Origin of the sequence: Kitasatospora sp. NPDC048407, from assembly GCF_043200475.1 — a bacterium.
In the GTDB taxonomy this organism is placed as follows: Bacteria; Actinomycetota; Actinomycetes; order Streptomycetales; family Streptomycetaceae; genus Kitasatospora.
This window is the reverse complement of the sequence record NZ_JBICXW010000006.1, coordinates 56,912-112,729: the sequence shown is the minus strand read 5'-3', so window position 1 is coordinate 112,729 and position 55,818 is coordinate 56,912. Positions and strand designations below refer to the sequence as shown.

Below are 55,818 nucleotides of genomic sequence, written 5' to 3'. Positions count from 1 at the left end.
TGACCGAAGGCGTTGACCAGGGTGAGGATCAGCGAGAAGAAGCCGACCGCGACGAACCAGTGGGCGACGCCGACCACGCCCCACTTGTTCATCCGGGTGTGGCCGAGGAACTCCTTGGCCACGGTGGCCACGCGCTGCGCGGGCTGCCCGAATCGGGTGCTGTCGGCGGAGCCGGTGCGCACCACCTTGTAGATGTACAGCGCCGCCCGGGCGGCGAGCGCGGTGCCGATCACGAAGGTGACCAGCGAGATGACGATCGCTGCTAGCTGCATCGGCTCTCCGTCTTCAGCGGCTTCTGGTCCGGGTTCTCCCCAGCTTCCCAAGTCTTCCCAAGAGTGTACTGGTCGGTAACTTTGAGGGTAGACGCGCCGGACATTACCGCGCGTTAACACCCGTCCAGAAGATGTTCAAGGTATGGCGGCAGTCACTATGCCCAGACTCACCCGTTCGGAGCACCTCCACGTCCTGGTCGGAGAGCCTCGCGACATAAGCGCTCAGTAAAGTTGAGCCACCTCAACTCAAAGCTGTTGACGGTTCGGGCGAGCTCGTGCATAGTTGAGCCTGTACTGCTCAACTTCTCCCCGGAGGTATTCACGATGGCACGCGCGGTCGGCATCGACCTCGGTACGACGAACTCCGTCGTCAGTGTTCTTGAGGGCGGTGAGCCCACGGTCATCACCAACGCCGAGGGTGCTCGGACCACGCCGTCCGTCGTCGCCTTCGCCAAGAACGGCGAGGTGCTCGTCGGCGAGGTCGCCAAGCGCCAGGCGGTCACCAACGTCGACCGGACCATCCGTTCGGTCAAGCGCCACATGGGCACCGACTGGAAGATCGGCATCGACGGCAAGGACTTCACGCCGCAGCAGATCTCCGCTTTCGTCCTGCAGAAGCTCAAGCGGGACGCCGAGGCCTACCTGGGCGAGACGGTCACCGACGCCGTCATCACCGTCCCGGCGTACTTCAACGACTCCGAGCGCCAGGCCACCAAGGAGGCCGGCGAGATCGCGGGCCTGAACGTCCTGCGCATCGTCAACGAGCCGACCGCCGCCGCCCTGGCCTACGGCCTGGACAAGGACGACCAGACCATCCTGGTCTTCGACCTCGGTGGTGGCACCTTCGACGTGTCGCTGCTGGAGATCGGCGACGGCGTGGTCGAGGTCAAGGCCACCAACGGTGACAACCACCTCGGTGGTGACGACTGGGACCAGCGCGTCGTCGACCACCTGGTGAAGGTCTTCCAGTCCGGCCACGGCGTCGACCTGTCCAAGGACAAGATGGCCGTCCAGCGTCTGCGCGAGGCTGCCGAGAAGGCCAAGATCGAGCTGTCCTCCTCCTCGGAGACCTCGATCAACCTGCCCTACATCACGGCCTCCGCCGAGGGCCCGCTGCACCTGGACGAGAAGCTCACCCGCTCGCAGTTCCAGCAGCTGACCGCCGACCTGCTGGACCGCTGCAAGGTCCCGTTCCACAACGTCATCAAGGACGCCGGCATCGCGCTGTCCGAGATCGACCACGTGGTCCTGGTCGGTGGCTCGACCCGTATGCCGGCCGTCGCCGAGCTCGTCAAGGAGCTGACCGGCGGCAAGGACGCCAACAAGGGCGTCAACCCGGACGAGGTCGTCGCCATCGGCGCCTCCCTGCAGGCCGGTGTGCTGAAGGGCGAGGTCAAGGACGTCCTGCTGCTCGACGTCACCCCGCTGTCCCTGGGCATTGAGACCAAGGGCGGCATCATGACGAAGCTGATCGAGCGCAACACCACGATCCCGACCAAGCGCTCCGAGATCTTCACCACCGCCGAGGACAACCAGCCCTCCGTGCAGATCCAGGTCTACCAGGGCGAGCGCGAGATCGCGGCGTACAACAAGAAGCTCGGTATGTTCGAGCTGACCGGCCTGCCGCCGGCCCCCCGCGGCCTGCCGCAGATCGAGGTCACCTTCGACATCGACGCCAACGGCATCATGCACGTGGCCGCGAAGGACCTCGGCACCGGCAAGGAGCAGAAGATGACCGTCACCGGCGGCTCCTCGCTGCCGAAGGACGAGGTCAACCGCATGCGCGAGGAAGCCGAGCGCTACGCGGAGGAGGACCACAAGCGCCGCGAGGCCGTGGAAACCCGCAACCAGGGCGAGCAGCTCGTCTACTCGACCGAGAAGTTCATCGCGGACAACGCCGACAAGCTCCCGGCCGACGTCAAGACCGAGGTCGAGACGGCGATCACCGAGCTCAAGGAAGCCCTCAAGGGCGAGGACATCGCGGCCATCCGCACCGCCACCGAGAAGGTCTCCACCACCGCCCAGAAGCTCGGCGCGGCGCTGTACGCGCAGGCCGACGGCGCGGGTGCGGCCACCGGTGCGACCGGGGCCGGCGAGGCCGGCGCCAAGGACGACGACGTGGTCGACGCCGAGATCGTCGACGACGAGAAGCCCAAGGGCGGTGCGGCATGACGGAGAAGCCGCAGGGCGAGCAGCCCGGCGACGACTCCGCCGCCGAGGAAGCCGTGCTGAAGGCCGCCGAAGAGGCTGTCGCGGGTGCGGGTGCCGACGAGCTGGCCGCCGCCAAGCGCGAGGCCGGCGAGCGCACCGCCGACCTGCAGCGTCTCCAGGCGGAGTACCAGAACTACCGCAAGCGGGTCGAGCGCGACCGGGCCACCGTCCGGGAGATCGCGGTCTCCAACATCGTGGAATCGCTGATCCCGGTGCTGGACGACATCGGCCGGGCCCGCGAGCACGGCGAGGTGACGGGTGGCTTCAAGTCCGTCGCCGAGTCGCTGGAGACGGTCGTCGCCAAGCTCGGGCTGCAGCAGTTCGGCAAGGAGGGCGAGCCCTTCGACCCGACCATCCACGAGGCGCTGATGCACAGCTACTCGTCGGACGTCACGGAGGACACCTGCGTGCAGATCCTCCAGCCCGGGTACCGGATCGGCGAGCGGATCATCCGCCCGGCGATGGTCGCGGTCGCGGAGCCCCAGCCGGGCACCCAGACCACCGGCGAACCGGACGAGGACAAGGCTGACGGTTCGTCCGACAGCTGAGTAGAGTCCCTGTGCGCTGCGGAGTCGTACGTCGTCCAGTACGGCGGCCGGCTCCGCAGCGCCGTATCGGGGCTCTTCCCAACAACACGCTTCACCAACAGACTTACGGGATTACGGGAGGTGGCGGTCAAAGGCCATGAGCGCTAAGGACTACGTGGAGAAGGACTACTACAAGGTCCTCGGCGTGCCCAAGGACGCCACCGCCGCCGAGATCAAGAAGACGTACCGCAAGTTGGCCCGGGAGTTCCACCCGGACGCCAACAAGGGCGATGCCAAGGCCGAGGAACGGTTCAAGGACATCTCCGAGGCGTACGACGTGCTCTCCGACGAGAAGCGCCGCAAGGAGTACGACGAGGCGCGCTCGCTGTTCGCCGGCGGCGGTTTCCGGCCCGGCGGCGCGGGTGGCGCCGGCGGCGGCTTCGACTTCGGCGACCTGTTCAACGGCGGCACCGCCGGCGGCAGCGGCGGACTCGGCGACGTGTTCGGCGGCCTGTTCAACCGCGGCGGCCGGCAGACCGCCCAGCCGCGGCGCGGCGCGGACGTCGAGACCGAGGTCACCCTGAACTTCGAGGAGGCTGTGGACGGCGCGACGGTGCCGCTGCGGATGACCTCCCAGGCGGCCTGCCGGGCCTGCGCCGGCACCGGCGCCAAGACCGGCACCACCCCCCGGGTCTGCCCGACCTGCGTCGGCGCGGGCACCGTCAGCCGGGGCCAGGGCGCGTTCGCGCTCTCCGAGCCGTGCCGGGACTGCAAGGGCCGCGGCATGATCGTCGACGACCCGTGCACCGTCTGCCACGGCAGCGGCCGGGCCTCCTCGGCCCGCACCATGCAGGTCCGGATCCCGGCCGGCGTGCAGGACAGCCAGCGGATCCGGCTCAAGGGCAAGGGTGCCCAGGGCGAGCGCGGCGGCCAGCCCGGCGACCTGTACGTCACCGTGCACGTCGACCCGCACCCGGTGTTCGGGCGCAAGGGTGACAACCTCACCGTGACGGTGCCGGTCAGCTTCCCCGAAGCCGCACTCGGCGGCACCATCGAGGTGCCGACCCTGAACGGACCGGCCGTGAAGCTCAAGCTGCCCCCGGGCAGCGCCAACGGTCTGACCATGCGGGCCCGCGGCAAGGGCGCCACCCGCAAGGACGGCACCCGGGGAGACCTGCTGGTCACCGTCGAGGTCGCCGTACCCAAGATCGTCAGCGGCGACGCACTGAGCGCACTGGAGCAGTACCGCGAGGCCACCGCCTCGGACGACCCGCGAGCCGCCCTGTTCAAGGCGGCGGAGGGAGCGTGAGATCCCGATGAGCCCCCATCCCGACAGCCCGCGCGGCGCCGAGGGCCGGATCGGCGCCGGCATCGGCGAGGGCCTGCCCGGCGCCGGCCGGCGCCCCGCCGGTCCGCCGACGTACGTCCTCACCGAGGACACCCCGGTCTACGTGATCTCGGTCGCCGCCGAGCTCTCCGGCCTGCACCCGCAGACCCTGCGCCAGTACGACCGGCTCGGCCTGGTCTGCCCGGACCGCACCGCCGGGCGCGGCCGGCGCTACTCCGCGCGCGACATCCAGCAGCTGCGCGAGGTCCAGCGCCTCTCCCAGGACGAGGGCATCAACCTGGCCGGCATCAAGCGGATCATCGAACTGGAGAACCAGGTCGCCGCCCTGCAGTCCCGGGTCTCCGAACTGGTCGACGCCCTGGAGGGCGCCGCCGCCACCCTGCAGCAGCGCGAGGCCGCCGTGCACGCCTCCTACCGCCGTGACCTGGTGCCCTACCAGCAGGTCACGCAGTCCAGCGCCCTGGTGGTCTGGCGCCCCAAGCGCTGACCGGCCCGACCACGAACCGTCGACATTCCTGCCCACCGGGGGGTGTCGGCGGTTTCGGTGTGCTGCCAGAGTCTTGGGAGAGGACGTGCTTCCGGCTCCGCTCCGATTCGGTAATTCGGCGGAACCGAGCGCCCTTCGCTCTATGATGCGGGCCGGAAGACGCTCCCGAACTGCCGGAAGCCCCAGCTCAGGCAAGGAGTCATGGACATGAGTACTGAGCAGAGGAGCAGTGCCGTCACCCCGGCCCTGTCCCCGGAGGCCAGGTCCCTCTACGTCCGCGCCGTACAGACCGGAGGCAGGCTGACCGAGCGCGATGCCGGCAGCCTGTCACCCGGTCAAATCGACGGCCCCTTGCAGGAGTTGCTGGCCATCGGCCTGCTTCAGGCGGAGGTGGGACCGTCCGGCACCTACGCCGTGAAGGATCCCCAACAACTGGCGGAATCGCTGACGCTGGAGCTCCAGCAGGAAGCCGGCGAAATACTCCGGCGCTCGGTCTCGATCCACCACACCCTGCAGGACCTGAACCGGGAATACCAGAGCTACATCAGCCGCCCGGAGGCCGGCGGTTCCATCGCATACGTCCAGGGCCGCGGGAACATCAACCAACGGCTGGCGACGCTGATGGCCAACGGTGCGAAGGAAATGCTCACCGCGCAACCCGGCGGCGGCCGCGGCGAGGACGCGCTGAAAATCGCGATCGCCCGTGACCTGAAATTCGTGGAACGCGGCGGCACGATCCGCACGATCTACCAGCCCAGCGCCCGCTATTCGAACCCGACGGTCAGTTACGTCCAGGCGGTCACCCAGGAAGGGTGCCAGGTCAGAACACTCGACGAAGCCTTTGCCAAACTCATCGTCATCGATCGCCAGGTCGCGGTCGTCACCGTGGGGGACGAGGAGAACCGCGATCGCGCGGCGTTCATCCGGGACGACTCGGTCATCGACTACATCGTCGGGGTGTTCAACAGCCAATGGGAACGGGCAATTCCGTTCACCGGCGACCACGGAATTCCACCCCTGGTGGTCACCCGAATGCGCCGGCAGATCGTGCGAATGATGCTGGAAGGGATCGCCCACCGCACCATTGCCAGGCGGCTGGGCCTCAGCGAACGGACGCTGGCCCGGCACATCGCCGAAATGCGCGAGGAATACGGGGTCGACACGCTGTTCCAACTCGGCTGGAAACTCGCGCAAACGGAGGGGCCGACGGCCTGACGCCGGCGGCCCCTCCGTCCTGCGCTTCAGGGCTCTACCAGTGGCTGTCGAGGGAGGCCACCTGGGTTTCGGTGGTCTGGGACGCAAACCAGTGAGAGTCCGCGCTCGCCGGGGCGGCCCCGAGGAACACGGCCATGCCCAGGAGGAGCGCCGAGATCAGGATACGGCGGGCCTTCAGCACAAAATCACCCCTTTCGGACAAATTCATCGCGAGCACCGTTCACCGAACGGCGCCCGCATCAATTGGCACCCATATGATTACTCATCAACTGCCTCGCCGTCACCTACCGGGTGCGGCGGCACCGCCCGGGCTGTGAAATGTGCATGTCGGCACTAAGAAGTCCGGTGATGGATAGAGGTGTCATCTGTCCGCCAGGCAGCCAGATGCCACCATGCGCCAGTGGACTCCCTGACACCCGGCGATGGACGATCAGCTAGTCGTAACCAAAGCGGCATGATCAGCGAGTTCCACGTCGGTCCGCTCGACCCCGAAGTGCGGCAATCTTCGGGCCCGCACCGCTTCCACCGGACAGGGCCTTCCGGACCGAGCCGGCCGAATCACCACACCCGGAGTCGACATGACTGAGCCCCACCTGCAGTACCAGGCCTCCGAGGGGCGACGCGCACGGGTCTTCCTCGCCGCGCCCCTGATGCGGCTGACCGGGCCTGCGGACAGCGTGGTGACGCTGGCCAGCCGGACCAGACTGACCACGCTGCGGAGCACGCTGCTTCGCAGTGGAGCCGCGGTGTACAGCGCCCACCACAGCGACGCGTGGACGGTGGCCGGGAAGGCGCCGGAGCAGCGGGTCCCCTCGGACTTCCGGGCGATGCAGAGCGCGGACCTGGTGTTCGCGTACGTCGGCGCCCCGCTGTCGGCCGGGGTCAGCCTGGAGCTGGGCTGGGCGTCGGCGCTGCGCAAGCCGATCGTGATGCTGGTGGACGAGGCGATCACCCACAACCCGCTGATCGCCACCATCGAGCAGGTCTCCCCCGTGCTGCCGCTGGTCTTCGACGACACCTGGTCGCAGGAGGCGCTGCACCACACCGTGGAGACCGCGCTGGACTGGGCCGGCATGGCGCTCTCGCTGCGCAGCGGCTTCTGGACCGCGCCCGGCGAGCAGTTCCCGCGTCCGCGCCGTGAGCACGCCGCCCCGTACGGCTTCTGGTCCCCGGAGATCGCCACCGGCTGATGCCCGGTCAGGCCGGTGGCGCGGCCGGGCCCTCGGCCGCGCGCATCTGCCACCCCAGCTGGAACAGCGTCTCCGCGTCGTGCAGTTCGCGCAGCCGGGAGATGTGGCCCGCCACGGTCCGTTCGGAGAGGCCGAGGCGGGAGGCGATCGAACGCTGCGTCAGGCCCTGGGCGAGCAGCCGGCCGACCTGTTCGTGGACCGGCACGACGCTCTCGCCCTCGCGGTCGGCCGAACGCCAGCGGACCCGTTCGGCCCGCTCCCAGTCCCGTTCGAAGGCGGCGACCAGGAACGAGACCACCGCCGGGTCCTCGACCAGCGCGGCGCTGGAGTTGTCCGCCGACGCCGGGACGACGGCGATCCGGCGGTCGAAGACGGTCATCCGGCTGAACGGCTCGCTCAGCGTCCGGAACCTGCCGCCCCATCCGGTGACGGCCTCCGCCCAGCGCACCGTCCCCTCGTCGAGCAGCGCGGCCGGCTCGTAGACCGTGTGCAGCACGGCCCCGCCGGTCAGGAAGCCGCGGGCCCGCTCCAGGGAGTCGGCCTGGAGGTCGCCCGCGGGCGCCCCGCCGGGCTGCAGGGCGAGCACCTCCTCCTCGGCCTCGTTCTCCAACTGCCGTACCCGCTCCCGGATCCGGTCGCTCCGGCCGACGTGATGCACCACGCTGGAGCGGTCCGCGCGGCGCGGGGTGGCGTCGTAGGCGTGGGTGAGGTCCTCCAGCAGGACGGGCATCTCCTCGGCGCGCAGCAGCATCCGGGTGCCCTCGGCGCGGAGTTCGGCGCTGATCCGGTCGCCGACCACCCGCGGGTTGACCGCCGTCAGCGACTGGCCGACCGCGTCGTGCACCAGCAGTCCGAGTTCCAGCAGCCGCAGCACCCCCGCCGAGTCCTGTTCGACCGCCTCGCGGAAGGCCACCCGGCCGCCCTGGTCGAGGATCTGCTGGTACAGCTGCCGCTCGGGCCCGGTCGGCAGGGCGGCTCCGTTCGACTCGCTCACAGGTCCCACTCCTTCCGGGCCGCTCGGCGGCGGCGCCAGGGCGGTCGGTTCCGATCGGTCATTCCGGTGCTCCGCGCAGCTGCAGGCCGAGCTCGAACAGGGTCTCCGCATCGTAGAGGTCGCGCAGCCGGGCGACATGGGCGGCCACCGTCCGTTCCGACGGGCCGAGCCGGGAGTCCGGCAGTCGGTCCGTCACCGGGCACCGTCCCGCATCAGCCAGCCGAGCTGGAAGAGCGTCCCGGCGTCGTAGCGTTCGCGCAGGCGGGCGATGTGTTCGGCGACGGTGCGTTCGGAGACGCCGAGGCGGCTGGCGACGGCGCGCTGGGTGAGGCCCTGGGCGAGCAGGCGGGCGATCCGGTCGGTGACGGCGGGGACGGCGCCGCCCGCGAGGTCGTGCCACGGGACGCGTTCGGCCCGCTCCCAGTCGCGCAGGAACAGGCCCACCAGGTGGCCGACCACGGCCGGGTCCTCGATGAACGCGGCGGTGCGGTTGTCGGCGGACGCCGAGATGATCGCCACCTTGCGGTCGAAGATCAGCATCCGGGTGAAGTCCTCGTCCAGCGAACGCAGCCGCATGCCCCAGCCGGTGGCGCGCACCGCGTAGTCGATCACCGCCGGATCGGTGCTGCCGACCGGCTGGTAGAGGATGTCCATCCGGGCGCCGGCGGCCAGGGCCCGCTCGGTGCGGTCGCTCTTCTCCAGGTAGACGGTGGGGCGGTGGCCGGGCTGCGCGGCCAGCACCTCCTCGCGGAAGTCGGCCTCGATCTGCAGCAGCCGGTGCCGGATCCGGTCCACGTCGAGGATGTGGGTGATCTGCGGCGCCCGGTCGCCCCGGCGGGTGGAACTGTCGAACGCGTCCGCCAGCTCGTCGAGTTCGGCCGGAACCCGCTCGGCCTCGATGAACCGGCGGGTACCGGCCTCCCGCAGTTCCCGGCTCAGCCGGTGGCTGACGTTGCGCGGGTTCACCGCGGTCAGCTGCTCGCTCTCGTCGTGCTGGATCAGCAGGCCCAGTTCGAGCAGCCGGGTGGTGGCCTCGGCGTCCTGCTCGACCGCCTCCCGGACCGAGACCCGGCCGCCGGCCCGTAGGACGGCGAGGTAGAGCGCCCGTTCGGCCGCGGTGGGCCCGGTCATCGGACGCCGTCCCGCATCAGCCAGCCGAGCTGGAACAGGGTCTCGGCGTCGTAGCGCTCGCGCAGGCGGGCGATGTGGGCGGCGACGGTGCGTTCGGAGAGGTTCAGGCGGGAGGCGATGGAGCGCTGGGTGAGCCCGGCGGTGAGCAGCTCGCCGATCCGGCGTGCGGTTTCCGGGAGTCGACGTCCGGCCAGGTCGCGCCAGGGAGCCCGGACGGCGCGGGCGAAGTCGCGCTGGAAGACGGCGACCAGGTGGTCGACCACGGCGGGGTCCTCGATGAAGGCGGCGGCGAGGGTCCTGGTGGACGCGGAGATGACGGCCACCCGCCGGTCGAAGATCAGCATCCGGGCGAACGGCTCGTCCAGGACCCGCACGCGGACGCCCCAGTCGGTGGCCTCGGCGGCGTAGGCGACGGTGTGCGGGGCGTGCCGGGTGAGCGGCTGGTAGAGGACGTCGATGACGGCTCCGCGGGCCAGCGCCTTGTGCAGCCGGGAGCTGTCCTTCAGGTACTCGGGCGGGCGCGGTCCCGGCTGGGCGGCCAGGCCCTCCTCGCGGTAGTCGGCCTCGATCTCCAGCAGCCGGTGCCGGACCTGCTGGGCGCTGGTCAGGTGGGCGATCCCGGCGACCGGTTCGGTGCGGCGCTGGGCGGTGTCGTAGGACTCGGCCAGTTCCTCGAAGCCGGCCGCCGTCCGGTCGGCACGGGTGAGCAGGCCGGTGGCGCGCTCCCGCAGGGTGCTGCCCAGCCGGGCGCCGGCCGTGCGCGGGTTGACGGCCGCCACCCAGCCGCCCACCGCGTAGTGCTCCAGCAGCCCCAGTTCCAGCAGCCGGGCGGCCGCGCCCGCGTCCTGTTCCATCACCTCGCGCAGCGAGACCCGGCCGGCCCGCAGGACGGCGAGGTAGAGCGCCCGTTCGGCCTCGGTCGGGGGAACGGTGTCCGGTTCAGTCACGGTCCTCGCCCCCGCGCATCAGCCAGCCGAGCTGGAACAGGGTGTCGGCGCCGTGCTGGTCGCGCAGGCGGGAGATGTGGCCGGCGACGGTGCGCTCCGACAGGCCGAGGCGGGTGGCGATGGCGCGCTGGGTGAGGCCCTGGGCGAGCAGGCGGGCGGTGCGGTCGACGGCGGTGCGGGTGGGGGCGGTGTCGAGCAGCGAGTCCCAGCGGACGCGCTCGGCGCGGGCCCAGTCGCGTTCGAAGCCGGCCACGACCATCGCGACGGTGGCGGGGTCGAGGATCAGCGCGGCCCGGCTGTGGTCCTCGGCGGCGGGGACGACGGCGGTGCAGCGGTCGAAGACCAGGGCGCGCTGGAAGGGTTCGTCGAGCAGCCGGACCTCGCCGCCGGCCTCGGTGAGGGCGGCGGCGTAGCGGATCGCGGCGGGTTCGGCGAGCACGCCGGGCCGGTAGAGGGTGCGGATCCGGCAGCCGCGCCGCAGCACCGGGAGTTCCTGGTGGAGCGAGGTCTCCAGGGCGCTGGGGGCGAACGCGCCGGGGTGGGCGGTGAGGGCCTCTTCGCGGCAGTCCGCGCCGAGTTGGGCGATCCGCCGGCGGATGTGCTCGCGGCCGATCACCTGGATCTCGCAGCCGGCCGGTTCGATCGGGCGGGGGACGCTCTCGTACGCGGTGATCAGCGGTTCGAGGCGGCCGGGCAGGCATTCGGCGCGGTTGAGCAGCCGGGCGGCCTCGGCGTTCATCTCGGCGCCGAGGCTCTCGGCCACGAACCGCGGGTCGACGGCCAGGTAGGCGCCGTCCAGGCCGTCGGAGATCAGCAGGCCGGTGCGGAGCAGTTCGGCGAGCGCGGGCCGCTGCGGGTCGGCGATCCGGTCGGCGGCGATCCGGCCGCCCGCGTCGAGGATCTCCAGGTAGAGGCGTCGGGCGAGGTCGTCGACCGGCGGGGGTACGGCGGAGGGGTCAGCCACGTCCACCGCCTCTCATCAACCAGCCGAGCTGGAACAGGGTCTGGGCGTTGTGCAGGTCGCGCAGCCGGGAGATGTGACCGGCCACGGTGCGCTCCGACAGGCCGAGGCGGGTGGCGACGGCGCGCTGGGTGAGGCCCTGGGCGAGCATCCGGCCGACCCGGTGGGTGACGGTGCGGGTGAGGGTGCGGCCGTCGAGGCTGTTCCAGTGCACCTGGTCGGCCCGGGCCCAGTCGCGTTCGAAGCCGGCCACCAGGTAGGCGATGGCGGCGGGGTCCTCGACGAAGGCGGCGCGGCTGTGGTCGTCGGCGGCGGGGATCACGGCGATCCGCCGGTCGATGACGATCACCCGCAGGAACGGCTCGTCCAGGACGCGGAGTTGGGCTCCCTGCTCGGCCATCGCGGCGGCGTGCCGGACGGCGCTCTCCTCGGTGAGCGCGACCGGCTGGTAGAGGGTGCGCATGGTGCCGCCCCGGCGGAGCATCAACTGGTCCTGGGTGTGGGCGAGTTCGAGGACGGCGGGCGGGCGCAGGCCGGGCTGGGCGCTGAGCAGTTCGAGCCGGCAGTCGGAGACCAGCTGGGCGATCCGCAGCCGGATGCTCTCCTGGCCGTCCACGTAGACCGCCCGCCGGGCCCGGTCGGCGGGCCGGGGGACGGCGTCGTAGGCGCGGGCGAGCGGGTCGAGGGCGGCGGGCAGCCGGTCGGCGTCGAGCAGCAGCCGGGTGGCCTGGGCGCGCAGGTCGGCGCCGACGCGTTCGGCGACGGCGCGCGGGCTGACGGCGACGTAGCACTCGTCGATGCGGTTGGGCATCACCAGTCCGATGGCCACCAGCTGCTCCAGCAGGGCGCGTTGGCGTTCGGGGGTGAAGTCGGAGCCGGGGAGTTCCGGATGGTCGAGCGGGATCCGACCGCCGGCGGCCAGGATGGCGAGGTACAGCCGGGAGGCGTCGTCCTCGGGGAGTGTGTCGTCCGGATCGGACTTCGGGTGGTCCGCAGCCACGTCGAGCTCTCCTGCCGTCTTCCTCCGTTGCGGATGATGATCTCAGCAGGGCCGTCCGGCTCGACGGCGGGAGTCCCCGCAGACGGGCGCGTCCCCCGGGGGCGGGCGCCACAGGCACCCGGACCCCGGAGGACCCGCTCGTGTCACGCCAAGCGTCAAGGCGCTTTCGGCGAGGCGGAGCAGCAACGCCTCACCGATCCCGGTCCCTCGGCCACCACCACACGTGGCGTCCGGACCGGTGCTCTTCCCCCCGTTGCGCAGATACGAACGCACCTGTCGCCCCCACACGAAGAGCAAGTCGCCGACTCGGGCTGCGGCGGCCCGGGACGACTTGACGTGACTACACCCTCACAGCGCGGGGAACGCCGAACAAGTGCTCTCCGGCTGCAGGTTCCCGCAAGTGCAGGAACCTGCAGCAAACCACTCGATCGAGTGACCGGAATCCTCGATTTTTCGGCATTGCCCCCCTCTCCGAGCAGGCATTCGTCCCGCTCCGGCGGTCCGCCGGGGCGGTAGCGTCGCGCGGCACGGAAATGTCACTGGTGTCTCCGAGAATTCGACAATCCTTCGCCGAATCCACCGATCCGGAATCGCCCGCACGCGACTCACCCGGTGCCGATAAGGGCTAGCGGCTAGAGGAGCCGTCCGGCCTTCAGACCGGCCAGGGTGCGGGCCGAGGCCACCGCCCAGGCGGTGAAGAGCAGCAGCCACAGCGCGACGCCCAGCCCGGTGAAGCCGCCGAAGCCGGTGTGCCGGGACAGCGCGGCCGAGCCGGTGACGAGCGTGCCGACCGGGAAGGTGAACGCCCACCAGGTCATCGCGAACGGCATCCCGGCGCGCAGCGCCCGCAGGTTGGCGACCAGCGCCACGGCCAGCCACAGCAGCGCGAACCCCATCACCGCGACGCCGTAGACCTCCGCCAGGCCGCGCGCCACCGCCGCCCCCTGGTGCCCGGCGCCCGGCAGCGCGAACGGCACCGCGTCGGCGAACTGGTTCACGGCGGTGGTGGACTGGCCGAGCGGGCCGAGCACCAGGAACAGCGACGGGGTGAGCACCACCGCGGGCAGCTTGCTGTGCACCAGGCCGCCGAACACCACCGGCAGCAGCGCCAGGGTGGCCAGCAGACTGGCCCCGAACATCGCCACGCACCCGTACAGCAGCGCCTGCCGGGCCGTCCCCTCCGGCAGGTGCGGCACCAGCGCGGGGCCGAGCGCGGCGGCCACCATCGGGGCGACCACCGGCAGCAGCCAGGTCGGGTTGGCCTCCAGCGCGGACAGCCGGTGCCGGGTGATCATCAGGTACGGCAGTCCGGCCGCGACCACGAGCGCGTACAGCGTCCCGGCGCTCCACAGCAGTACGTCCAGCGCCAGCCCGGCCCGCTCGCCGATCACCGGCCCGCCGACCGCCAGCGCGCCGTAGCCGACGGCCAGCAGCGCCATCGGCGGGCAGCCGTAGAACACGGCGGCGGCCGGCTCCTCCAGCAGGGTGCGGCGGGCCTGCTCGCGGTGGCGCACCAGGTGCACGGCGCGGGCCGCCAGCAGGACGGCGAGCAGCAGCAGCGACAGCGTCCACACCGCCTCGGCGAGGACCAGCCGGCCCGGCAGGTCGACCGGCAGCGCGGCGGCGCCGTTGCCGAGGATCGCGGTGCCCATCACGGCGGCGTACCAGTTGGGTCCGAGCCGGGACAGCCTGGGCAGGCTCGGGGTGTGCGGGCGGGTCTGCGGCGCGAGGAGGGTTGCCATGGCACCACCGTCCCCGCGCGGCCGGGGCGGCGGTAGCGGGGGCTCCGCTATGAGGACATAGCCTGGACCTATGGCTCTCTCCCCGCACGTCCCGGAACTCGGCGCCCTGGAGCTGCTGCTCGCGGTGGCCCGGCTGGGCAGCGTCGGCCGGGCCGCGGCCGAACTGGGCGTCAGCCAGCCCGCCGCCAGCGCCCGGATCAAGGGAATGGAGCGGCAGATCGGGGTCGCGCTGCTGGAGCGCTCCCCGCGCGGCTCCCGGCCCACCGAGGCGGGCCGGCTGGTGGTCGAGTGGGCCCGGCAGGTGGTGGAGGCCGCCCAGGCGCTGGACGCCGGGATCGACGCGCTGCGCGAACGCCGGGACGCCCGGCTGCGGGTGCTGGCCAGCCTGACCGTCGCCGAATACCTGATGCCGGGCTGGCTGCTGGCGCTGAGCGAGGCCAGCCCGGGCACGGCCGTCACCCTGCGCACCGCGAACTCCGCGGACGTCGCCGCCCGGGTGCTGGCCGGGGAGGCCGACCTCGGCTTCGTCGAGGGCACCTCCACCCCGCCCGGCCTGTCCGGCGCGGTGGTCGCCACGGACCGGCTGGTGGTGGTGGTCTCCCCCGAGCACCGCTGGGCCCGCCGCCGCACCCCCGTCACCGGACCCGAACTGGCCGCCACCCCGCTGGTGCTGCGGGAGGTCGGCTCCGGCACCCGGGAGGTGCTGGAGGAGGCGCTCGCCCCGTACGGCGGGCCGGCCGCGCCCCGGCTGGAGCTGGCCTCCTCGACGGCGCTGAAGGCCGCCGCGATGACCGGCGCGGGCCCGGTCTGCCTGAGCGAGCTGGCCGTCACCGAGGAGCTGGCCACCCGCCGACTGGTCGCCGTCCCGCTGGCCGGGCTGGAGCTCCAGCGCCCGCTGCGCGCGGTCTGGCCGGCCGGTCAGCGCCCGGCCGGCCCGGCCCGGCTGCTGCTCGGGCTGACCCGCGGGGGGCAGTCGCCGCAGGGTCTCAAAAAAAGTTGAGCGGAATAGACTCAACTTAGTGCATGCTGTAGTCAGCAGACTTGGTCACGAGCCAGATGACCCGAAGACGAGAGGGGTATGCCCGCAGTGGACGCCAGTAAGTTCACCAGCAAGACGCAGGAGGCCCTGTCCTCCGCCATCCGCCAGGCCGGCGCCGCGGGGAACCCCGACGTCAAGCCGGTGCACATCCTGCTGGCGCTGCTCGACCAGCCGGAGGGCCTGGCCCGCCCGCTGCTCAAGGCCGTCGCGGCGGACGCGGCGCCGATCGCCACCGAGGCCCGCCGGCAGGCCGCCGCGCTGCCCGCCGCCCAGGGCTCCACGGTGGCCGCCCCCCAGCTCGCCCGGGACACCCTCGCGGTGCTGGAGGAGGCCGGCAAGCGCGCCGCCGATCTGGACGACCAGTACGTCTCCACCGAGCACCTGCTGGTCGGCCTCGCCGCCGAGGGCGGTCCGGTGGCCGAGCTGCTGAAGCAGCACGGCGCCACCCCGAAGGCCCTGCTCGCCGCGTTCAAGGACGTCCGGGGCAGCGCCCGGGTCACCTCGCCGGACCCGGAGGGCACCTACAAGGCGCTGGAGAAGTACGGCTCGGATCTGACCCAGGCCGCCCGGGACGGCAAGCTCGACCCGGTGATCGGCCGCGACCAGGAGATCCGCCGGGTGGTGCAGGTGCTCTCCCGCCGCACCAAGAACAACCCGGTGCTGATCGGCGAGCCCGGCGTCGGCAAGACCGCCGTCGTCGAGGGCCTGGCCCAGCGCATCGTCGCCGGTGACGTGCCGGAGTCGCTGCGCGGCAAGCGCCTGGTCGCGCTCGACCTGGCGGCGATGGTGGCCGGCGCGAAGTTCCGCGGCGAGTTCGAGGAGCGGCTGAAGGCTGTCCTGAACGACATCAAGGACTCCGACGGCCAGGTCATCACCTTCATCGACGAGCTGCACACCATGGTCGGCGCGGGCGCCGGCGGCGACTCCTCGATGGACGCCGGCAACATGCTCAAGCCGATGCTGGCCCGCGGCGAGCTGCGCATGGTCGGCGCCACCACGCTGGACGAGTACCGCGAGCGGATCGAGAAGGACCCGGCCCTGGAACGCCGATTCCAGCAGGTGCTGGTCGGCGAGCCCACCGTCGAGGACACCATCGCCATCCTGCGCGGCCTCAAGGGCCGTTACGAGGCGCACCACAAGGTGGAGATCACCGACGCCGCGCTGGTCGCCGCCGCCACCCTGTCCAACCGGTACATCACCTCCCGCTTCCTGCCCGACAAGGCGATCGACCTGGTCGACGAGTCGGCGTCCCGGCTGCGGATGGAGATCGACTCCTCCCCGGTCGAGATCGACGAACTCCAGCGCGCCGTGGACCGGTTGCGGATGGAGGAGCTGGCGCTGGAGAACGAGTCCGACCCGGCCTCCGTCGAGCGCCTCGGCCGGCTCCGCCGCGATCTGGCCGACAAGCAGGAGCAGCTCAGCACCCTCAACGCCCGCTGGGAGCAGGAGAAGAAGTCCCTGAACCGGGTCGGCGAGCTCAAGGAGCGCCTCGACGACCTGCGCGGCGCCCTCGACCGCGCCCAGCGGGACGGCGACTTCGAGCGCGCCTCCAAGCTGATGTACGCCGAAATCCCGGCCGCCGAGCGCGAGTTGACGGAGGCCCAGGAGCGCGCGGCGGACGAGCCGAACACCACCATGGTCAAGGAGCAGGTCGGCCCGGACGACGTGGCAGACGTGGTCTCCTCCTGGACGGGCATCCCGGCCGGCCGGCTGCTGGAGGGCGAGAGCGCCAAACTCCTGCGCATGGAGGACGAGTTGGGCAAGCGCCTGATTGGTCAGCGGGAGGCCGTCCAGGCGGTGTCCGACGCGGTGCGCCGCACCCGCTCCGGCATCGCCGACCCGGACCGCCCGACCGGCTCGTTCCTGTTCCTCGGCCCGACCGGCGTCGGCAAGACCGAACTGGCCAAGGCGCTCGCCGACTTCCTGTTCGACGACGAGCGGGCGATGGTCCGGATCGACATGAGCGAGTACGGCGAGAAGCACTCCGTCTCCCGCCTGGTCGGCGCCCCGCCCGGATACGTCGGCTACGAGGAGGGCGGCCAGCTCACCGAGGCGGTCCGCCGCCGCCCCTACAGCGTGGTGCTGCTGGACGAGGTGGAGAAGGCCCACCCCGAGGTGTTCGACGTCCTGCTCCAGGTGCTGGACGACGGCCGCCTCACCGACGGCCAGGGCCGCACGGTCGACTTCCGCAACACCATCCTGATCCTCACCTCCAACCTCGGCTCGGCCTACCTGGTCGACCCGACCACCCCGGAGGAGCGGAAGAAGGAACTGGTGCTGGAGACCGTCCGGCAGGCGTTCAAGCCGGAGTTCCTCAACCGGCTGGACGACATCGTGGTCTTCGACCCGCTGAGCACCACCGAGCTCAGCCGGATCGTCGACCTCCAGGTCGCCGCGCTGGCCCGCCGCCTGCACGAGCGCCGGCTCACCCTGGACGTCACCCCGGCCGCCCGCGACTGGCTGTCGCTCACCGGCTACGACCCGGCGTACGGCGCCCGCCCGCTGCGCCGCCTGGTGCAGTCCGCGATCGGCGACCAGCTGGCCAAGGAGATCCTCTCCGGCCGGGTCCTGGACGGGGACACCGTCCTGGTCGACCGGGACGAGGCGAACGACCGGCTCAGCGTCGGCCCGAAGCCCTCGCTGGTGAAGTGACCAGGTGAAGTAGCGATGCCCCTCCGACGGGCGGAGCCCCTGCGGGCTCCGCCCGTCGGCGTGTGCGCACCGCCCGGGACCAGGCAGGAACACCCCGAGGTCACTCTGTGCCGGGAGCCACGAATGAGGCAGGATGGGAGCATGAGAAGGCGGCCCCCTATCGGCAGCCGACCTTGTGCACCGTGAAAGGGACACCCCCGTGAGCATCGACCCGTCGTCCATCCCGTCCTTCGGCCTGCCGCAGCCGCCGCAGGGCGGACAGCCCGGTGGCGCTCCGGCCGGGCCGCCGCCGGTGATCGTCCCGGACCAGAACCTGGTCGCCCAGCTGCTCGACCAGATGCAGCTCAAGCACGTGGTGGACGAGGAGGGCGACCTCACCGCCCCCTGGGAGAACTTCCGCGTCTACTACATGTTCCGCGGCGACCACAAGGAGCTGTTCGCGGTCCGCGCCTTCTACGACCGCGCGTTCCCGCTGGAGAAGAAGGGCGAGATCCTCGACCTGATCGACGAGTGGAACCGCGAGACCCTGTGGCCCAAGGTCTACACCCACACTCACGAGGACGGCGTGGTCCGCCTGATCGGCGAGTCCCAGATGATCGTCGGCAACGGCGTCAGCCTGGAGTACTTCGTCGGCACCACCGCCAACTGGACGCAGGCCGCGGTCGGTTTCGAGCAGTGGATGGTCGAGCGCCTGGGCCTGCAGGAGCAGGTCGAGGACGAGAAGCCCGCCGACGGCGAGGACGGCCCGGCCGACGAGGCCTGAGCCTCCGCCCCCTGGCACACGGAAGGGCCCGCGCACCGGATCGGTGGGCGGGCCCTCTCGCGTTCTCGCGTACTACTCGGCGACCGGCCCGCGCAGCAGCAGGACGCCCTCCTCCTCGCGCACCGTCCAGAAGCCCTCCGTGCGCAGCTTCGCTATCTCCGCGGCCTCCTGAGCCCCGTTCAGCGGCCACCCCATCGGGTTGCGGGTGTCCAGCACCACCCAGTCCGCGGTCCGCCAGTCCTTCGGCCAGCCGAACTCGAACACCGTGCAGCGGCCGGTCAGTTGGGGCACCAGCCGGTTGCCGGCCGCCACCCGCGCCCCGGACGGTATGTCGGCCAGCACCGACTGCACCGTCCGCACGTGCGCGGATTCCCGGTAGAAACCCGCGTCGGTCACCTGCGCCATCGGGAAGAACGGGAACAGCACCCCGGTGACCACCACGCTGCCGACCAGGAACGGCGCCGTCGCCCAGCGCCCCCAGTGCGGCTTCGCGGCCCGCAGCCGGATCAGCACATCGACGAACGCCACGAACACGATCGGCATCAGCACCACGCTGTAGTGGTACTGGGTGCCCCAGTACATCGGGTTCTTGCTGAGCAGCCGCCAGCCCAGCGTCGGGACGGCGACCAGGAACAGCGGCGAGCGCAGCGCCAGCAGCAGCGTCGGGACCAGCAGGAAGAACAGCAACCGCCCCTCGACGGTGGCGGTCACCAGGTGCCCGGGAATCGACAACAGCCGCTCCACCAGGCCCGGTTCGGTGCCGGGCCGGCTCTCCAGGTTGTCCCAGTAGTTGTAGGCGTGACTGGGGCTCATCGCCGGCAGCAGCACCAGCAGTTCCACCACGCTGGCCAGCACGCCGGACACCGCCGTCACCAACCCGAGCCGACGCGGCCCGCGCCAGGCGACGTAGCCGCCGATGACGGCGACGGTGAGGCCGAGGTCCTCCTTCACCAGGCAGAGCGGCGCCGCCCAGGCGACCGCGGCCACCCAGCGCCGCTCCGCCAGCGCGACCACCGAGAACGCCAGCAGCGGCGCCGCGAAGGCCACCTCGTGGAAGTCGAAGCCGATCGTCGAGCCGACGCCCCAGGAGAGCCCGTACCCGAGCGCCACCGCCACGGCCGCCGCACGGCCCAACTCCCGCTGCGCCCAACGGGAGATCGGCACCACGGCCAGCGCCAGCAGGGCGGCCTGCCCGAGCAGCAGCGTCTCGGCGGCCGGCCACACCAGGTAGAACGGCACCAGCGCCAGCAGGATCGGCGAGAAGTGGTCGCCGAGCAGGTTGAAACCGTTCCCCTTCAGCGGGGTGACCGGCAGCTCGAAGTGCGCGTAGCTGCGCACCGCCTGTTCGAATATCCCCAGGTCGTAGCCGGTGGTCAGCAGCAGCCCGTGGCGCCGCAGGCAGAACACCGCGTAGAACGCGAAGAACCCGGCGGCCAGCCCCCACGGCAGCAGCGCCGGCCAGTTGATCACGCGCCGGCCGGCCGGCGGGCTGCCGTCTTCCCCGCTCAGCCGGACAGGAGACGACGATACGACTGTTCCGGACGCCATATCTTCACTTCCGATAGCCCCACGCGGGCCCGGTTCCCCCCGGCCCCACGGATCCCCGAAGGAGGATCACCCCTCTGGCGGCAGACTATGCCAACCTCCGGGAACCGACGATCCGTCCGAGGTAGGAGCACGCACGGGCCGCGGCCCCGGCGGACGGTGTCCGGCGGGGCCGCGGCCCCGAGGGTCGAGCGGGCTTTGCCGTGGTCAGGGGCGGCGCCGGCGACGGAACTTGGGAAGCAGCAGGCCCACCGCGGCGAGCACGAGGACCGAAAGCCCGGTGACCATCGGGGTGGGGAATTGCCACGCCCGGGCGGCCGACGCGGCGACCGCCCCGGTGCCGCCGGGGGTCGTCGGGAACGTGACGGTGGCCCGCGTGGAGTGCTCGACCTGGCCGCTCCGGAGCGCGAGCTCCACGGTCCACGGGCCCTCCGGCACCCGGGCGTCCATCGGGACGATCGCGTCCGCCCGCTCGCCCGGGGCCACGGTGGTGCCCGTCGCGGCGGAGAAGGGTCCGGCGCGCAGTCCGCCGGGCCCGTCGGAGAGCACGAGCGTCCCGCCGATGTCCAGGGCACGTCCCCCGGTGTTGTGGATCCGGGCGTGCAGCTCCGCCTTCCCGTCGCGGCTCCGGCCGGGAGTGAGCTGCTCGACCTCGAAGTCCGAGGCCGGCTCGCCCCCCGGGCCGATGTCGAGGTACATGCGGACGCCGACCCGGCCCAGGAGCGTCAGATTGCCCGCGCGCTTCTCGGGCGGGCCGGTCTGCGCCCAGATGACGCCGTACCGTTCGCCGGCGGAGGCATTCTTGGGCACCTGGACGGTGACGCGGACCTGCGCCGTCCCGTGGGCCGCCAGGTCGAGGCCCGTGGTGTCGAGCGACGTCCAGCCGGTCAGCTCGTTGGGAGTGCGGTCCGGCGCGAAGGTGAACTTCCCCTTCGTGACGGACGCCGCCGCCGCGTAGACGTCGACGTGCATCGGCGTGGACGACTCGTTGCTGACCTCCACCCGCCGCTCGATGCTCGAGCCGGGTGCGAGGTGGTCGACGATGTACGCCTGCGCCCTGGGGTCGTCGCGGCGGTCCTCCGGGGCGTCGAGCAGCTTGATGCCGACTTTCCGCTCCGCCGGGTTCGACTCCCCGTGCTCCCCGCGCTCCCCGCGCTGCTCGTGCTGCTCGTGCCCGGACGTGCTCGGCACCGGGGAGGGCATGCCGTCCGCCACGGCCGGCAGCACGGCGGCCGTCTGGACGGCGGCCGCCAGCAGCAGCAGCAAAGCCGCGTACCTGCGCGCACCCTTCATCGCGTCAGGCCACGGACTGGGTCAGCGTGCCGGTGTACAGCCCGCCGACCGCCGAGGCGGGCACGTTGACGCTGACGGTCGGGTCCCAGGTCGCGGTGTTGTCCCCGACCCCGGCAGTTCCGGTGAGCACCGTCTGCGCGGCGTTGCTCAGCGTCACGTTGGTCGTGGTGACGGTGATGGTGCCGGTCGTCGTCACCGAGCCGACCGTGTAGGTGGCGTCGGAGGCGGGAATCGTCTGCGTCCCGTTCGCGAAGTTCGTCTCCGCCGCGGTCACCGTCCAGGACGCCGAGAGCAGGGCGCGGTCGTCGGTGACGGTGCAGGGGCCGATCGGGGAACTGATCGTGGTGCCCGGCGCTCCCGAGCCGAGGGTCGCGGACGCCGGTACCGACAGCGTCAGCGCGCCGGAGGTGACCACGAAGGTGACGGTGGTACTGGGGTCGTCCGCCTCGTCGGCGACAGCCAGGCCCGGCTGGGTCATGGCGAGGACGGCGGCCACGGCCGCGGCAGACAGAATTCGTGCACGCACAATAGCTCCTGTAGTAACCCCCCACCGACTGACATACCGATCGAAAACGTCTCTTGACGTGCAATCAGCCAATCCAGCGCGGCCAGTACCCGCAACCCGGATTGCGCCGATCCGCCCCACCGGAACGAGCGCCGCTGTGTGCTTGTCCACGGCCTGCCGCCGTCGGAGGATTGGCCGACCACAACCTGCGAGGAGCCGCAATGGGTGCAAGGCCGCTGCTGAACCGCCGACTGGCGGGCATGGGGACGACGATCTTCGCCGAGATGTCCGCCCTGGCCACCGCCACCGGCTCGATCAACCTCGGGCAGGGGTTCCCGGACACCGACGGCCCCGAGGAGGTCCGGGAGGCGGCGGTCTGGGCCCTCCGTGACGGCCGCGGCAACCAGTACCCGCCCGGCCCGGGCGTGCCCGAGCTGCGCCGGTCGATCGCCGAACACCAGCACCGCTTCTACGGGTTGACGGTCGACCCCGACACCGAGGTGCTGGTCACCGCCGGCGCCACCGAGGCCATCGCCGCCGCCCTGCTCGTCCTGCTGGAGCCCGGCGACGAGGTGATCGCCTTCGAGCCGTTCTACGACTCCTACGCGGCCTGCATCGCGATGGCCGGCGCGGTCCGGGTACCGCTCACCCTCCGCCAGCCCGCGTTCCGCCCGGACCTCGACGAGCTGCGCTCGCTGATCACCCCGCGCACCCGGCTACTGCTGATCAACACCCCGCACAACCCGACCGGCACCGTGCTGACCCCGGAGGAACTCGCCGCGATCGCCGAACTGGCCGTCGAGCACGACCTGTTGGTGATCACCGACGAGGTCTACGAGCACCTGGTCTTCGCCGGCGCCCACCACCCCCTCGCCGCCCTCCCCGGCATGCGCGAGCGCACCGTCGCGATCTCCTCGGCCGGCAAGACCTTCTCGTTCACCGGCTGGAAGGTCGGCTGGGTCACCGGCGCACCCGAGCTGGTCGCCGCCGTCCGCACCGCCAAGCAGTACCTGACGTACGTCTCGGCCGGCCCGTTCCAGTACGCCGTCGCCGAGGCGCTGCGGCTGCCCGACTCGTACTTCGCCGAATTCCGTGCCGAGTTGCACCGCAAGCGCGACCTGCTGGCCGCCGGGCTGACCGAGGCCGGGTTCCGGGTGTTCGAACCGCAGGGCACGTATTTCATCACCACCGACATCACCCCGCTCGGCGAGAAGGACGGCATCGAGTTCTGCCGCACGCTGCCCGGCCGGTGCGGGGTGGTGGCGATTCCCAACGCGGTGTTCTACGACAACACCGACCTCGGCATCAGCCAGGTCCGATTCGCCTTCTGCAAGCGGGAGTCGGTGCTGCGGGACGCCGTCGAGCGGCTGCACCGGCTCTGAGGACCCACCCGTTAGCGGGGAGCCACCGGCATCGCGTCGAAACCGTCGAACAGGTAGGCGTAGACCTGGCCCAGAAAAGCCGTCAGCTGGCGCTGGTCGTGGAAGCTGATGTAGGTCAGCGCGTACCACTGGTCGACCGTCAGTGGGCGGTTGCGGATGAGGTGCAGCAGGCCGGCCCGAATCACGTCCCGATAGTCGGGCCACGCCTCGTCGAAGGTCTCGCGCAGCTCACCGAGATCGTCGACCGCCTCCACTCCGAGAATCCCGGCGCAGAAGTGCACGAACCGACGGTCCACCCCCGGCGCATCCAGCCCGAGTTCGCCGAGGCCGATCTTGGTCGGATCGATCGCCCCGCCCGGGTAGGGATAGACCGTGGTGTTCCACAGGTCGTCCTCCCCGGCCGGGCCGGTCGGCCCGGCACCCTCTGCCGGACGGTACACGCCGTAGAGCAGTCCGAGCGTGAGGAAGTCCGCGTGGACGTAGTTGATCTCGCCGTCCGCCGTGTACGGCTCACGCGGATCGATCGCGAACGCGGTGGCCTTGCCCGCGCACTCCAGGAACGGGCCGTAGACCGCCTCGAACGGGAGGATCGGCGACAGGTCGTGGTTCTTCAGTGCCGCAGCCCGCAGGGCGTCCTCGGCTTGGTACAGGGCGTCCTCGGAGTCGAACCGGCTGGCCCAGGGCCCACTGCGGGGCGGGAGCTCGTTGCGAAGCGGCATGGTGTCGCTGCTTCCTTCCAGGGTGTGATCGGAGCAAGGACCGACAGGTCAGGACCAGAGCATGTCGACCCAGTCCGGCATCGGGGCCTCCGGGTCCGGTGCCACCGGCGGCTCGCTCCGGCCCTCGAAGAGGTGGTCGAAGAGATCCTGCAGGTAACCGTACAGATGCGCCTCATCGTTGAAGGCGACCTTGGTGAGACGGGCCCAGTCGATCACGTCGCAGGGCCGCTCCCCCAGTAGGTACTCCAGGGCCTCTCGAAGATGGCGGGAGAACGCGGAATTCCGTCGTTCCGCGCTCACCCGCGTCTCGTGGACGTCGTCGATGAACTCGGGCGAGAGCGCGTAGCGGAAGAACGTACCGATCGCCGGGTCGGCGTCGAAGTACGGAATGCTGGACGGCTGGAAACTCACCTGTTCCTCCCTCTGTCGGGTTCCGGGAACATGGTGACCAGACGGTGTCCGCCGTTGCCATCGGGCTTGAACAGGGCGAAGATCTTCGCCCCCCGGAAGTCCACCGGTTTGTAGTTCACCTTGCCGTTCGAATCGACCGGACTGTCCGGGTCGACGTAGTACCCGCGGAACCTGTTGTGGTGATCACTGCCCGGTCCCCATGCCTCCTCGGGCGAGAACTCGATCTGTTGCGGACCGGCCTTGGCGGGGTCGAGCCGGCCGCGCGCGTGCTGCTCGGCGTACAGGTAAGCCTCGTCCTCGCCGGGTTTGAATGCGGTGGAGAAGTCACCGCACTTGTGTCGCCTCGCCGCGTCCTCGGCGTCCATGTACAGCGCGTCACCCTTCAGACGCTTCTGCGGATTGGGTCCGTGGGCCGGGTCGATCTTGTTCTGGGTCTGAACGTAGCCGTCAGCCGTCCGGTGGTACGCGGGCTGCCCGTTGGATTGGTACGGCGGCGCCGGTGTACCCAGCCGCGCCTTGAGCATGTCGTCGGTGGGATCGAGGTGGCGCTTCGGCCCGTGGCCCTGTTTACGCAGGCCTGCGATCCGGGTCGACACCCGTCGTCTGTACTGGTCCCGCATCCCCTGCTCACCGAGCACGGACTGACCGAGTTGCACCCGGACCTTGTCCCCGTCGTTCGCGTGGTGCCGCAGGCTCTTGCGGATCGACTCCTCGGCGCTGTCCAGGTTCTTCTTAGTGATCTCCAGTCCATGGCCGATCGACCGATGGCTCCGCGCCATCGACCGGCTCATGTCGCTGATCATGGAGTCGATCACCGGGCGGACGGCCTTCTGCACGATCTGGCCGAGCCGCCCCTTGCCGAGCAGCTTCCCCCGGGTACGGGCGTCCAGGTTGCGACCGTGCTGCTCCACCCGGTCGGCGTGCGAGTGCGCCTGCTCGGCGGCCCGGTCCAGGGCCTCGGGGTCAGCCCGGAATCCTTCGCTCATCGGCCCTCCCCGGCCCCGAGTGCTGCCTCGACCCCACGGAACACCAGGCCCTCGACGGCCTGCTCGATGGCCGCTTGGAACGGCTCGACCGCCATCGACACCAGTTGACCGATGATCACGTCCTCGATCTCCTGGATGACCGCGTTGACGATCCGCTTGCCCGCCTCGACGATCGCCGCCTCGGCCGCCGCAGCGACGCCCAGGGTGGCAACAGCGGCAGCTGCCGCTGCGGCCATCTCGGCGGCCATCGCCACGAGTTGGGCGATCACCACGCCCTTGGCGACCACCACGCCCTCGGCCGCCACTTCCAGTCCGGCGGCAAGGATTTCGCAGCCCTCGATCAGCACGGTCATGTGCGAACCGGAGGCGTTACCCCAACGGGCCAGCATCGCCTCGTAGGAGGCACCCTCGAACGCTCCGCCCAGGTTCCTGACCAGAGCGTCGCCGTCGTCGTGCGACTCCCGCATGCCGCGGCCGAACTCCCGGACATGCTGGGCCCATTCGCGCAGCTCGTCCTCATCCACATCGGGCCAGTTGAGGCCCATCAGGTCCATGATCCAGACAAGCTCCGACGGTAACTCGATCGACAACGCTCAACCCCCAGATCCGAGCGGACACTTGCTTGGTTCCAACACGAAGGACGAACGGAACTTCCCATGCGGTTCCCGCCGGCCCGGCGAGGCGCCGCGGGCACGGGGCATCCGGTGGGCGGCGATTCCGGTGCCGGGTGTCCTGTCGTGTCCGGACGCCCTTCACCCCGAGCGCACTCCAGGAGTGCACGGCGCACGAGACCGGCGTGGTGGCGCCCGTCGGACAGAGTGCAACCTGGGACCGATCACACCCAGTCGGGCACAGGCCTCAGAACGGTGAATGAGTGCCAAACATGGGTAAATCCCTGACGGACCCGGAGAATTCATGCTTCTCTGCTGCTGAATCTCCAGCCGGAATTCCTCCTTCCCCCCGGTCGGCCGCGCCCCGGATCAGACAGTCTCGAACAGCCTCACGCACTGAGGAGTGGAATCCGGCCGTTGGGGCGCGTACGGAGCTGAAACGCGGAGCCGAGCATGCTCACCACCTTGCAGACCTCCTACACGGACACCCGCGCCGGCGACCTGGCCTGGCAGCTGGGCGGCGATCCGCTTCCCGCGCTGGCCGTCCGTGACATCGGACTCGACGACGGGACCGGCCGGTCCGACGGCCTCGGCGGCACCCTCCAGCTGCGGCTGCTGGGCGCCTCCCACCAGGTCGTCCTGGCGGCCGGCCCGGGCGACTGCCTGGAGACGGTGGCCTGCCTGCCCGGCCGCCGCACCCCGCTGCCGGCCCGGGTCGCCGAGCAGGTGGCCGGCTGGGAGTACGAGTTCGCCGCCCGGATCGAGGAACTCCCGCCGCACGTGTTCGCGGCCCGCGCCCAGGAGCTGCTGGCCCTGGTCGAAGGGCACCCGCGGGCGCTGGCCGGGGTCTTCCCCGGCGACCCGAGCGCCTTCACCGCGCTGGTCGCCCACTGCGGGGACCGCCGGGTGCACTGGCGCACCTGGCACGCCTACCCGCAGGAGGGCCGCCTGGTGTGCACCCGCTCCTCGCTCTCGCTGCGCCGCACCGTCGAGGCGGCCCCGGGCGTCGGGGGTGGCCAGAACGGGTACAGCGGGTACGGCGGTTAGGGCCCGTCGGCGGCCCGGAACCGCAGCCCGGACGGTCACCCGGCGTCAACCGGACGCCGCCCGCTGTCCCCCGATTGGGCGCAGCCATTCACCCGGGCTCTCGCCTAGCGTTCATTCATGATCAACCATCCGGTCGGACGGTCCGCGCAGCCGGGTCCGGACGCCCCCGCTCCCCCGCCGGCGGCCGAGTCCCGGCCCACCGCCACCCGCACCGCGGGCCTCGGCGGCGCGATCCGGGCAGCGGGCGCCATACCGCTCGCCCTGCCCGCCCGGCCGGCCCGGATCCTGGTGCTGCTGGCCGCGTTCGTCTGCGCGGCCTGCGGCCTGGTGTACGAACTCGAACTGGTCGCGCTCGGCGGCTACCTGCTGGGCGACTCGGTCACCCAGACCTCCGTGGTGCTCTCCGTGATGGTCTTCGCGATGGGCATCGGCTCGCTGCTCGCCAAGGGCCTCACCCGCCGCCCCGCCACCTCCTTCGCCCTGGTCGAGTACGCGCTGTCGCTGACCGGCGGCCTGTCCGCACTCGCCCTGTACTGCGGCTGGGCCTGGCTGCGCCAGCCGCACGCCACGCTGGTCGCGCTGGTCGCCGCCACCGTGCTGATCGGGCTGCTGATCGGCGCCGAGATCCCGCTGTTGATGACGCTGATCCAGCGGATCCGGCGGGAGCACGCCGGCCGGGCCGTCGCCGACCTGTTCGCCGCCGACTACGTGGGCGCGCTGATCGGCGGCCTGGCCTTCCCATTCGTGCTGCTGCCCGCGCTCGGGCAGGCCGCCGGCGCGCTGGTGACGGGCGCCGTCAACGCCGTCGCCGGGGCGGTGGTGGTGCTCTGGCTGTTCCGCGCCGAACCCACCCGGCGGGCCCGCCTGCTGCTGTGGACCGGCTGCGGCCTGGTGCTCGCCGTCCTCGGGCTGGCTGCCGCCTGCACCGGCGCGATCGAGCGCGCCGCCCGGCACGCCCTGTACGGCGGGCCGATCCGGTACGCGGCGCAGAGCCGCTACCAGGAGATCGTCCTCACCGGCGGCCCGGCCGGCGTGCTCCCGCCGGATCCGCTGAAGCTCTTCCTGGACGGCCAGCTCGCCGTCTGCGGCGCCGACGAGTACCGCGAGCACGAGGCGCTGGTCCGCCCCGCGCTGGCCGGCGGCCCCAGCAACCGGGTGCTGGTGCTCGGCGGCGACGGCCTGGCGCTGCGCGAGGTGCTGCGGCACCCGGCGGTGCGCAGCGTGCTGGTGGTCGAACGCGACCCGGCACTGTCCGCGCTGGCCCGCCGGGACGACGCCTACGACGCACTGACCGAGCACGCCTGGGACGACCCCCGGGTGCGGCTGGTGACCGCCGAACCGATGGGCTGGCTGCGGGAGGCCCCCGACCAGTTCGACGTGATCGTCTCCGACCTGGACGACGAGGCCGCGCACGGCAAGTACCGCTCGCGCGAGTTCTACGGCCTGGCCGCCCGGCGCCTCGCCACGGACGGGCGGCTGGCGGTGCGCGGCGGCGCCCCGGACGGCGTGCTGTGGAGCTCCGAGGCGGGGCTGGCCGCCGCCGGGCTGGACGCCGTCCCGTACCAGGGCGTCGCGCCGGCCGCCGACGACTGCGGGCCGGCCGGGCCCGCCCCGGCGTTCCTGCTGGCCGCCCACGACGCGCCCGCGCTGGCGCTGGACCCGGCCGCGCCCGCGCCGCGGTCGCTCACCGTCGACGGGCTGCGCGGCACGGCGGCCCGGCTGTCCGCGCACCGGCCGTCGCCGCTGCCGCCGCCGCACTCGCTGATCGGCCCCTGACCGGGGCACCACCCTCCGGCCGGGCCCGCGGCGTTCGAACCACCGCTCGCCGTGCGCCCGTTCCGAGCACACCCAGCCCGGTTGTGGGCGCGGGGCCTGGCTGTCCACCCACCGGCCGTCGCCGCGCTCGGCCACCGTCCGGCCGGGCCCACGGCGCTCGAACCACCGTCCGCCGTGCGCCCGTTCACGGCACACCCGGCCCGGCTGTCCGCGCACCGGCCGTCGCAACTGCCGCCGCCGCACTCGCTGATCGGCCCCTGACCGGGGCACCACCCTCCGGCCGGGCCCGCGGCGTTCGAACCGCCGTTCGCCGTGCGCCCGTTCGCGGCACGCCCGGCCCCGCTTCGGGTGCGGGGCTCGGCACGGCGGCGGCCGGTCGGTAGGCTCGCCGGTATGGAGCATGAGGTTGTCGTCCCGGTGCCCGCCGAGGTGGTGCGGGAGGCGCTGCTGGACCGCGAACTGGTGGCCCGCTGCGTGCCGGGGCTGAGCGCGGTCGCGTCCACGTCCGCGCCCTCGGCGGCGGACAGCCGGCTCAGGGTCCGGATCGCCGGCTCCACCATCACCTTCGCCGGCCGGCTGTCGGTGGGCGACTGGCAGGACGGCGCGCTGGAGCTGCGGCTGACCGGCGAGGAGATCCGCGGCGCCGCCCCGGTGACCGCCGAACTGCGGGTCACCCTGCGGGAGCGGCCGGGCGAGACCGTGGTGTGCTTCGCGACCTCGCTGACCGCGTCCGGCCGGCTGGCGGGCTTCACCGCCCCGGTGCTGGAGACGGCCGGCCGCCGGCTGATCGACCGGGCGGTGGCGGCCCTGGTGGCCGAGCTGTCCGGGCCGGGCGAGGACGCCGAGGACGAGCCGGCGGACGGCGCGACCGTGGTGTTCCTGGACGAGCGGGCACAGGGCCCGGACCTGGACGACGACCTGTCCGACCTGATCGCGTTCGGCGAGGACGACCTGCCCGAGCCGGTGCCGGTCACCCGCCCGGAGCCGGCGTTCGAGCAGGAGAGCGCCCCGGTGCGGCGCAGCATCGTCGGCCGCTCGGCGGAGGAGGTCGACCACGCCCCGCCGCACGGCCGGTACGCGCCCGCCCCGCCGGCGCACAGCGCGCGGGCCCGGGCCGCCACCCGCTGGGGCGGCGCGGAGCCGACCCTGGTGCCGGGCGCGGGCGGCGAGCGCAGCGCGCTGCCGTGGGTGATCGGCGGCGGGGTGGCGCTGCTCGGCGGCGCGGTGGTGCTGGTCCGGGCGCTGCGGCGGCGCTGACGAGGCCCTTTCTGCACCTAAACTGGCTGTCCATGAGCAACGACCGGGACGCCCTGCTGGCGCAGATCAAGAACAAGGCCGTCGTGCACGGCAAGGTCACCCTCTCCTCGGGCCGGGAGGCCGACTACTACGTCGACCTGCGCCGGATCACCCTGGACGCGGAGGCGGCCCCGCTGGTCGGCAAGGTGATGCTGGACGCGGCGGCGGACCTGGAGTTCGACGCGGTGGGCGGCCTGACCCTGGGCGCCGACCCGGTGGCCGCGGCGATGCTGCACGCGGCGGCGGCCCGCGGCCGCAAGCTGGACGCCTTCGTGGTCCGCAAGGCGGGCAAGGCGCACGGCCTGCAGCGCCGCATCGAGGGCCCGGACGTGAAGGGCCGCCGGGTGCTGGCGGTGGAGGACACCTCGACCACCGGCGGCTCGGTGCTGACCGCCGTGGAGGCGCTGCGCGAGGCGGGCGCCGAGGTCGTGGGCGTCGCGGTGATCGTGGAGCGCGGCGCGGCCCCGGCGATCGCGGAGACCGGCCTGCCGTACATCACCGCGTACACCCTGGACGACCTGGGCCTGTGAGCCCCTGAACCGGCGCCCGGGAAGCGCGCCGGTTCCACGTGGAACAAGCCGGAGGCCCCGGCCACCGGAAGGTGGTCGGGGCCTCTCGCGTCGAGCGGTGCGGGCTCAGTGCTTGCGGTGCCGGCCGCTGCCGAGCGCCTCCGCGGCCTCGGCCTCGGCGGCGGCGCCGCCGGCCTTCTTCTTCTTCCGCTCGCGGATCACCTCGACGATGATCGGCGAGATCGAGATCAGGATGATCAGCGCCATCGCGGGCAGCAGGTACTTGTCGATCACCGGGGCGAGCTGGTCGCCGGTGAAGTAGCCGATCAGCAGCATGGTCTCGGTCCACAGCACACCGCCGACGACGTTCCAGAGCAGGAAGGTCTTGGCGGGCATCTGCAGGGTGCCGGCGACCGGGTTGAGGAAGGTCCGCACGATCGGGATGAAGCGGGCCAGCACCACGGCCTTGGCGGGGCCGAACTTGTCGAAGTAGTCCTCGGCCTTCTCCACGAACTCGGGCCGGAAGATCTTCGAGTTCGGCTTGTCGAACATCTTCGGGCCGACCTTGCGGCCGAGCAGGTGGCCGAGCTGGGCTCCGGCGATCGCGCAGAGCGGTGCGCCGATCAGCAGCATGGCGATGTTCATCTGGGCACCGTCGCCGAGCACCGCCGGGGCGGCGCTGGAGGCGGCGACACCGGCCAGGATGAGCAGCGAGTCACCCGGGAAGAAGAACCCGACCAGCAGGCCGGTCTCGGCGAAGATGATCGCCAGGATCCCGATGGCGCCGACGGAGGCGACGAGCGATTTGGCGTCAAGGACGTTGACGGCGAGCTGGATGTGTTCCACGCGCGCAGGATAGCCCGACTCGCTTCGCGAAGGCTCGGCCGGAGGCCCGCAAACCCCCCTGCGGGAGCGCCCGCCCGAGCCGTTGTCCCAACCTGCGGGCCGCTGGGTGTGTCCGCGGGGCGAGTCTGGGAAGATGACCGAGGTGTCCGGCCCGCGGTCGAGCAACCACCCTCAGCTCGTGCCGCATCCGTCGTGAACCACAGGCGTATCGAGCCTTCGGACAGCGTCGTCCGATCGCCCCACACCGACAGGAGCGGATTCGCATGCCCATCGCAACTCCCGAGGCCTACAACGAGATGCTCGACCGGGCCAAGGCGGGCAAGTTCGCCTACCCGGCCATCAACGTCACCTCGTCGCAGACTCTGCACGCCGCCCTGCGCGGTTTCGCCGAGGCCGAGAGCGACGGCATCATCCAGATCTCCACCGGTGGTGCGGAGTTCCTGGGTGGCCAGCACAACAAGGACATGGTGACCGGCGCCGTCGCGCTGGCCGAGTTCGCGCACATCGTCGCGGCCAAGTACGACATCACCGTGGCCCTGCACACCGACCACTGCCCGAAGGACAAGCTGGACGGCTACGTCCGCCCGCTGCTGGCGATCTCCGCCGAGCGCGTCGCCCGCGGCGACAACCCGCTGTTCCAGTCGCACATGTGGGACGGCTCGGCCGAGACCCTGGCCGACAACCTGTCCATCGCGCAGGAGCTGCTGGCCCAGGCCGCCGCCGCCAAGATCATCCTCGAGGTCGAGATCACCCCGACCGGCGGCGAGGAGGACGGCGTCTCGCACGAGATCAACGACGAGCTGTACACCACCGTGAACGACGCGGTGCGCACCGCCGAGGCGCTCGGCCTGGGCGAGAAGGGCCGCTACCTGCTGGCCGCCTCGTTCGGCAACGTGCACGGCGTGTACAAGCCGGGCAACGTGGTGCTCCGTCCGGAGCTGCTGGCCGACCTGCAGGCCGAGATCGGCAAGCAGTACGGCAAGCAGGACCCGTTCGACTTCGTCTTCCACGGCGGCTCCGGCTCCACCGCGGAGGAGATCCGGACCGCGCTGGAGAACGGCGTGGTCAAGATGAACCTCGACACCGACACCCAGTACGCCTTCACCCGCCCCGTCGTGGACCACATGTTCCGCAACTACGACGGCGTGCTGAAGGTCGACGGCGAGGTCGGCAAGAAGAACACCTACGACCCGCGCACCTGGGGCAAGCTGGCCGAGGCCGGCATGGCCGCCCGCGTGCTGGAGGCCGCGCAGCAGCTGCGCTCGGCCGGCAAGCGGATGAAGTAACAGCGCCACCGCCGGTGCCCCGTACCCGCCCGGGTGCGGGGCACCGGCGTTTCCGGAAGCGGCGACCACCGGCCGCCCGAGTGGCAGACTGGCACACCATGGAGATGCACAAGAACCTGCTCGACGGACCGGAGCCGACCCTCCTGCCCGAGGAGGAGCAGCCCTACCGGATGCTCGCCGAGGAGTCCGCCTCCCCGACCCAGGTGGCCGCCGAATACCCGGCGTTCTGCCTGGCCTGGGCGATGCTCGCGGACGACTCGTTCGCGGCCGGCCGGACCGTCGAGTCCTACGCCTACGCCCGCACCGGCTACCACCGCGGCCTCGACCAGCTGCGCCGCGCCGGCTGGCGCGGACACGGCCCGGTCCCGTGGGAGCACCGCGGCAACCGCGGCTTCCTGCGCTGCCTGGCCGCGCTCGCCCGGGCCGCCGGCTCGATCGGCGAGACCGAGGAGGAGGCCCGCTGCTGGCAGTTCCTGAAGGACAGCAGCGCCGAGGCGTACGCCGAACTCAAGCAGTAACCGCAAGCACATGCACCGACGGGCCGTCCCCCACCGCGGGGGCGGCCCGATCCCGTCAGCCCTTCAGGTCGACGGCGAGCGGGCCCTCGTCGAGGCCCACCAGCAGGACGTCGCCGGCCAGTGAGAGCCCGCCGGCCGGGGAGCCGAGGCGCAGGTCGAGCACGCTGTCGGGCTGCTCCGGGCGCCGGACCCGGATCAGGCCGTCGGACCAGGCGGTGGCCAGCAGCAGCCCGGACGGCCCGGTGCCGAGGGCGAGCGCGGTGACCGGGCACGGGCGGCGCTCGGCGGGTTCGGGCATCGGCTCGGAGCCGGGCCCCCAGAGCCGGACGGCACCGTCCAGGCCGCCGCTGGCCAGCAGCGGGGCGCCGGGCCCGGTCCGGTCGGCGCCCACCGCGTCGGCCGCCAGCGCGGTGACCGGGCCGGTGTGCAGCTTCTCGCTCAGCACCGCGCCGTCCTGGTACCAGTGCACGCCGCCGCCGCTGTCGCCGAGCGCCGGGGCCGCGCCGGGCAGGCCGGGAGCGGCGGCGAGGACGGCCGGTTCGCCGCCTGCGGCGGCGCGCAGCCGGGCCAGCGCCTCGTCCAGGGCGTACGGGTCGAGGCCGGGGGCGGTCGGGCCGGGCGTGACCAGCTCGAGGCCGCCCCAGACGTCCAGCAGGACGAGGCTGCCGCCGGGGGTGGCGGCGAGGGCGCGCAGCGGTTTCGGGCCGGGCACGGCGATCCGGCCGAGCACGGTGCCGTCGGCCGGGGAGAGCGCGTGCACCGCCCCGCCCGCGTCGGCGAGCAGCCACTGGCCGAGGTACGGGCCGGCGCCGGGAGCAGTGGCGGCCGCGCCGGGGCTGTGACGGGCCCAGCGGGCGGCCCAGCGGCCGGGGGCGGTGCCGAGCCGGTCGGCGGCGAATGCGGCGGCGACGGCGACCGCCGGGTCCGCGGGGTCGGTGCCGAGCAGCCGGGCGCGGAGCTGGTGGGCCCGGACGGCGGGCTCGGGGGTGTCGATCAGCGCGGGGCCGGCGGCCTGCCAGGCGGCGTCCAGCGCGGCGGGGACGGTGCCCGGGGCCGCGCTCTCCAGGGCGGCGGTGACGGCGACGGGTTCGGCGAGCACGTACAGCAGTGGGTCGGCGGCCAGCGGGCCGAGCTCGCCGGCGCGGGCGGCGGCCGCCCACAGGCCGGTGAGCAGCTCCGTCCCGGCGGCGGGGAGGTCGGGCCCGCCGCCGGCGCCGAGCGGGACGCGGGCCAGCAGGTCGGCGAAGGCGGGCGGCGCGGGCGGCGCGGCGGTGCCCAGGGCCCGCCCGGGGTTCGGGTACCCGGTCGGGTCATGGCTCTCGTGCTCGCACCAGGCGTCCCAGCGTTCGCGGTCGGTCCAGCGGGGGTCGTCCAGGTCGAGTTCGGCGGGCCCGGTGACCGCGGTGAACGCGAGCTCCGGGGTGGCCTCGACCACCAGCCGGACGTGCGGCAACCCCAGGAGCGGGTCGAGGAGTTCGGCCACCAGCCGGGCCGGGTCGAGGGCCCTGTCGAGCTCGGGGACGCAGATCACGGTGCGCCGCGGGTCGGCGGCCAGCCGGTCGAGCAGGTCCCCGGGGGTGCGGGCCGGCACGTCCAGCTGCTGTCCGAGCTGCCAGACCGCGGCCCGGACGCCGTACCCGTCGGCAGGCAGGAAGGCGTTGACCCGCCGTTCCACGGGGGTGTCGGGGGCGGTGGCGCCGGCGATCAGCCAGGCCAGCAGGTGGGTCCGGCCGCTGCCCGGCGACCCGGAGACCCGGCACAGGCGCGGCGCCCTCGGGTCCCGCAGCCAGCCGAGCAGGGCCGCTCCGGCGGCCCTGCGGCCGGCGCGCAGCGGCGGTATCTGGTGCTCGTCCATCCCCTGGCCCCCGTTCCGTTCGGTGTTCGGCACTGTCCTTGTCGGAGCCTACCCATCGGGAATCCCACCGGGGCAAGGGAGTTGACCGACTCTCGGTGCAGCCTGAATAGTCGTTCCGGAAGACGGGGGAAGGAGAGCGCATGGGCGTCGTACTGCCGGGTGAACTCGCCTGGGTGCTCGACCTGATCGGCGTGAACTGGCCCAACGTGGACGAGGACGAGTACCGCGAGATGGCGGACGAGCTCCGCGAGCTCGCCTCCTCGCTCACCGAGGACCGGGACGTCCTGTCGAGCGTCGTCGGCAACCTGATGGGGATGAACCAGGGGCCGGCCGCGGAGGCGTTCCAGGCGAAGTTCGACAAGGTGGTCGGCACCCACCTGCCGCAGGTCAGCAAGGCGCTGGACCTGTTCGCCACCGGGCTGGACGGCGCCGCGCTGGTGATCACCGGCGCGAAAGTCGCCGCGATCGCCCAACTCATCATCATGGCCACCGAGTTGATCGCCGCGCAGGCGGCCGCGCCGTTCACCTTCGGGCTGTCCGAGGCGGGCGCGGTGGGCGCCACCCAGGCCACCCGGATCATCGTCAAACGCCTCCTCAAGGAGGCCGAGCAGCAGCTGCTGTCGCAGCTGATGTCGCTGGTCGAGGGCCCGGTGTTCGCGGCGCTCGGCGGCATGGCGCAGGACCTGGTGGTGCAGCTGACGATGAACGCGGTCGGCGCCCAGCACGGGATCGACCTGGGCCGCACGGCGCGGGCCGGCGAGGACGGCTTCAAGGACGGCGTGCAGCAGTCCGTCGACCAGGTGAAGGGCTACGCCGCCGACCCGCTGGGCTCCGCCGAGCAGTTCGGCCAGAACGTGGTCTCCGGCGCCGCCGCCAACCGCGGTGCGGCCCCGTCCGGCAACGCCCCGCGCGGACGCTGACCCCGACGGACCGTCAGGAGCCGTACCGGATCTCGTCGAGCAGCAGCCGCCAGACGCCCTCCGGTTCGGCCATGGCGCGCGGCTCCAGGGCGGTCAGTTCGGCGGTGAGCCGCTCGACCGAGTCGCGCAGCTCCTCCGCCCCGCTGCCCTCGTCGTAGTGCGGCAGTTCGCGCTGGAAGGCCAGCAGGAAGGCCGCCAGCGAGGACAGGTCGGCGTGGTACGGGCGGTCCAGGCCGTCCTCGGCGATGTCCAGCGGGATGGCGTGGACGCCGCCGGTGGCGCCGTTCAACGCCAGTGTGCCGGTGGCGAGTTCACCGAGGATCAGCCAGGAGCCGACACCGGGGCCGAACAGCTCCAGGTACTCGTCCTCGGCCTCGCTCCAGTCGCCGAAGTGCTCGCGCAGCGGCACGGGCCCGGTGGCCAGGTGCTCCTCCGCCTCGAACACCGCGGTGCGGCCGGCCGGCAGGCCGACGGTGGTCAGGAAGTCCCGGGCGCCCGGGTCGGTCACCGACTCGGCGATCCGCTCCGCGGGGGGCCGGACAAGGCCGTCCGGCCCGAACTCCCGCTCCATCTCCGCGCGTGTCACTGCCACCCGGGGTCCTCCCGCCGTCCGCCACGGCCCCGCCCGGCCCGGTGCGGACCGGCGCGGCTCAGCCGTAGATCTGCTGGTGTCTGCGCTTCAGGTTTATCAGATAGCGGTTGTGCTGCTTGTTGCCGTCGGAGGATGCGTCGCCGTTGTAGTCGAAGCTGTGGGTGACGTCGGTGGTGTTCGGGAAGTACTGCTTGAGCCAGGCCCCGCAGGTGCTGCCCTTCGGGCATGGCTGGCGCTCGGTGTAGACGGCGTCGACGTTGTCCTGCAGGCCTTTGCGCAGGAATGGCAGGCCGAGCACGATCTCGGAGTGGGAGCTGCGGGGGATGCTCTGGGCCACCACGATGACCGGGTTCCCGGTGCCGTTGTCGTAGTGGAAGGCCGCGTAGTTGGCGCTCGGGTTCTCGAGGACGCCGCCGCCGTACTGGTTGGTCGCCCGCCGGGCGCGCTGGGTGGCGCGGGCCAGTTCGGAGCTGCCGGTGTCGATCTGGGTCGACGGAACCAGCGGGCGGCCCGTCTTGGGGCGCCGCTTGGGGTTGAACGGGTAGTTCTTGCGGTCGTTGGGCGGGCCGACGGTGGTCAGGTTGCCCGGCCCGTGCGGGTTGGGATCGAGCAGGTCCCGGATGCCCGGCTCGTGACCGGCGATCGGCTTCGGGGCGCTCCCGTCGCTGTGCAGCCGGTGGAGCTGGCCGTCGGCGCTGAGCAGGTAGACCGGGGTGGTGTCGTGCTTGGCGGTGATCCGCTTGAACTCCTGGCCGAGGCGTTCCTCGTTCTCGCGGTGGTTCTTGTTCATCGTCAGCAGGCCCTTGGAGGCCTTGTCGGCGTGGTCCGCCAGGGCGTCCAGGGCCTTCTCGATGCTCTGCAGGGCGGTGGAGGCGGCCTTGGCCACCACCTCGCCCAGCTTGTCCCCACGGCCGGTCGAACTCGCCTTCGCATGGCCGTAGTTGACCTTGTGCTTCTTGGCGCTCAGCTTCGCGTGCAGTTGGTCGAACTCGGCCGCGGCCTTTTCCACGTTGTCGTAGTGGTGCGCGATGTCGTTCACGTCAACCCCCGTCCCGCCCACCGCAGTTGCCGCCCTCGATCGGGGCGCTCGCCGTATCATCGCACCGATCCGCCGCCTGCGGCCGGTCCGGCGCCGACCGAACGCCCCGCGCATACACTGCTGCCATGACCGCAGAACTCGCCCAGCGCCTGCTCGACCGCTTCGGCCCCGCCGGCCTCCGCCGCCCGGACGCTGCCGAGTTCGCCCGCGTGACCATCCCCGCCGCGGCGGCCGAACTGCTGGCCGCCACCGGCCTGCCGGTCCAGGTCGGCCCCTACTTCCGCACCTCCGCCGAGGACGCGCTCGCCCTCGGCGACCTCACCGCCGGCCAGGACCGGCCCGGCCCGCGCGACGGCGAGGAGCAGTGGGCCCGGCTCGGCACCGACGGCGGCTCCGAACTCTGCCTCGACCCGCAGGGCCGCGTCTGGTCGGTGTTCGTCGACTTCGAGGAGCCGTCCGTGCTGGTCAACACCAGCCTGGAGGCGTTCCTCTCCTCGCTCGCCGAACTCGACCGCAGCCTGGCCGCGTTGGCCGCCGCCGAACAGCCCGACCAGGTCTTCGCCGAGTTCACCACCGTGGAGAGCCGGCTGCGCGCCACCGACCTGCGCGCCTTCGAGGACGACGAACTGTGGTGGCCCCGGGTCCTGGAGGACGTCCGGCACACCCGCGGCGTGCCGAGCTACGCCTCCTTCAAGTACCTGGACGCCAAGGGCGAGCCGCAGATCATCACAGCCGGCGGCTCGCTCGCCCTGCACGCCGAGGAGGCGCTCTGGCACCGCGCCCGGGCCCTCGGCGTCCAGTCCGAGCAGGTCGTCGAGGTCTACACCGAACTGCAGGCCTGCTTCATGCCCGGCCACTACTGCTCGGTGTGGATGGCCGAAACCTTCCCGCAGGCGGCGTTCACCCACAGCTACGACTACGGCGACACCGCCGCCGAGCGCGAGGCCGGCATCCGCGAACTCGCCGAGGCACTGACCGCGCGCGACTGACGCGGTCTCAACTACCCTTCGCGCCAAGGACGTAGCCTGGGCCGGTGACTGCTGACCGCATACCCGGCCCGGCCGCCCGCCGACTGCTCGCGCTGCCCGCCGCCGTCGGCCTCGCCCTCGGCGCGGCCGCCTGCTCGGACGACAGCTCCGGCAGCGGCCTGTCGTACGCCAAGGTGCGCTCCACCGCCGAGCAGCTCCGCCAACAGCCGTCCACCACCTGCCCGTTCGGCCTGGACGAGCTGGCCGCCGCGCTCAAGAACGCCGGGATCGACCGCCCCGTCGCCCCGGGCGCCAAGGACACCAAGGCGGTCGAGGGCGAGCTCGGCGACGGCACCCCGCCCTACCCGTGGCCGTCCGGCACCAGCCCGTCGCCGACCACCGCCTCCGCGCCCGGCATGCCCCCGCACGCCTGGGTGACCTGCACCTGGACGGCCGGCAGCGCCACCGTCCGGCTCGACCTGGAGGCCGTACCGATCGACGACGTCGGCGTGAGCGTGATGCTGCCGACCCTCCAGCGGACCGGGCAGCTGACCGTCGACCAGCTCGGCGAAGTGGTCACCGGCCGGCCCGAGCCCGGCGACCGGCCGAAACTGCTGCCCGGCAGCGGGATCGCCGCCATCGCCCGGGTGCCGGTCAAGGGCGACGGCGACCTGGTACTGCTGCTCTCCCAGGGCGACGCGGACCCGGCCGACCCGGCCCTGACCGGGGAACCGCTGACCAAGGTGCTGGAGCAGCTCCAGGGCCGGATCCACGGCTGAGACCCGGCCCGGCGGAACCAACCGCAGCCAGGCCGCGTATGTTCACGATGCAACACAACCGTGCGAAACGGGTCACCGAACCGCACCGCACACCCGCAACTGTCGTCGTCCCGAGGGAAACCAGATGCCCGCAGCCCGCAGGTCACCCAGCAGGTCCGCCCGGCGCCGCGCCCGCTCGCGCCGCCGCCGGACGGCCCTGGCGCTGGGCGGCACCGCGGCGCTGGTCGTACTCGGCGCGGCCGGATTCACCCTGCTCGGCCCGACCGACGGCCAGCCGCAGGACGCCGGATCCACCACCCAGGCCCGGCCCGTCCCCCCGGTCAGCGACTCCCCCGAGCCCTCGAAGCCCGCGGAGAGCAGCGCGCCGCCGCAGAGCGAGCCGTCCAAGAACGACCCGTCCAAGAACGACTCGCAGGTCGTCCAGCACGGCAGCGGCAACTTCACCACCGCCACCGCCAGCAGCGGCGCGGTCGGCACCGGCGGCACCGTACGCCGCTACCAGGTCCAGGTCGAGGACGGCATCAACATCGACCCGAAGGCCGCCGCCGACGCGATCCACAAGGTACTGGGCGACAAGCGCAGCTGGATCTCCAACAAGCGCGACAGCTTCAAGCTGGTCTCCTCCGGCACCTACGACTTCACCGTCATGATCGCCTCGCCCGACACCACCGACAAGATCTGCGGCGCCGGCGGCCTGGACACCAAGGGCGAGGTGAACTGCGACGTCGGCAAGCAGGTGGTGGTCAACTCCAAGCGCTGGCTGACCGGTTCACCCCAGTTCAACGGCACCCTGGACGACTACCGCGCCCTGATCGTCAACCACGAGGTCGGCCACCGCATAGGCCACGGCCACGAGGGCTGCCCCGGCCCCGGCAAGCCCGCCCCCGCGATGATGCAACAGATCTACGGCCTGAACGGCTGCACCGCCAACGCCTGGCCCTACGACAGCAACGGCACCTACCTCAAGGGCCCGTCGGTGCCCTGATGCCCACCCCACCCGTCCGGCCCGTCACCCGCGCCGAGTTGGAGCAGGTCTACGGCGCCGACGGGCTCCGCCGCTACCCGGCGGCGGAGCTGCCCGCCGTCGTCACCGACCCCGCCGCACGCGCCTTGCTCACCGACATCGGGCTGCCCGACGGCCCCGGCGCGTTCCTCTTCTTCGGGCAGGTACCGACCCCGCTGGCGGAGTACGTCAGCGATCCGGCCGCGCTCTGGCCCGACCTGCCGGACGGCGGGGCCGGCCTGGTCGCCCTCGGGTACTGGGGCGCGACGTTCGCCCTCGACGGCGCCACCGGCGAGGTGTACGCCCTGATCCCCCACCAGCCGGCCACCGTCGACGGCCGGCCCGCCCACCGCGACCTGCACTCCCTGCTCCGCTGCCAGATCGCCTTCGGCGCCGACGAGCTGAGCCTGCTCGGCGACCTGATGGACCCGGACACCGTCGACTGGTGCCGGGCCCACATCGCCGGCTTCGCCGAAGCGTTCCCGCCCGAGGAACTCGACGAGGACGGATATCCGGTCGACGAGGAGCCGGACGGCACCGCACCGCATCCCGACGAGGTGATCGCCCGGCTCTCCGACAAGCTGCGGCAGATCGAGCCCGACCTGCTGCGCCACGCCGGCTGGGAGTCGATCGTCCAGCACTTCCGCTACGGCTACTGACGCCCGCCCCGCAGCCTCAGCCCAGCACCGGCAGGTAGCCGGACAGGTCGCTGCGCTCGCCGCTCGCGGTGAGGGTGGCGTCCAGGGCGTCGGGCCAGGCGAGGCGGCCGGTGGCGAGGCGGATCCAGCTGAGCGGGTCGGTCTCGACGACGTTCGGCGGGGTGCCGCGGGTGTGCCGGGGGCCCTCGACGGCCTGCACCACGGCGTGCGGGGGGATCCGCAATTCGACGGCGCCGCCCGGCACTTGGGCGGCGAAGGCGTCGGCGAGCAGCCGGGTGGCGGAGGCCAGCGCGAAGCGGTCGTGCGGGAAGGCGTCGATGCCCAGCGCGTCCGCCAGGTCGTCCGCGTGCACCACCGTCTCCACCAGGCGGGTGACCAGGAAGTCGGCCAGCAGCATCGGGCCGAAGCGCATCAGGATCACCCGGCCGGGGTCGCGGCCCTCGTCGCTGTCCAGGGTCTTCCACAACTCGCGGAACTGCCGGTCGAGTTCGCCGGACACCTGGGCGGCGTCCCCGGCGAACTGCTCGGCCACCAGCTCCACCGCCGTCGAGTTGATCGCGGCGGCCGCCGTGCGGGTCTTCGAGGCCCAGTACAACGGCGTGATCGGGGCCTGCGGCGGCAGCGGGTCGTGCAGGTGCAGCGGCACCCAGCTGGCCACCATGCCGAGGTGGGCGACGAGTTCACGCACCCGCCAGCCGTCCAGCCGGGTCGGCAGGGCGAGCTGCTCGTCGTCCAGCGCGCGGACGGCGGCGGCGATCGCGTCGAGCTGCCCGGTGAGCGCGGCGCGCACCTTCACCGGGTCGTAGGTTCGGGGCTTCGCAGTGGGCATGCCCGCAGCGTACAAAAGGCGGGCGGCCGGTCCGGAGAACTCCGAACCGACCGCCCGTCGGAACAACGCCGCGTCAGGCGAGCAGCGCCTCGATGACGCCGGTGTGGGCGTCGCGCAGCTCGGCCAGCGTGACGGTGAACTGACCCTGGACCTCCAGGGCGTCGCCGTCGACCACGCCGATGCGGGCGGCGGGCAGGCCGCGGGCGCCGCACATGTCGTTGAACCGGAGCTCCTCGCTGCGCGGGACGGCCACCACGGCGCGTCCGGCGGACTCGGAGAACAGGAACACGAACGGGTCGATGCCCTCGGGCACGACCACCCGGGCGCCGTTGCCGCCCTTGAGGCAGCTCTCCACCAGGGCCTGCGCGAGGCCGCCGTCGGAGAGGTCGTGGGCGGCGTCGATCATGCCGTCGCGGGAGGCGGCGATCAGGATGTCGCCCAGCAGGCGCTCGCGCTCCAGGTCCACCTTGGGCGGCAGGCCGCCGAGGTGGTTGTGCACGACCTGCGACCAGGCGGAGCCGCCCAGCTCGTCGGCGGTGTCGCCGAGCAGGTAGAGCAGCTGGCCCTCTTCGGCGAAGCCGACGGGGGTGCGCCGGGTGACGTCGTCGATGACGCCGAGCACCGCGACCACGGGGGTCGGGTGGATGGCGACGTCGCCGGTCTGGTTGTACAGCGAGACGTTGCCGCCGGTGACCGGGGTGCCGAGCACCAGGCAGGCGTCGGCCAGGCCGCGGGTGGCCTCGGCGAACTGCCACATCACGTCCGGGTCCTCGGGGGAGCCGAAGTTGAGGCAGTCGGAGATCGCGAGCGGCTTGGCGCCACCGGCCGCGACGTTGCGGTACGCCTCGGCCAGGGCCAGCTGGGCGCCGGTGTACGGGTCCAGCTTGGTGTAGCGGCCGTTGCCGTCGGTGGCGACCGAGACGCCGAGGTTGGTCTCCTCGTCGATCCGGATCATGCCGGAGTCCTCGGGGCTGGCGAGCACCGTGTTGCCCAGCACGTAACGGTCGTACTGGTTGGTGATCCACGCCTTGGAGGCCTGGTTCGGCGAACCCGCGACCTTCAGCAGCGCGTCCTTCAGCTCGGCGCCGTTCGCCGGGCGGGCGAGCCGCTCGGCGGTCGGGGCGTCGGCCTGCAGGGCGTCCTGCCAGGACGGGCGGGCGTACGGGCGCTGGTAGGTCGGACCCTCGTGGGCGACGGTGCGCGGCGGCACGTCGACCACCAGTTCGCCGTGCCAGAAGATCTCCAGGCGCTCGCCGTCGGTCACCTCACCGATGACGGTGGCGATGACGTCCCACTTCTCGCAGATCTCCAGGAAGCGGTCGACCTTGCCGGGCTCGACGATGGCGCACATGCGCTCCTGCGACTCGCTCATGAGGATTTCCTCCGGCGAGAGCGTGTGGTCGCGCAGCGGCACGGTGTCCAGCTCGATCCGCATGCCGCCGGTGCCGGCCGAGGCCAGCTCCGAGGTGGCGCAGGACAGGCCGGCGCCGCCGAGGTCCTGGATGCCCGCGACGAGGTCTTCCTTGAAGATCTCCAGGGTGCACTCGATGAGGAGCTTCTCCTGGAACGGGTCGCCGACCTGGACGGCGGGGCGCTTGGCCGGGCCGGTCGCGTCGAAGGTCTCCGAGGCGAGCACCGAGACGCCGCCGATGCCGTCGCCGCCGGTGCGGGCTCCGTACAGGATGACCTTGTTGCCGGGGCCGGAGGCCTTCGCGAGGTGGATGTCCTCGTGCTTCATCACGCCGACGCAGAGCGCGTTGACCAGCGGGTTGCCCTGGTAGCAGGAGTCGAAGACGACCTCGCCGCCGATGTTCGGCAGGCCCAGGCAGTTGCCGTAGCCGCCGATGCCCGCGACGATCCCGGGCAGCACGCGCCGGGTGTCCGGGTGGTCGGCCGCACCGAAGCGCAGCGGGTCCATCACGGCGACCGGGCGGGCGCCCATCGCCAGGATGTCGCGCACGATGCCGCCGATGCCGGTGGCCGCGCCCTGGTAGGGCTCGATGTACGACGGGTGGTTGTGCGACTCGACCTTGAAGGTGACCGCGTAGCCCTGGCCGACGTCGACCACACCGGCGTTCTCGCCGATGCCGACGAGCATCGCGTCGTTCTCCGGGGCCTTCTCGCCGAACTGCTTGAGGTGGATCTTGGAGCTCTTGTACGAGCAGTGCTCCGACCACATCACCGAGTACATGGCCAGCTCGGCGCCGGTCGGACGGCGGCCCAGGATCTCGCGGATCCGGGCGTACTCGTCCTCCTTGAGGCCGAGTTCCGCCCAGGGCTGGCCCGCGTCCGGGGTCTGCTCGGCGTTCTTGACGGTGTCCAGCGACCGGAGGGAGCTGGACGAGTTGGGAGGTGTGAGGCTCATCAGGCGTTCACCAGCTGCTTCAGGACGGAAGTGAAGAAGCCCAGGCCCTCGGTGGTCGGACCGGTGAGCGGCTCCACGGCGTGCTCCGGGTGCGGCATCAGGCCGACGACATTGCCGGCGGCGTTGGTGATGCCGGCGATGTCGCGGTACGAACCGTTCGGGTTCACATCCAGGTACCGGGCCACGATGCGGCCCTCCGCCTCGAGTTCGTCCAGGACGTGCTCGTCGGCGACGAACCGGCCTTCGCCGTTCTTCAGCGGAACGACGATTTCCTGGCCGGCCGAGTAATCCCGGGTCCAGGCGGTGTCGGCGTTCTCGATGCGGAGCTTCTGGTCGCGGCAGATGAAGTGCAGCGAGTCGTTCCGGGTGAGCGCGCCGGGCAGCAGGTGCGATTCGCACAGCACCTGGAAGCCGTTGCAGATACCGAGGACCGGCATTCCGAGCTTCGCCTGCTCGATGATGGTGTCCATCACCGGGGAGAAGCGGGAGATGGCACCGCAGCGCAGATAGTCGCCGTAAGAGAATCCGCCCGGCAGGACGACGGCGTCGACCTGGTGGAGATCCTTGTCGCGGTGCCAGAGGGCGACCGGCTCGGCGCCGGCCAGGCGGACCGCGCGCTGGGCGTCGCGGTCGTCGAGGGAGCCGGGGAAAGTGACAACGCCAACGCGGGTGGTCACTTGGCGTCTCCTCCGACGGAGGAGGAGGGGACCATTGTCGCGGTCTCCTCGACGCGGACGGTGAAGTCCTCGATCACGGTGTTGGCGAGGAAGGTCTCGGCAGCTTCACGGATGCGGGCGAGCGCGGCGTCATCGACCGGCCCTTCCAGCTCCAGTTCGAAACGCTTGCCCTGGCGAACGTCGGCGATCCCGGCGAATCCGAGACGCGGCAGTGCACGCTGCACCGCCTGTCCCTGCGGGTCGAGGATCTCCGGCTTGAGCATGACGTCGACTACGACGCGTGCCACTGGCACTCCCGGTGGTGATTGCGTGAAGGCGGGGGACCTTCAGCCTACCTGGGCCGGAAGGCCTTCTTGCGGCCTACCTGCGGCAACGCGCGTAGACCCATGCCCCTTACGAGCCAAGGCCTCCAAGCCTCTCCCCCGGGCACCCGGATCCCCGGCGGCACCCGATTTCGTCGGTTTAATCCCGTCTGTAACGAGGCTGTATCGGCATCCGAGGGAACCCCGTGAATATCCAGAAAAAAGGAATCCCGAACTCTTCGATTTCCACCCGTTCCGGGTGCAGAATAGGGCGACCGGCAGCCGAACGCGCCGCATCTCGGCGTGGGCTCCCCCTGCCCGCCGACGGATGCCGTGATCCCGGCCCAACGGACCGGCGGGGCATCCGAGACCTCCGCCGGCCGAATTGCCCGAGAGGATTGACACCCATGGCTCAGCGTGTAGTCGTCACGCTCTCCGACGACCTGGACGGCGGCGCCGCCGCGGAAACCGTCCACTTCGGCGTGGACGGGAAGTCGTACGAGATCGACCTGTCCGCCGACAACGCGGAAAAGCTTCGGGAGGCTCTCGCCCCGTTCGTCGCCGCAGGACGCCGGCAGAGCCGCAGCGGAAAGTCCTTCCGTCGTACCGCGCTCACCCCCGACCCGGCCGCGGTCCGCGCCTGGGCGCAGTCGAACGGCATGGAGCTGCCCGCCCGCGGCCGCATCCCGAAGCACGTGTACGAGGCGTTCTCCGAGAACAACTGACCCTCGCCGGCGGCCCGTTGCGGGCCGCCGGCCCCTTCCCCGGCCGCCCCGCCGGGGAAAGGTGGGGCAAGCAGGTCGATTGATGTTGTAGAGTTCTTCTCGTCGCCGCAACCGGGGAAACCCGAGCGGGGCGGCCGGTGCCCAGGCACCGTGCGGACGTGGCTCAGTTGGTAGAGCATCACCTTGCCAAGGTGAGGGTCGCGAGTTCGAATCTCGTCGTCCGCTCGCAGCTAGCGTTACAGGCTGTAACAATTCAATATCATGCGGACGTGGCTCAGTTGGTAGAGCATCACCTTGCCAAGGTGAGGGTCGCGAGTTCGAATCTCGTCGTCCGCTCCAGTTCCGAAGGCCCCCTCGACCGAGGGGGCCTTCGGCGTTTCCAGCCCCGACCGGCACCCCGACGGCAGGACGCCCGACGACAGCCGCACCCGATGACATTTGTCATCGCCGACCCGTGGAACTCCACCGGCACCCGGTGACGGCCCGCACTACTGGACGGCCCGGCCCGGCGGAAGGCTGGTGCCATGACCGACACCAGCCGTCCCCGCCCCGCCGTCGAGGCCCGCGGCCTGCACCGCCGCTACGGACCGTCCGGTGCCGCCGGGTTCGAGGCCGTCCGCGGCCTGGACCTCAGCGTCGCCCGCGGCGAACTCTTCGCGCTGCTCGGGACCAACGGCGCCGGCAAGACCTCCACCATGGAGGTGCTGGAGGGCCTGGCCGCGCCGAGCGCCGGCGAGGTCCGGGTGCTCGGCCTGGACCCGGCCCGGGAGCGGCCCGCGCTCCGGCCGAGGATCGGCATCATGCTGCAGGAGGGCGGCTTCCCCGGCGAACTGACCGTCGCCGAGACCGGCACCTGCTGGGCCGGAATGACCAGCGACGCCCGCACCGTGGACGAGGCACTCGACCTGGTCGGCCTGCTGCCCCGGCGCTCGGTGCGGGTCAAGCAGCTGTCCGGCGGCGAACGCCGCCGCCTCGACCTGGCGATGGCCCTGCTCGGCAGGCCCGAGGTGCTGTTCCTGGACGAGCCCTCCACCGGCCTCGACCCGGAGGCCCGCGCCTCGGTCTGGCGGCTGATCCGCGAACTGCGCGAGGCCGGCACCACCGTCCTGCTCACCACGCACTACCTGGAAGAGGCCGAGGAACTCGCCGACCGGCTGGCGATCATGCACGGCGGCCGGGTGGTGGCCGGCGGCACCGTCGCCGAGGTGCTGGCCGACCACCCCGCCCGGATCGGCTTCGAACTGCCCGAACGCACCGGCCCGCACGCCGCACTCGCCCTGCCGTCCCTGCCCGGCGCCGACCTGCGGATCGACGGCCGCCGGATCACCCTGCGCACCACCGACCTCCAGGGCACCCTGACCGAGCTGCTCGGCTGGGCCGCCCACCACCAGGTCGTACTGGACCGGCTGGACGCCCGCAGCGCCTCGCTGGAAGAGGCCTTCCTCGCCATCGCCGCGTCCGACGCGGCCACCGCCCCGCCGCAGATCGGACGTGCCGCATGACCGCCGCGACCACCCCCGCCGGACGCCTGCTCGCCCTCGGCCGCGCCGAGGCCACCCTGCTGCGCCGCAACCGCACCGCGATGTTCATGGCCCTGGCGCTGCCGCTGATCCTGGTCACCACGCTCCGCGGGATGCTCGACCGCCTCTCCGAGCACTCCCCCGGCCTGGACGTGAACGGCAACCTGGTGGCCGGATCGATGGGGATCGTGCTGATGATCGTCATCTACTGCAACCTGACCTCCGCCTACACCGCCCGGCGCAGCGAACTGGTGCTGAAGCGGCTGCGCACCGGCGAGGGCACCGACGCCGAGATCCTGCTCGGCACCGCCGCCCCGTCGATCGCGCTGGCGCTCACCCAGTGCCTGCTGCTGGGCGTCGGCGGCGCACTGCTGCTCGACCTGCCCGCCCCGGTGAACCCGGTGCTGATGCTGGCCGGACTGGCCCTGTCGGCGGCCCTGCTGACCGCGCTGGCCGCGCTGTCCAGCGCCTTCACCAAGACCGTGGAGACCGCCGGCATCACCACCCTGCCGCTGCTGCTGGTGGCGCAGCTCGGCTCCGGCCTGATGGTCCCGCTGGAGTCGATGCCGGACTCGATGGCGAACATCTGCCGGCTGCTGCCGACCACCCCGGCGCTGGAGCTGCTGCGGATCGGCTGGTTCGGCACCGACGGCTCCGGCCCGGCGGAGGGCTTCGCGGGCACGTGGTCGCAGGGCGCGCTGCCGCTGCTGCTGGCCGTGGTGTGGACGGCTGCGGCCGCCTGGGCGGCCCGGCGCTGGTTCCGCTGGGAACCGCGCCGCTGAGCGGCCGCGGGCGGGCTGGCAGGATGCTGGGGAGTCGTCAGGAAGCGGGGTACCCAGCGGTGAACAGGCCGAGGCCGATCGGGCGGTGGCGGTCCCTGTCGAAACCGCAGCGCACCGAGTTGTACGTGCGCTGGTCGCTGTACCTGGTGTCGGTGATGCAGGTGCTGGCCGCGCTCCTCGTGGTCGGGTCGGTGAGCGCCCGGCGGGAGGTGCCGACCGGCCAGCTCCTGCTGGCGGTGCCGGGCGTGCTGCTGGCGGCGGCGCTGAACCTGGTGCTGTTCCGCACCGGGCTGAATGCCTACCTGGGCCGCCGCCCGCACCCGTACTGCTGGGTGGCGCTGACGGGGGCGGTGGCGGTCGGAATGTCACTGGCGATGATGCTGCCCACCGCATCGATGACCGGCGACGAGGCGATGGTGCCGAACGCGATCGCGCCGATGACGGTGACGTTCTGGCTCGGCGCCTGCGTGCTCGCCCTGTCGGTGCGCGAGGCGCTGCTGACCGCGGCCGTCTCGCTGACGCTGCTCGCGGCGCCGCTGCTGCTGGCCGGCGCCCACCCGGCCGCGGTGGTCGGCCTGCTGGTGGGCTGCCTGCTCGGCGCCGCGATGGCCGGCGCCACCGCCCGCTGCTCGTCCTGGACGGCGAAGGTGGTGTGGGAACTGGACGGGGCCCGGGAGGCCCAGGCCCGGCTCGCGGTCGCCGAGGAGCGGCTGCGGTTCTCCCGTGACCTGCACGACGTGCTGGGCCGCAACCTCGCCACCATCGCGCTGAAGAGCGAACTGGCGGTGCAGCTGGCCCGCCGCGGGCGCCCGGAGGCGGTGGACCAGATGACCGAGGTGCAGCGGATCGCGCAGGACTCGCAGCGCGAGGTCCGCGAGGTGGTGCGCGGCTACCGCACCGTCGAACTGCACACCGAACTGATCGGCGCGGCCTCGGTGCTGCGCGCCGCGAATGTCGACTGCCGGACCGAACTGGCGGGCACGGACGCGCTGCCTTCCGAGGCGCAGTCGGTGCTCGGCTGGGTGGTGCGGGAGGCCGCGACCAACGTGCTGCGGCACTCCGAGGCCGCCAACTGCTCGTTCCGGCTGCGGGTCTCGGGCGGCCTCGCGGTGCTGGAGGTGGAGAACGACGGGGTGCCCGCCGCCCCGCCGTCCCGCACCGACGGCGCGGGCAGCGGCCTGCGCGGTCTGCGCGAACGCCTGGCCGCCCACGGCGGCACCCTGACGGCGGCCGGACCCGGCCCCGGACGGTTCCGGGTGACCGCCGAACTACCGATGAAGGCAAGGGAGTCCGTGGCGTGAGCGACCGGGTGCGAGTACTGCTCGCCGACGACGAACATCTGATCCGGGGAGCGCTGGCCGCACTGCTCGCGCTGGAGGACGACCTGGCGGTGGTCGCCGAGGCGGCGTCCGGCCCGGAGGCGCTGGCGATGGCCGCCGCGCACCGCCCGGACGTGGCGGTGCTGGACCTGCAGATGCCGGGCCTGGACGGCCTGGAGGTGGCCGCGGAACTGCGGCACCGACTGCCGGACTGCCGGGTGATGATCGTGACCGGGCACGGCCGCCCCGGCTACCTGAAGCGGGCCCTGGAGGTCGGGGTGCGCGGCTTCCTGCCGAAGACCGTCTCCGCCTCCGACCTGGCGGGCATCATCCGCACCGTCCGGGCGGGCGGCCGCTACGTGGACCCGGACCTGGCCGCGGAGGCGATCAGCGCGGGCGACTCCCCGCTGACGCCGCGCGAGACGGACGTGCTGGAACTGGCCGCCGACGGCTCCTCGATAGCCGAGATCGCCGACCGGGCCTCGCTGTCGCAGGGCACGGTGCGCAACTACCTGTCCTCGGCGGCGGGCAAGCTGGGCGCGGAGAACCGGCACGCGGCGGTGCGGATCGCCCGCGAGCACGGCTGGCTGTGACGGCGCGTCACAGCCAGCCCCGGGGATCTACTTCCAGTCGAGACCGGTGAGCTTCTCGTACGCGTCGATGTAGCGCTGCCGGGTGTGCTCGACGATCTCGGCGGGCAGCGCCGGCGGCGGGTTGTCGCTCTTGCGGTCCCAGCCGGAGGCGGGCGAGGTCAGCCAGTCGCGGATGATCTGCTTGTCGAAGGACGGCTGGTCGCGGCCCGGCTGCCACTCGTCGGCCGGCCAGTAGCGGGACGAGTCCGGGGTCAGCACCTCGTCGCCGATGACCAGTTCGCCGTCCAGCAGGCCGAACTCGAACTTGGTGTCGGCGAGGATCAGGCCCCGGTCACGGGCGATCTCCCGGGCCCGCGAGTACACGGCGAGAGTGGTCTGCCGCAGGGTGGCGGCCAGGTCGGCGCCGATCCGGTGGGCGGTCTCCTCGTAGGAGACGTTCTCGTCGTGCTCGCCGACCTCGGCCTTCAGCGCCGGGGTGTAGATCGGGGCGGGCAGCTCCGAGCCGTTGTCCAGGCCCTCGGGCAGCGCGATGCCGCACACCGTGCGGGACACCCGGTACTCCTGCAGGCCGGAGCCCGCCAGGTAGCCGCGGGCCACGCACTCCACCGGCGCCATCTCCAGGCTGCGGCAGATCAGGGTGCGGCCGGCCCAGTCGGCGGGGGCGCCCTCGGGCAGCTCGGTGGAGATCACGTGGTTGGGCACCAGGTCGGCGATCCGCTCGAACCACCACAGCGACAGCTGGGTGAGGATCCGGCCCTTGTCGGGGATCTCGTTGGGCAGCACCCAGTCGTAGGCGGAGGTGCGGTCGCTGGCCACCATCACCAGGTTGCCGTTCCCGTCCCGGTACAGGTCGCGCACCTTGCCGGTGTGCAGGTGGACCAGGCCGGGCACCTGGACCGGCTCGGGCTTGGTGACGAATCCGCTCACGGTCGTAAAGTCCTCACAGCTGGGGGGCTCTGCTGCGGGGAGTCTTTCATGCGCACGAGGCAGGGGGCGGGTGCGGCCCCGCTCAGCACCAGGTCAGGGACGGGTGCGGCCCTCCTTGCAGAGCTGGTCGAGCAGGTTGGCGGTGGCCTTCTGGATCCGTTCGTCGGTGTGCCCGGGCCGGTCCAGCGCGGGCGACCAGGCGAACGTCCCGGACGCGAAGACGTACGCGCCGCTGGGCGCCCGGTACAGCGAGGTCTCCTGGTGGGTGAGCCGGCCGGCGGCGTCCCGGTACGGGGAGTGCGCCAGCAGGGTGCGTTCGGTGCAGGCGGGCAGCGCGACCTTCGGGTAGTAGCGGTCGGCCTCCCCCGCGACCAGGCCGGGCAGTTCCTCGCCCTCCTCCAGGCCGGTGCCCTCCCACAGCCAGTGCGAGGTGTTCCGGGCCACCAGCGGCACCGGCGCCGGCACGCTGCCCGCGTACTGGATGCCCAGCAGGTGCTGCTCGGGCTCCCCCGCGTCGCGCCAGAGCGCGCTCGCCGAACCCGCCGGGCCGGCCGCGGGGTGGTCGGCGCCGACCTTCTGCCGCTTGCGGCAGTTCAGCAGCCGGGACGGCTCGCCGTTCGCGCCGGCCGTCAGCTCGACCCGCCAGTACAGCGAATTGGCGGACAGGAACACCAGCGAGGTGCCGCCGTCCCGGGCCCGCTCGACGGCCCGCCGCATCGGCTCCGACCAGTACTCGTCGTGCCCGGGGAACACCATCGCCTTGTACCGCTCGGCGTTGACCAGCCCGGCGTGCAGGTCGGTGGCGGTGGCGTAGCCCAGGTCGTAGCCGTACCGCTCGGCCCAGCGGATGAAGTCGTACGCGTGCCCGACGTGCAGCGGCAGCCCGGCCCCGGCGTGCGGCCGGTCGAAGGAGACGGTGACCGCCGCCTCCTCCTCGCGCACCAGCCGCCCCGCCGCGTCCCACGCGTGGTAGAGGCTGGCCCCGAGGTGCCCGTCCTCCGGGAACAGGTTGTACGCCTGCCAGGTCACGTCCGGCAGCACCAGCAGCAGCTCCGCCGCGTTGAAGTCCCGGACGGTGAACGGGATGTGGCTGCGGTGCCCGCCGTCGGCGGTGGTCAGCACCGCGACGTACGCGCCGGGCCGCCAGTCCTGCGGGACCTGCAACCGCCAGGACTGCCACCAGTGGTGGCAGGAGACGGTGCGGTCGGCGACCATCGGGGCGGGCTGGACGAGACCGGCGATCAGCGGGCTGGAGGACACCTGGCGGGCGCCGTCGCCGCCGTCGTGGCCGATCCGGTAGACGTCGACCTGGAACTCCTGCGGCGGGTGGACCGTCACCCGGAGATCCACCGAACCGCCCGGCCGGACCACGCCCGAGGACGCGAACCCCTTGATCTGCTGCCGCACGTCGTCGGAGTTGCTCGGACCGCTCACCGCGGGCCGCGGCGGCCGGGCCGCGCCTTCCAGCGGCTGCTGCCCCGGGGCGTCCACGCTGACGTACCAGGGCACCGCGCCCTCGCCGTCCGCCAGGTAGTGGTCGGGGCTGCGCAGCCACGGCAGCGGGCCCTGGCCGAACGGATCGGACACCCCGTGCGCCAGCGTGCCGGACTCCCACCGGCGGTTGGATTCCGTTCCCACACGCCCTCCCCACCCTTGCGCATCCGCCGAGGGTGGCAATTGCCATGCGGATGTGCGTGCGGACCAGCACATCACAGGTTGCTGGCGCAGTGTCACCCCACCGTAGCAATTCGTATCGGCGAAACCGGGTTTTCCGGGATCTTTCGGAAATTCATCCGGAAAGCCGCACCGGTCGCTCCAGTCGCACCCCGGCCCGCTCCAGCCAGGACCGCAGTGGGCCGTCCTGCCCGGCCTCCGCGGCGGCCGTCACCGCCGGGGACAGAGCGGCTCTCGGTGCCGCGCGGGACAGCAGGACCGGGCCGTCCAGCCAGTCCAGGCCCGGGCTCGCGGTGCCCGCGTCCACCGCGGCGCAGCAGACGGTGGCGGTGAGGTGCTCGACCAGCAGGTCGCGTCCGCTGCGCACGGGAGGCAAGGGGGGCGCGACCTCGGCGGCGCGCGCCACCCTTCCCGCCAGTGCGGCCGCCAGGGTCTCGGACTCCCCGGCCGCCAGCCGGGCGAGCAGTTTGTCCAGCGCGGGGCCGGTGTGCGGGTGGTCGTCGCCGAGGGCGCTCTGCAGGGCTGCGGCGCTCTCCCGCCAGCCGTGGTCGACCACCTGCTCCGGGTAGTCCTCCCAGTCCAGCGGCTGCCAGCCGCCGGGCGGCTCCTCGTGCAGCAGTTCGGCGGCCAGCCGGGACACTCGGGTGTCCACCAGGCCGGGCTCCTCCAGCAGGTCGCAGGCGGGGCGGTCGCCGAGCCGGTTCCCGTAGCCGTCGGCGAGCCGGTCGCGGCGGGAGAGTTCGGTGAGCGCGGCGACCACGCCGGCGTTCAGGTGCGAGGGGTGCCGGCCGAGCCGCCAGGCGGGCAGCGCGACCCGGGTGAGCAGCCGGTCCCAGCCCGCGTAGGCCAGGCCGACCTGCTCCTGGGCGGCGATCCGCAGCCCGTAGTCGACGGCCTTGGCCTGTTCGGAGGCCCAGGCGGCGACGGCGTGCTCCAGCTCGGCGGAGTGCTCGCGGCAGGCGCCCAGCAGGTGCCGGTCGACCCGGCCGACCAGCGCGGCGGGGCCGCGGTGCCGGTCGCCGAGCGCGGCGTCCAGGGTGCGCAGCCAGCGGCGGGCGGCGGCGATGTCCGGATCGGCGGCGGCCGCGGTGCCGGCCACCACGGGGGCCAGCAGGGCGCGCAGCTCGCCGGCCCGCATCCACCACAGGAACGGGGAGCCGATCACCAGCACCGGCGCGCCGGGCGCGGCCCGCCGGCCGGGCCGGTGCGGCTCCTCCAGCCAGCTGTCGCAGTCGGGGGTGAGCGCGATCGCGCCGGGCGCCGGAACGTCCAGCCGGTCGGCGAGCTCCTCGATCAGCCGGTAGAGCTCCGGTGCGTCCGCCCTGGTCAGCGGCACGGCGGGGGTGACCGGGGGGACGGCCCGGCGGTGCGCGCGGGCCACCATGGCGGCCAGCAGCAACGTCAGCGCGGCGACCGTGCAGACCGCCCAGCGGATGCCGTCCCACAGGGGCGCGTCCGGTGACCCGGGGGCGCCTATCCGTCCGGTGAACCGCCCGACCAGCAGCACCACCGCGCAGGCGGCGGGCAGCGCGGCGGCGGCCACGGCCCGTCCGCGCAGACGCAGGACGGCCCGGGCTCGTGCGCGTGCGGTGTCCACTGCAGCCATCGCCGCGGCACCCCCTTCGCAGCCGACTCGACTCGATCAATTCCGGTACGGGAAGCGGCGGGTGCCGAACCCGGTGGTACGACTCGCGTGGCGCTTTCCTGCCAGTCTCGACGCCCCGGTACGGGCGGGTGTTCCGGAACTTCCGGGAGACCACCCGTCCTGGTGACACCGCGGCGGGACCCGCCACCGCTCCCAGCATCCCCCGGGCGCGTCATGGCGACGAGCCGCGCCCGCGCCGGCGCCCCCGCCCCTGCACGATGCAGCGCACCCTACGGCGCTCGCTCCGGCCCCGTCAGCGGGATGACCAACAGATCACCCGAAGGACTGCTTTTTCGGCGTGCGGCCCGCTCCGCCCCGATCCCGGGAAACGCCGCGGGGCGCTGCGTCCGGACGGGTCGGTCCGGGCGCGGCGCCCCGCGGGTACTTCCTGCTTACTGCGCGGCCTCGGCCGCGATGTCGGTACGGTGCTGGGCGCCCTTGAAGGAGATCTTCGCCAGGCCCGCGTACGCCTTGGCCCGGGCCTCGGCGAGGTCCGCGCCGGTGGCGGTGACGGACAGCACCCGGCCGCCCGCGGTGAGCACCTCGCCGTCCGGGCCGGTCTTGGTACCGGCGTGCAGCACGAACGCGGTGCCGTCGGCCTCCGCCTCGTCCAGGCCCTCGATCGGGTCACCGGTGCGCGGGTTCGCCGGGTAGCCCTCGGACGCCAGCACCACGGTGACCGCGGCGTCCTCGTCCCAGCGCAGCGGCTCCAACGCGGCCAGCGTGCCGTTGGCGGCGGCGAGCAGCACACCGGCCAGCGGGGTGCGCAGCCGGGCCAGCACGACCTGGGTCTCCGGGTCGCCGAAGCGGGCGTTGAACTCGATCACCCGGGTGCCGCGCGAGGTCAGCGCCAGGCCCGCGTACAGCAGACCGGAGAACGGGGTGCCGCGGCGGCGCAGTTCGTCGACGGTCGGCTGGAGAACCGTCTCCAGCACCTCCTCGACCAGGCCCTCGGGGGCCCACGGCAGCGGGGTGTAGGCGCCCATGCCACCGGTGTTGGGACCCTGGTCGCCGTCCAGCGCGCGCTTGAAGTCCTGCGCGGGCACCAGCGGCAGCACCGTGGTGCCGTCGGTGATCGCGAACAGCGACACCTCCGGACCGTCCAGGTACTCCTCGATCACCACGCGCTCGCAGCCCTTGGCGTGCTCCAGCGCGGCGGCGCGGTCCTCGGTGACCACGACGCCCTTGCCGGCCGCCAGGCCGTCGTCCTTCACCACGTACGGAGCACCGAACGCGTCCAGCGCCTCGGCGGCCTCCTGCTCGGTGGTGCACACGTAGGACCGCGCGGTCGGGACGCCGGCCCCGGCCATCACGTCCTTCGCGAATGCCTTGGAGCCTTCCAGCTGCGCGGCCTCGGCACTCGGGCCGAACACCGGGATGCCGGCCGCCCGCAGCGGGTCGGCGACACCGGCCACCAGCGGAGCCTCCGGGCCGAC

The 55,818-nt window shown here is 72.4% G+C and carries 53 protein-coding genes and 2 tRNA genes (2 of these 55 only partly in view); 28 read left to right on the top strand and 27 right to left on the bottom strand.

Annotated elements, in window-relative coordinates; genetic code table 11:
* Positions 1-272: the 5' portion of a (Fe-S)-binding protein gene (locus tag ACGFWJ_RS14190; RefSeq protein WP_392948932.1), read on the bottom strand. The gene continues 1,942 nt to the left of window position 1, outside the view; 272 of the gene's 2,214 nt are visible here — the first part of the coding sequence; it begins with the start codon at positions 270-272; the stop codon falls past the left edge of the window.
* A 324-nt stretch (positions 273-596) separates the two neighbouring features.
* Here ACGFWJ_RS14190 and dnaK point away from each other — a divergent pair, with 324 nt between their 5' ends.
* The 6 genes from dnaK to ACGFWJ_RS14160 all read left to right on the top strand — a co-directional run bounded on the left by dnaK (position 597) and on the right by ACGFWJ_RS14160 (position 7,250).
* On the top strand, positions 597-2,444 hold the full coding sequence (dnaK, locus tag ACGFWJ_RS14185) for a molecular chaperone DnaK (RefSeq protein ID WP_392948929.1): 1,848 nt from the start codon (positions 597-599) through the stop codon (positions 2,442-2,444).
* Positions 2,441-3,031, top strand: coding sequence for a nucleotide exchange factor GrpE (gene grpE, locus ACGFWJ_RS14180; protein WP_387639585.1), 591 nt, complete (start codon positions 2,441-2,443; stop codon positions 3,029-3,031). The genes dnaK and grpE overlap by 4 nt, the downstream gene beginning before the upstream one ends.
* A 136-nt stretch (positions 3,032-3,167) precedes the next feature.
* Positions 3,168-4,319 carry a molecular chaperone DnaJ gene (gene dnaJ, locus ACGFWJ_RS14175; protein WP_387639588.1) on the top strand — a complete coding sequence of 384 codons (1,152 nt, stop codon included), beginning with the start codon at positions 3,168-3,170 and terminating at the stop codon, positions 4,317-4,319.
* A gap of 7 nt (positions 4,320-4,326) precedes the next feature.
* Entirely contained in the window at positions 4,327-4,845 is a 519-nt protein-coding gene (locus ACGFWJ_RS14170; RefSeq protein ID WP_392948924.1) for a heat shock protein transcriptional repressor HspR, read from the top strand.
* 207 nt (positions 4,846-5,052) lie between these two features.
* Positions 5,053-6,060, top strand: coding sequence for a helix-turn-helix domain-containing protein (locus ACGFWJ_RS14165; RefSeq protein ID WP_392948921.1), 1,008 nt, complete (start codon positions 5,053-5,055; stop codon positions 6,058-6,060).
* Positions 6,061-6,638: 578 nt separating this feature from the next.
* A complete protein-coding gene (locus ACGFWJ_RS14160; RefSeq protein WP_387639596.1) occupies positions 6,639-7,250 on the top strand; it encodes a hypothetical protein in 612 nt (203 codons plus the stop codon).
* Between the two features lie 7 nt (positions 7,251-7,257).
* On the opposite strand, the gene ACGFWJ_RS14155 is transcribed toward ACGFWJ_RS14160, so the two are convergent.
* The 7 genes from ACGFWJ_RS14155 to ACGFWJ_RS14125 form a co-directional block, all read right to left on the bottom strand.
* Entirely contained in the window at positions 7,258-8,244 is a 987-nt protein-coding gene (locus ACGFWJ_RS14155; RefSeq protein WP_392948917.1) for a LuxR C-terminal-related transcriptional regulator, read from the bottom strand.
* A 58-nt stretch (positions 8,245-8,302) separates the two neighbouring features.
* On the bottom strand, positions 8,303-8,440 hold the full coding sequence (locus ACGFWJ_RS14150; protein ID WP_392948915.1) for a hypothetical protein: 138 nt from the start codon (positions 8,438-8,440) through the stop codon (positions 8,303-8,305).
* Positions 8,437-9,375: a helix-turn-helix domain-containing protein gene (locus ACGFWJ_RS14145; RefSeq protein WP_392948912.1), complete on the bottom strand. Its 939-nt coding sequence runs from the start codon at positions 9,373-9,375 to the stop codon at positions 8,437-8,439. Before ACGFWJ_RS14145 ends, ACGFWJ_RS14150 begins: the two co-directional genes overlap by 4 nt.
* Positions 9,372-10,322, bottom strand: coding sequence for a LuxR C-terminal-related transcriptional regulator (locus tag ACGFWJ_RS14140; RefSeq protein WP_392948909.1), 951 nt, complete (start codon positions 10,320-10,322; stop codon positions 9,372-9,374). Before ACGFWJ_RS14140 ends, ACGFWJ_RS14145 begins: the two co-directional genes overlap by 4 nt.
* A complete protein-coding gene (locus ACGFWJ_RS14135; protein WP_392948906.1) occupies positions 10,315-11,286 on the bottom strand; it encodes a helix-turn-helix domain-containing protein in 972 nt (323 codons plus the stop codon). Before ACGFWJ_RS14135 ends, ACGFWJ_RS14140 begins: the two co-directional genes overlap by 8 nt.
* On the bottom strand, positions 11,279-12,283 hold the full coding sequence (locus ACGFWJ_RS14130; RefSeq protein ID WP_387639614.1) for a LuxR C-terminal-related transcriptional regulator: 1,005 nt from the start codon (positions 12,281-12,283) through the stop codon (positions 11,279-11,281). The genes ACGFWJ_RS14135 and ACGFWJ_RS14130 overlap by 8 nt, the downstream gene beginning before the upstream one ends.
* Positions 12,284-12,915: 632 nt before the next feature.
* A complete protein-coding gene (locus ACGFWJ_RS14125; RefSeq protein WP_392948903.1) occupies positions 12,916-14,025 on the bottom strand; it encodes a TDT family transporter in 1,110 nt (369 codons plus the stop codon).
* Positions 14,026-14,095: 70 nt separating this feature from the next.
* Between ACGFWJ_RS14125 and ACGFWJ_RS14120 the strand changes: the two genes are divergently transcribed.
* The 3 genes from ACGFWJ_RS14120 (at position 14,096) to ACGFWJ_RS14110 (ending at position 18,479) form a co-directional block, all read left to right on the top strand.
* Positions 14,096-15,025 carry a LysR family transcriptional regulator gene (locus tag ACGFWJ_RS14120; RefSeq protein ID WP_392948900.1) on the top strand — a complete coding sequence of 310 codons (930 nt, stop codon included), beginning with the start codon at positions 14,096-14,098 and terminating at the stop codon, positions 15,023-15,025.
* 87 nt (positions 15,026-15,112) lie between these two features.
* Positions 15,113-17,716 carry an ATP-dependent chaperone ClpB gene (gene clpB / locus ACGFWJ_RS14115; RefSeq protein WP_392948897.1) on the top strand — a complete coding sequence of 868 codons (2,604 nt, stop codon included), beginning with the start codon at positions 15,113-15,115 and terminating at the stop codon, positions 17,714-17,716.
* A gap of 199 nt (positions 17,717-17,915) precedes the next feature.
* On the top strand, positions 17,916-18,479 hold the full coding sequence (locus tag ACGFWJ_RS14110; RefSeq protein ID WP_380480394.1) for a YbjN domain-containing protein: 564 nt from the start codon (positions 17,916-17,918) through the stop codon (positions 18,477-18,479).
* A gap of 72 nt (positions 18,480-18,551) precedes the next feature.
* Here the strand turns inward: ACGFWJ_RS14110 and ACGFWJ_RS14105 are convergent, their stop codons facing one another.
* The 3 genes from ACGFWJ_RS14105 to ACGFWJ_RS14095 all read right to left on the bottom strand — a co-directional run bounded on the left by ACGFWJ_RS14105 (position 18,552) and on the right by ACGFWJ_RS14095 (position 21,843).
* Positions 18,552-19,949 (bottom strand): DUF2079 domain-containing protein, encoded by a 1,398-nt coding sequence (locus ACGFWJ_RS14105; protein WP_392948894.1) that lies wholly within the window; start codon positions 19,947-19,949, stop codon positions 18,552-18,554.
* Between the two features lie 282 nt (positions 19,950-20,231).
* Entirely contained in the window at positions 20,232-21,317 is a 1,086-nt protein-coding gene (locus ACGFWJ_RS14100; protein WP_392948892.1) for a peptidase, read from the bottom strand.
* A gap of 4 nt (positions 21,318-21,321) precedes the next feature.
* Positions 21,322-21,843: a hypothetical protein gene (locus tag ACGFWJ_RS14095; protein WP_392948890.1), complete on the bottom strand. Its 522-nt coding sequence runs from the start codon at positions 21,841-21,843 to the stop codon at positions 21,322-21,324.
* A gap of 200 nt (positions 21,844-22,043) precedes the next feature.
* Between ACGFWJ_RS14095 and ACGFWJ_RS14090 the strand changes: the two genes are divergently transcribed.
* Complete coding sequence (locus ACGFWJ_RS14090; RefSeq protein ID WP_392948887.1) at positions 22,044-23,204, top strand: pyridoxal phosphate-dependent aminotransferase; 1,161 nt, start codon at positions 22,044-22,046, stop codon at positions 23,202-23,204.
* Positions 23,205-23,215: 11 nt separating this feature from the next.
* Here ACGFWJ_RS14090 and ACGFWJ_RS14085 read toward each other — a convergent pair whose 3' ends face one another.
* From ACGFWJ_RS14085 to ACGFWJ_RS14070, 4 genes are read right to left on the bottom strand one after another with little or no spacing between them, the layout of a single operon-like run.
* Entirely contained in the window at positions 23,216-23,923 is a 708-nt protein-coding gene (locus tag ACGFWJ_RS14085) for a hypothetical protein (protein ID WP_392948884.1), read from the bottom strand.
* Positions 23,924-23,971: 48 nt separating this feature from the next.
* A complete protein-coding gene (locus tag ACGFWJ_RS14080) occupies positions 23,972-24,334 on the bottom strand; it encodes a hypothetical protein (protein ID WP_392948882.1) in 363 nt (120 codons plus the stop codon).
* Positions 24,331-25,320: a hypothetical protein gene (locus ACGFWJ_RS14075; RefSeq protein ID WP_392948880.1), complete on the bottom strand. Its 990-nt coding sequence runs from the start codon at positions 25,318-25,320 to the stop codon at positions 24,331-24,333. Before ACGFWJ_RS14075 ends, ACGFWJ_RS14080 begins: the two co-directional genes overlap by 4 nt.
* Positions 25,317-25,865, bottom strand: coding sequence for a hypothetical protein (locus ACGFWJ_RS14070; protein ID WP_392948877.1), 549 nt, complete (start codon positions 25,863-25,865; stop codon positions 25,317-25,319). The genes ACGFWJ_RS14075 and ACGFWJ_RS14070 overlap by 4 nt, the downstream gene beginning before the upstream one ends.
* Before the next feature lie 519 nt (positions 25,866-26,384).
* Here ACGFWJ_RS14070 and ACGFWJ_RS14065 point away from each other — a divergent pair.
* From ACGFWJ_RS14065 to pyrE, 4 genes are all read left to right on the top strand, one after another.
* The gene (locus ACGFWJ_RS14065; RefSeq protein ID WP_392948874.1) at positions 26,385-26,978 is read left to right on the top strand and encodes a DUF2617 family protein; all 594 of its coding nucleotides are present in this window, start codon (positions 26,385-26,387) and stop codon (positions 26,976-26,978) included.
* A 117-nt stretch (positions 26,979-27,095) separates the two neighbouring features.
* A complete protein-coding gene (locus ACGFWJ_RS14060) occupies positions 27,096-28,754 on the top strand; it encodes a spermidine synthase (protein ID WP_392948872.1) in 1,659 nt (552 codons plus the stop codon).
* 393 nt (positions 28,755-29,147) lie between these two features.
* Positions 29,148-30,011, top strand: coding sequence for a CoxG family protein (locus ACGFWJ_RS14055; protein ID WP_392948869.1), 864 nt, complete (start codon positions 29,148-29,150; stop codon positions 30,009-30,011).
* 32 nt (positions 30,012-30,043) lie between these two features.
* Positions 30,044-30,580 (top strand): orotate phosphoribosyltransferase, encoded by a 537-nt coding sequence (gene pyrE / locus ACGFWJ_RS14050; RefSeq protein ID WP_387860498.1) that lies wholly within the window; start codon positions 30,044-30,046, stop codon positions 30,578-30,580.
* Positions 30,581-30,685: 105 nt separating this feature from the next.
* On the opposite strand, the gene ACGFWJ_RS14045 is transcribed toward pyrE, so the two are convergent.
* On the bottom strand, positions 30,686-31,405 hold the full coding sequence (locus ACGFWJ_RS14045) for a DedA family protein (protein ID WP_392948866.1): 720 nt from the start codon (positions 31,403-31,405) through the stop codon (positions 30,686-30,688).
* Positions 31,406-31,668: 263 nt separating this feature from the next.
* Here ACGFWJ_RS14045 and fbaA point away from each other — a divergent pair, with 263 nt between their 5' ends.
* Positions 31,669-32,691, top strand: coding sequence for a class II fructose-bisphosphate aldolase (gene fbaA, locus ACGFWJ_RS14040; protein ID WP_387639651.1), 1,023 nt, complete (start codon positions 31,669-31,671; stop codon positions 32,689-32,691).
* A gap of 98 nt (positions 32,692-32,789) precedes the next feature.
* Positions 32,790-33,209: a DUF3151 domain-containing protein gene (locus ACGFWJ_RS14035; RefSeq protein ID WP_387639654.1), complete on the top strand. Its 420-nt coding sequence runs from the start codon at positions 32,790-32,792 to the stop codon at positions 33,207-33,209.
* 55 nt (positions 33,210-33,264) lie between these two features.
* On the opposite strand, the gene ACGFWJ_RS14030 is transcribed toward ACGFWJ_RS14035, so the two are convergent.
* Entirely contained in the window at positions 33,265-35,064 is a 1,800-nt protein-coding gene (locus ACGFWJ_RS14030) for a hypothetical protein (protein WP_392948863.1), read from the bottom strand.
* Between the two features lie 140 nt (positions 35,065-35,204).
* On the opposite strand from ACGFWJ_RS14030, the gene ACGFWJ_RS14025 reads away from it, so the two are divergent.
* Complete coding sequence (locus ACGFWJ_RS14025) at positions 35,205-35,984, top strand: WXG100 family type VII secretion target (protein WP_387639659.1); 780 nt, start codon at positions 35,205-35,207, stop codon at positions 35,982-35,984.
* A 13-nt stretch (positions 35,985-35,997) separates the two neighbouring features.
* Here ACGFWJ_RS14025 and ACGFWJ_RS14020 read toward each other — a convergent pair whose 3' ends face one another.
* Positions 35,998-36,576 carry an SUKH-4 family immunity protein gene (locus tag ACGFWJ_RS14020; protein WP_387639661.1) on the bottom strand — a complete coding sequence of 193 codons (579 nt, stop codon included), beginning with the start codon at positions 36,574-36,576 and terminating at the stop codon, positions 35,998-36,000.
* A gap of 58 nt (positions 36,577-36,634) precedes the next feature.
* Complete coding sequence (locus ACGFWJ_RS14015; protein ID WP_392948859.1) at positions 36,635-37,615, bottom strand: nucleic acid/nucleotide deaminase domain-containing protein; 981 nt, start codon at positions 37,613-37,615, stop codon at positions 36,635-36,637.
* A 125-nt stretch (positions 37,616-37,740) separates the two neighbouring features.
* Here ACGFWJ_RS14015 and ACGFWJ_RS14010 point away from each other — a divergent pair, with 125 nt between their 5' ends.
* The 4 genes from ACGFWJ_RS14010 (at position 37,741) to ACGFWJ_RS13995 (ending at position 41,024) form a co-directional block, all read left to right on the top strand.
* Positions 37,741-38,604 carry a nucleic acid/nucleotide deaminase domain-containing protein gene (locus tag ACGFWJ_RS14010; RefSeq protein WP_392948857.1) on the top strand — a complete coding sequence of 288 codons (864 nt, stop codon included), beginning with the start codon at positions 37,741-37,743 and terminating at the stop codon, positions 38,602-38,604.
* Positions 38,605-38,648: 44 nt separating this feature from the next.
* The gene (locus ACGFWJ_RS14005) at positions 38,649-39,362 is read left to right on the top strand and encodes a hypothetical protein (protein ID WP_392948854.1); all 714 of its coding nucleotides are present in this window, start codon (positions 38,649-38,651) and stop codon (positions 39,360-39,362) included.
* A gap of 124 nt (positions 39,363-39,486) precedes the next feature.
* Positions 39,487-40,347 (top strand): DUF3152 domain-containing protein, encoded by an 861-nt coding sequence (locus ACGFWJ_RS14000; RefSeq protein ID WP_392948851.1) that lies wholly within the window; start codon positions 39,487-39,489, stop codon positions 40,345-40,347.
* Complete coding sequence (locus tag ACGFWJ_RS13995) at positions 40,347-41,024, top strand: SUKH-4 family immunity protein (protein ID WP_392948849.1); 678 nt, start codon at positions 40,347-40,349, stop codon at positions 41,022-41,024. The genes ACGFWJ_RS14000 and ACGFWJ_RS13995 overlap by 1 nt, the downstream gene beginning before the upstream one ends.
* Positions 41,025-41,040: 16 nt before the next feature.
* Here the strand turns inward: ACGFWJ_RS13995 and ACGFWJ_RS13990 are convergent, their stop codons facing one another.
* The 4 genes from ACGFWJ_RS13990 to purS all read right to left on the bottom strand — a co-directional run bounded on the left by ACGFWJ_RS13990 (position 41,041) and on the right by purS (position 45,188).
* Positions 41,041-41,853, bottom strand: coding sequence for a sterol carrier family protein (locus ACGFWJ_RS13990; RefSeq protein ID WP_392948846.1), 813 nt, complete (start codon positions 41,851-41,853; stop codon positions 41,041-41,043).
* 73 nt (positions 41,854-41,926) lie between these two features.
* A complete protein-coding gene (purL, locus tag ACGFWJ_RS13985; RefSeq protein WP_392948844.1) occupies positions 41,927-44,218 on the bottom strand; it encodes a phosphoribosylformylglycinamidine synthase subunit PurL in 2,292 nt (763 codons plus the stop codon).
* Positions 44,218-44,895, bottom strand: a complete 678-nt coding sequence (purQ, locus tag ACGFWJ_RS13980) for a phosphoribosylformylglycinamidine synthase subunit PurQ (RefSeq protein WP_387639683.1) — start codon at positions 44,893-44,895, stop codon at positions 44,218-44,220. The genes purL and purQ overlap by 1 nt, the downstream gene beginning before the upstream one ends.
* Complete coding sequence (gene purS, locus ACGFWJ_RS13975) at positions 44,892-45,188, bottom strand: phosphoribosylformylglycinamidine synthase subunit PurS (protein ID WP_392948841.1); 297 nt, start codon at positions 45,186-45,188, stop codon at positions 44,892-44,894. The genes purQ and purS overlap by 4 nt, the downstream gene beginning before the upstream one ends.
* Positions 45,189-45,604: 416 nt before the next feature.
* Here purS and ACGFWJ_RS13970 point away from each other — a divergent pair, with 416 nt between their 5' ends.
* The 7 genes from ACGFWJ_RS13970 (at position 45,605) to ACGFWJ_RS13940 (ending at position 50,136) form a co-directional block, all read left to right on the top strand.
* Complete coding sequence (locus ACGFWJ_RS13970) at positions 45,605-45,922, top strand: Lsr2 family protein (RefSeq protein WP_073807183.1); 318 nt, start codon at positions 45,605-45,607, stop codon at positions 45,920-45,922.
* A 152-nt stretch (positions 45,923-46,074) separates the two neighbouring features.
* A tRNA-Gly gene (locus tag ACGFWJ_RS13965) sits at positions 46,075-46,147 on the top strand.
* Positions 46,148-46,185: 38 nt separating this feature from the next.
* Positions 46,186-46,261, top strand: a tRNA-Gly gene (locus tag ACGFWJ_RS13960).
* Between the two features lie 185 nt (positions 46,262-46,446).
* On the top strand, positions 46,447-47,424 hold the full coding sequence (locus ACGFWJ_RS13955; RefSeq protein WP_387639688.1) for an ABC transporter ATP-binding protein: 978 nt from the start codon (positions 46,447-46,449) through the stop codon (positions 47,422-47,424).
* Positions 47,421-48,224: an ABC transporter permease gene (locus ACGFWJ_RS13950; RefSeq protein ID WP_392948837.1), complete on the top strand. Its 804-nt coding sequence runs from the start codon at positions 47,421-47,423 to the stop codon at positions 48,222-48,224. Before ACGFWJ_RS13955 ends, ACGFWJ_RS13950 begins: the two co-directional genes overlap by 4 nt.
* A 125-nt stretch (positions 48,225-48,349) precedes the next feature.
* The gene (locus tag ACGFWJ_RS13945; protein WP_392948834.1) at positions 48,350-49,525 is read left to right on the top strand and encodes a sensor histidine kinase; all 1,176 of its coding nucleotides are present in this window, start codon (positions 48,350-48,352) and stop codon (positions 49,523-49,525) included.
* Positions 49,522-50,136 (top strand): response regulator, encoded by a 615-nt coding sequence (locus ACGFWJ_RS13940; protein WP_392948831.1) that lies wholly within the window; start codon positions 49,522-49,524, stop codon positions 50,134-50,136. Before ACGFWJ_RS13945 ends, ACGFWJ_RS13940 begins: the two co-directional genes overlap by 4 nt.
* A gap of 27 nt (positions 50,137-50,163) precedes the next feature.
* Here ACGFWJ_RS13940 and ACGFWJ_RS13935 read toward each other — a convergent pair whose 3' ends face one another.
* From ACGFWJ_RS13935 to purD, 4 genes are all read right to left on the bottom strand, one after another.
* The gene (locus ACGFWJ_RS13935; protein ID WP_392948828.1) at positions 50,164-51,063 is read right to left on the bottom strand and encodes a phosphoribosylaminoimidazolesuccinocarboxamide synthase; all 900 of its coding nucleotides are present in this window, start codon (positions 51,061-51,063) and stop codon (positions 50,164-50,166) included.
* 93 nt (positions 51,064-51,156) lie between these two features.
* Positions 51,157-52,701 carry a N,N-dimethylformamidase beta subunit family domain-containing protein gene (locus tag ACGFWJ_RS13930; RefSeq protein ID WP_392948825.1) on the bottom strand — a complete coding sequence of 515 codons (1,545 nt, stop codon included), beginning with the start codon at positions 52,699-52,701 and terminating at the stop codon, positions 51,157-51,159.
* A gap of 151 nt (positions 52,702-52,852) precedes the next feature.
* Positions 52,853-54,343 (bottom strand): hypothetical protein, encoded by a 1,491-nt coding sequence (locus ACGFWJ_RS13925; protein WP_392948823.1) that lies wholly within the window; start codon positions 54,341-54,343, stop codon positions 52,853-52,855.
* Positions 54,344-54,774: 431 nt separating this feature from the next.
* Positions 54,775-55,818 carry the 3' portion of a phosphoribosylamine--glycine ligase gene (gene purD / locus ACGFWJ_RS13920; protein WP_392948821.1) on the bottom strand. It continues 201 nt past the right edge of the window, so only the last 1,044 of its 1,245 coding nucleotides appear in the window; the start codon falls outside the window, past its right edge; the stop codon is at positions 54,775-54,777.

Coding starts and splice junctions, on each gene's coding strand:
- ACGFWJ_RS14120 (WP_392948900.1), top strand. CDS start 14,096: ATGGCTCTCTCCCCGCACGTCCCGGAACTCGGCGCCCTGGAGCTGCTG.
- ACGFWJ_RS14030 (WP_392948863.1), bottom strand. CDS start 35,064: ATGGACGAGCACCAGATACCGCCGCTGCGCGCCGGCCGCAGGGCCGCC.
- dnaJ (WP_387639588.1), top strand. CDS start 3,168: ATGAGCGCTAAGGACTACGTGGAGAAGGACTACTACAAGGTCCTCGGC.
- ACGFWJ_RS14065 (WP_392948874.1), top strand. CDS start 26,385: ATGCTCACCACCTTGCAGACCTCCTACACGGACACCCGCGCCGGCGAC.
- purL (WP_392948844.1), bottom strand. CDS start 44,218: ATGAGCCTCACACCTCCCAACTCGTCCAGCTCCCTCCGGTCGCTGGAC.
- ACGFWJ_RS14125 (WP_392948903.1), bottom strand. CDS start 14,025: ATGGCAACCCTCCTCGCGCCGCAGACCCGCCCGCACACCCCGAGCCTG.
- ACGFWJ_RS13925 (WP_392948823.1), bottom strand. CDS start 54,343: ATGGCTGCAGTGGACACCGCACGCGCACGAGCCCGGGCCGTCCTGCGT.
- fbaA (WP_387639651.1), top strand. CDS start 31,669: ATGCCCATCGCAACTCCCGAGGCCTACAACGAGATGCTCGACCGGGCC.
- ACGFWJ_RS14170 (WP_392948924.1), top strand. CDS start 4,327: ATGAGCCCCCATCCCGACAGCCCGCGCGGCGCCGAGGGCCGGATCGGC.
- pyrE (WP_387860498.1), top strand. CDS start 30,044: ATGAGCAACGACCGGGACGCCCTGCTGGCGCAGATCAAGAACAAGGCC.
- ACGFWJ_RS14000 (WP_392948851.1), top strand. CDS start 39,487: ATGCCCGCAGCCCGCAGGTCACCCAGCAGGTCCGCCCGGCGCCGCGCC.
- ACGFWJ_RS13990 (WP_392948846.1), bottom strand. CDS start 41,853: ATGCCCACTGCGAAGCCCCGAACCTACGACCCGGTGAAGGTGCGCGCC.
- ACGFWJ_RS14165 (WP_392948921.1), top strand. CDS start 5,053: ATGAGTACTGAGCAGAGGAGCAGTGCCGTCACCCCGGCCCTGTCCCCG.
- ACGFWJ_RS13995 (WP_392948849.1), top strand. CDS start 40,347: ATGCCCACCCCACCCGTCCGGCCCGTCACCCGCGCCGAGTTGGAGCAG.
- dnaK (WP_392948929.1), top strand. CDS start 597: ATGGCACGCGCGGTCGGCATCGACCTCGGTACGACGAACTCCGTCGTC.
- ACGFWJ_RS14090 (WP_392948887.1), top strand. CDS start 22,044: ATGGGTGCAAGGCCGCTGCTGAACCGCCGACTGGCGGGCATGGGGACG.
- ACGFWJ_RS14010 (WP_392948857.1), top strand. CDS start 37,741: ATGACCGCAGAACTCGCCCAGCGCCTGCTCGACCGCTTCGGCCCCGCC.
- ACGFWJ_RS14060 (WP_392948872.1), top strand. CDS start 27,096: ATGATCAACCATCCGGTCGGACGGTCCGCGCAGCCGGGTCCGGACGCC.
- ACGFWJ_RS13950 (WP_392948837.1), top strand. CDS start 47,421: ATGACCGCCGCGACCACCCCCGCCGGACGCCTGCTCGCCCTCGGCCGC.
- ACGFWJ_RS14025 (WP_387639659.1), top strand. CDS start 35,205: ATGGGCGTCGTACTGCCGGGTGAACTCGCCTGGGTGCTCGACCTGATC.
- ACGFWJ_RS13955 (WP_387639688.1), top strand. CDS start 46,447: ATGACCGACACCAGCCGTCCCCGCCCCGCCGTCGAGGCCCGCGGCCTG.
- grpE (WP_387639585.1), top strand. CDS start 2,441: ATGACGGAGAAGCCGCAGGGCGAGCAGCCCGGCGACGACTCCGCCGCC.
- ACGFWJ_RS14145 (WP_392948912.1), bottom strand. CDS start 9,375: ATGACCGGGCCCACCGCGGCCGAACGGGCGCTCTACCTCGCCGTCCTA.
- ACGFWJ_RS14055 (WP_392948869.1), top strand. CDS start 29,148: ATGGAGCATGAGGTTGTCGTCCCGGTGCCCGCCGAGGTGGTGCGGGAG.
- ACGFWJ_RS14070 (WP_392948877.1), bottom strand. CDS start 25,865: ATGGGCCTCAACTGGCCCGATGTGGATGAGGACGAGCTGCGCGAATGG.
- ACGFWJ_RS14100 (WP_392948892.1), bottom strand. CDS start 21,317: ATGAAGGGTGCGCGCAGGTACGCGGCTTTGCTGCTGCTGCTGGCGGCC.
- ACGFWJ_RS13970 (WP_073807183.1), top strand. CDS start 45,605: ATGGCTCAGCGTGTAGTCGTCACGCTCTCCGACGACCTGGACGGCGGC.
- ACGFWJ_RS14085 (WP_392948884.1), bottom strand. CDS start 23,923: ATGCCGCTTCGCAACGAGCTCCCGCCCCGCAGTGGGCCCTGGGCCAGC.
- ACGFWJ_RS14075 (WP_392948880.1), bottom strand. CDS start 25,320: ATGAGCGAAGGATTCCGGGCTGACCCCGAGGCCCTGGACCGGGCCGCC.
- ACGFWJ_RS14035 (WP_387639654.1), top strand. CDS start 32,790: ATGGAGATGCACAAGAACCTGCTCGACGGACCGGAGCCGACCCTCCTG.
- ACGFWJ_RS14160 (WP_387639596.1), top strand. CDS start 6,639: ATGACTGAGCCCCACCTGCAGTACCAGGCCTCCGAGGGGCGACGCGCA.